Annotated in this window: 48 protein-coding genes and 1 rRNA gene; 27 read left to right on the top strand and 22 right to left on the bottom strand. The window is 62.8% G+C overall.

All coding sequences use genetic code 11. From position 1 onward, the window contains the following. Positions 1 to 105 precede the first annotated feature (105 nt). Positions 106 to 960, top strand: coding sequence for a LysR substrate-binding domain-containing protein (locus tag AB4Z15_RS02685; RefSeq protein ID WP_223934726.1), 855 nt, complete (start codon positions 106 to 108; stop codon positions 958 to 960). A 277-nt stretch (positions 961 to 1,237) separates the two neighbouring features. Next, positions 1,238 to 2,011, top strand: a complete 774-nt coding sequence (locus AB4Z15_RS02680; RefSeq protein WP_442015949.1) for a sugar phosphate isomerase/epimerase family protein — start codon at positions 1,238 to 1,240, stop codon at positions 2,009 to 2,011. Between the two features lie 70 nt (positions 2,012 to 2,081). Here the strand turns inward: AB4Z15_RS02680 and AB4Z15_RS02675 are convergent, their stop codons facing one another. From AB4Z15_RS02675 to AB4Z15_RS02665, 3 genes are all read right to left on the bottom strand, one after another. Further along, positions 2,082 to 2,804 (bottom strand): hypothetical protein, encoded by a 723-nt coding sequence (locus tag AB4Z15_RS02675; protein WP_442015948.1) that lies wholly within the window; start codon positions 2,802 to 2,804, stop codon positions 2,082 to 2,084. After that, positions 2,794 to 3,480, bottom strand: a complete 687-nt coding sequence (locus AB4Z15_RS02670) for a helix-turn-helix domain-containing protein (RefSeq protein WP_442015947.1) — start codon at positions 3,478 to 3,480, stop codon at positions 2,794 to 2,796. The genes AB4Z15_RS02675 and AB4Z15_RS02670 overlap by 11 nt, the downstream gene beginning before the upstream one ends. 155 nt (positions 3,481 to 3,635) lie before the next feature. Continuing rightward, positions 3,636 to 4,676: a LacI family DNA-binding transcriptional regulator gene (locus tag AB4Z15_RS02665; protein WP_442015946.1), complete on the bottom strand. Its 1,041-nt coding sequence runs from the start codon at positions 4,674 to 4,676 to the stop codon at positions 3,636 to 3,638. 196 nt (positions 4,677 to 4,872) lie between these two features. Here AB4Z15_RS02665 and AB4Z15_RS02660 point away from each other — a divergent pair, with 196 nt between their 5' ends. From AB4Z15_RS02660 to AB4Z15_RS02645, 4 genes are all read left to right on the top strand, one after another. Beyond that, the gene (locus AB4Z15_RS02660) at positions 4,873 to 6,042 is read left to right on the top strand and encodes a Gfo/Idh/MocA family protein (RefSeq protein ID WP_442006089.1); all 1,170 of its coding nucleotides are present in this window, start codon (positions 4,873 to 4,875) and stop codon (positions 6,040 to 6,042) included. Beyond that, a complete protein-coding gene (locus AB4Z15_RS02655) occupies positions 6,042 to 7,256 on the top strand; it encodes a dihydrodipicolinate synthase family protein (protein WP_442015945.1) in 1,215 nt (404 codons plus the stop codon). The genes AB4Z15_RS02660 and AB4Z15_RS02655 overlap by 1 nt, the downstream gene beginning before the upstream one ends. Then, complete coding sequence (locus tag AB4Z15_RS02650) at positions 7,253 to 8,092, top strand: sugar phosphate isomerase/epimerase family protein (protein WP_442015944.1); 840 nt, start codon at positions 7,253 to 7,255, stop codon at positions 8,090 to 8,092. The genes AB4Z15_RS02655 and AB4Z15_RS02650 overlap by 4 nt, the downstream gene beginning before the upstream one ends. Positions 8,093 to 8,340: 248 nt before the next feature. Beyond that, on the top strand, positions 8,341 to 8,520 hold the full coding sequence (locus tag AB4Z15_RS02645) for a hypothetical protein (RefSeq protein ID WP_442015943.1): 180 nt from the start codon (positions 8,341 to 8,343) through the stop codon (positions 8,518 to 8,520). Positions 8,521 to 8,757: 237 nt separating this feature from the next. Here AB4Z15_RS02645 and AB4Z15_RS02640 read toward each other — a convergent pair whose 3' ends face one another. Both AB4Z15_RS02640 and AB4Z15_RS02635 read right to left on the bottom strand, forming a co-directional pair. Next, the gene (locus AB4Z15_RS02640; RefSeq protein ID WP_442015942.1) at positions 8,758 to 9,873 is read right to left on the bottom strand and encodes a YihY/virulence factor BrkB family protein; all 1,116 of its coding nucleotides are present in this window, start codon (positions 9,871 to 9,873) and stop codon (positions 8,758 to 8,760) included. A gap of 133 nt (positions 9,874 to 10,006) precedes the next feature. Next, positions 10,007 to 11,269, bottom strand: a complete 1,263-nt coding sequence (locus AB4Z15_RS02635) for an ROK family transcriptional regulator (RefSeq protein WP_442016185.1) — start codon at positions 11,267 to 11,269, stop codon at positions 10,007 to 10,009. Positions 11,270 to 11,351: 82 nt separating this feature from the next. Here AB4Z15_RS02635 and xylA point away from each other — a divergent pair, with 82 nt between their 5' ends. The 7 genes from xylA (at position 11,352) to AB4Z15_RS02600 (ending at position 20,216) form a co-directional block, all read left to right on the top strand. Further along, entirely contained in the window at positions 11,352 to 12,539 is a 1,188-nt protein-coding gene (xylA, locus tag AB4Z15_RS02630; protein ID WP_442015941.1) for a xylose isomerase, read from the top strand. A 130-nt stretch (positions 12,540 to 12,669) separates the two neighbouring features. Continuing rightward, entirely contained in the window at positions 12,670 to 14,100 is a 1,431-nt protein-coding gene (xylB, locus tag AB4Z15_RS02625; RefSeq protein WP_442015940.1) for a xylulokinase, read from the top strand. Positions 14,101 to 14,168: 68 nt separating this feature from the next. Beyond that, a complete protein-coding gene (locus tag AB4Z15_RS02620) occupies positions 14,169 to 15,152 on the top strand; it encodes a LacI family DNA-binding transcriptional regulator (protein WP_442006129.1) in 984 nt (327 codons plus the stop codon). 208 nt (positions 15,153 to 15,360) lie between these two features. Further along, the gene (araB, locus tag AB4Z15_RS02615) at positions 15,361 to 17,064 is read left to right on the top strand and encodes a ribulokinase (RefSeq protein WP_442015939.1); all 1,704 of its coding nucleotides are present in this window, start codon (positions 15,361 to 15,363) and stop codon (positions 17,062 to 17,064) included. Further along, positions 17,061 to 17,768 (top strand): L-ribulose-5-phosphate 4-epimerase, encoded by a 708-nt coding sequence (locus tag AB4Z15_RS02610; RefSeq protein WP_224089380.1) that lies wholly within the window; start codon positions 17,061 to 17,063, stop codon positions 17,766 to 17,768. Before araB ends, AB4Z15_RS02610 begins: the two co-directional genes overlap by 4 nt. 34 nt (positions 17,769 to 17,802) lie before the next feature. After that, positions 17,803 to 19,323, top strand: a complete 1,521-nt coding sequence (araA, locus tag AB4Z15_RS02605) for an L-arabinose isomerase (RefSeq protein ID WP_442016184.1) — start codon at positions 17,803 to 17,805, stop codon at positions 19,321 to 19,323. Then, on the top strand, positions 19,320 to 20,216 hold the full coding sequence (locus AB4Z15_RS02600; RefSeq protein ID WP_442015938.1) for an aldose 1-epimerase family protein: 897 nt from the start codon (positions 19,320 to 19,322) through the stop codon (positions 20,214 to 20,216). Before araA ends, AB4Z15_RS02600 begins: the two co-directional genes overlap by 4 nt. Before the next feature lie 60 nt (positions 20,217 to 20,276). Here the strand turns inward: AB4Z15_RS02600 and AB4Z15_RS02595 are convergent, their stop codons facing one another. Beyond that, positions 20,277 to 21,293 carry a LacI family DNA-binding transcriptional regulator gene (locus AB4Z15_RS02595; protein ID WP_442015937.1) on the bottom strand — a complete coding sequence of 339 codons (1,017 nt, stop codon included), beginning with the start codon at positions 21,291 to 21,293 and terminating at the stop codon, positions 20,277 to 20,279. A 125-nt stretch (positions 21,294 to 21,418) separates the two neighbouring features. Here AB4Z15_RS02595 and AB4Z15_RS02590 point away from each other — a divergent pair, with 125 nt between their 5' ends. The 6 genes from AB4Z15_RS02590 (at position 21,419) to AB4Z15_RS02565 (ending at position 28,206) form a co-directional block, all read left to right on the top strand. Continuing rightward, on the top strand, positions 21,419 to 21,784 hold the full coding sequence (locus AB4Z15_RS02590) for an L-rhamnose mutarotase (RefSeq protein WP_442015936.1): 366 nt from the start codon (positions 21,419 to 21,421) through the stop codon (positions 21,782 to 21,784). After that, positions 21,781 to 22,962, top strand: a complete 1,182-nt coding sequence (gene rhaI / locus AB4Z15_RS02585) for an L-rhamnose isomerase (protein WP_442015935.1) — start codon at positions 21,781 to 21,783, stop codon at positions 22,960 to 22,962. The genes AB4Z15_RS02590 and rhaI overlap by 4 nt, the downstream gene beginning before the upstream one ends. 3 nt (positions 22,963 to 22,965) lie before the next feature. Beyond that, complete coding sequence (locus AB4Z15_RS02580; RefSeq protein WP_442015934.1) at positions 22,966 to 25,014, top strand: bifunctional aldolase/short-chain dehydrogenase; 2,049 nt, start codon at positions 22,966 to 22,968, stop codon at positions 25,012 to 25,014. Between the two features lie 8 nt (positions 25,015 to 25,022). After that, the gene (locus AB4Z15_RS02575) at positions 25,023 to 26,486 is read left to right on the top strand and encodes a rhamnulokinase (RefSeq protein ID WP_442015933.1); all 1,464 of its coding nucleotides are present in this window, start codon (positions 25,023 to 25,025) and stop codon (positions 26,484 to 26,486) included. Positions 26,487 to 26,687: 201 nt separating this feature from the next. Further along, positions 26,688 to 27,119 carry an aspartate 1-decarboxylase gene (gene panD, locus AB4Z15_RS02570; RefSeq protein ID WP_431116915.1) on the top strand — a complete coding sequence of 144 codons (432 nt, stop codon included), beginning with the start codon at positions 26,688 to 26,690 and terminating at the stop codon, positions 27,117 to 27,119. Between the two features lie 160 nt (positions 27,120 to 27,279). Next, the gene (locus AB4Z15_RS02565; protein WP_442015932.1) at positions 27,280 to 28,206 is read left to right on the top strand and encodes an AEC family transporter; all 927 of its coding nucleotides are present in this window, start codon (positions 27,280 to 27,282) and stop codon (positions 28,204 to 28,206) included. A 77-nt stretch (positions 28,207 to 28,283) separates the two neighbouring features. Here the strand turns inward: AB4Z15_RS02565 and AB4Z15_RS02560 are convergent, their stop codons facing one another. Together AB4Z15_RS02560 and AB4Z15_RS02555 are read right to left on the bottom strand one after the other, a co-directional pair. Further along, positions 28,284 to 30,920, bottom strand: coding sequence for a trehalase-like domain-containing protein (locus AB4Z15_RS02560; RefSeq protein ID WP_442015931.1), 2,637 nt, complete (start codon positions 30,918 to 30,920; stop codon positions 28,284 to 28,286). 111 nt (positions 30,921 to 31,031) lie between these two features. Continuing rightward, positions 31,032 to 32,021 (bottom strand): LLM class flavin-dependent oxidoreductase, encoded by a 990-nt coding sequence (locus tag AB4Z15_RS02555; protein WP_442015930.1) that lies wholly within the window; start codon positions 32,019 to 32,021, stop codon positions 31,032 to 31,034. Positions 32,022 to 32,292: 271 nt separating this feature from the next. Here AB4Z15_RS02555 and AB4Z15_RS02550 point away from each other — a divergent pair, with 271 nt between their 5' ends. Beyond that, the gene (locus AB4Z15_RS02550) at positions 32,293 to 33,282 is read left to right on the top strand and encodes an ABC transporter substrate-binding protein (protein WP_442015929.1); all 990 of its coding nucleotides are present in this window, start codon (positions 32,293 to 32,295) and stop codon (positions 33,280 to 33,282) included. Positions 33,283 to 33,363: 81 nt separating this feature from the next. Here the strand turns inward: AB4Z15_RS02550 and AB4Z15_RS02545 are convergent, their stop codons facing one another. Together AB4Z15_RS02545 and AB4Z15_RS02540 are read right to left on the bottom strand one after the other, a co-directional pair. Continuing rightward, a complete protein-coding gene (locus AB4Z15_RS02545; protein WP_442015928.1) occupies positions 33,364 to 34,293 on the bottom strand; it encodes a threonine/serine dehydratase in 930 nt (309 codons plus the stop codon). Positions 34,294 to 34,388: 95 nt separating this feature from the next. Next, positions 34,389 to 35,276: an aldo/keto reductase gene (locus AB4Z15_RS02540; RefSeq protein ID WP_442015927.1), complete on the bottom strand. Its 888-nt coding sequence runs from the start codon at positions 35,274 to 35,276 to the stop codon at positions 34,389 to 34,391. 118 nt (positions 35,277 to 35,394) lie between these two features. On the opposite strand from AB4Z15_RS02540, the gene AB4Z15_RS02535 reads away from it, so the two are divergent. The 3 genes from AB4Z15_RS02535 (at position 35,395) to AB4Z15_RS02525 (ending at position 38,096) form a co-directional block, all read left to right on the top strand. After that, complete coding sequence (locus tag AB4Z15_RS02535) at positions 35,395 to 36,279, top strand: helix-turn-helix transcriptional regulator (RefSeq protein ID WP_442006111.1); 885 nt, start codon at positions 35,395 to 35,397, stop codon at positions 36,277 to 36,279. Positions 36,280 to 36,352: 73 nt separating this feature from the next. Beyond that, complete coding sequence (locus tag AB4Z15_RS02530; RefSeq protein ID WP_442015926.1) at positions 36,353 to 36,796, top strand: GNAT family N-acetyltransferase; 444 nt, start codon at positions 36,353 to 36,355, stop codon at positions 36,794 to 36,796. Between the two features lie 91 nt (positions 36,797 to 36,887). Next, positions 36,888 to 38,096 carry an FG-GAP repeat domain-containing protein gene (locus AB4Z15_RS02525; protein WP_442015925.1) on the top strand — a complete coding sequence of 403 codons (1,209 nt, stop codon included), beginning with the start codon at positions 36,888 to 36,890 and terminating at the stop codon, positions 38,094 to 38,096. 183 nt (positions 38,097 to 38,279) lie between these two features. Here AB4Z15_RS02525 and AB4Z15_RS02520 read toward each other — a convergent pair whose 3' ends face one another. From AB4Z15_RS02520 to AB4Z15_RS02490, 7 genes are read right to left on the bottom strand one after another with little or no spacing between them, the layout of a single operon-like run. After that, on the bottom strand, positions 38,280 to 39,632 hold the full coding sequence (locus tag AB4Z15_RS02520; protein WP_442015924.1) for an NtaA/DmoA family FMN-dependent monooxygenase: 1,353 nt from the start codon (positions 39,630 to 39,632) through the stop codon (positions 38,280 to 38,282). 10 nt (positions 39,633 to 39,642) lie between these two features. Further along, positions 39,643 to 40,728 (bottom strand): LLM class flavin-dependent oxidoreductase, encoded by a 1,086-nt coding sequence (locus AB4Z15_RS02515; protein ID WP_442015923.1) that lies wholly within the window; start codon positions 40,726 to 40,728, stop codon positions 39,643 to 39,645. Next, positions 40,725 to 41,558: a DUF1684 domain-containing protein gene (locus AB4Z15_RS02510; RefSeq protein WP_442015922.1), complete on the bottom strand. Its 834-nt coding sequence runs from the start codon at positions 41,556 to 41,558 to the stop codon at positions 40,725 to 40,727. The genes AB4Z15_RS02515 and AB4Z15_RS02510 overlap by 4 nt, the downstream gene beginning before the upstream one ends. Further along, complete coding sequence (locus tag AB4Z15_RS02505) at positions 41,542 to 42,708, bottom strand: LLM class flavin-dependent oxidoreductase (protein WP_442015921.1); 1,167 nt, start codon at positions 42,706 to 42,708, stop codon at positions 41,542 to 41,544. The genes AB4Z15_RS02510 and AB4Z15_RS02505 overlap by 17 nt, the downstream gene beginning before the upstream one ends. Further along, a complete protein-coding gene (locus AB4Z15_RS02500) occupies positions 42,705 to 43,685 on the bottom strand; it encodes an ABC transporter substrate-binding protein (protein WP_442015920.1) in 981 nt (326 codons plus the stop codon). The genes AB4Z15_RS02505 and AB4Z15_RS02500 overlap by 4 nt, the downstream gene beginning before the upstream one ends. A gap of 13 nt (positions 43,686 to 43,698) precedes the next feature. Then, a complete protein-coding gene (locus AB4Z15_RS02495) occupies positions 43,699 to 44,646 on the bottom strand; it encodes an amino acid ABC transporter ATP-binding protein (RefSeq protein WP_442015919.1) in 948 nt (315 codons plus the stop codon). After that, on the bottom strand, positions 44,643 to 45,608 hold the full coding sequence (locus tag AB4Z15_RS02490) for an amino acid ABC transporter permease (RefSeq protein WP_442015918.1): 966 nt from the start codon (positions 45,606 to 45,608) through the stop codon (positions 44,643 to 44,645). Before AB4Z15_RS02490 ends, AB4Z15_RS02495 begins: the two co-directional genes overlap by 4 nt. Positions 45,609 to 45,872: 264 nt before the next feature. On the opposite strand from AB4Z15_RS02490, the gene AB4Z15_RS02485 reads away from it, so the two are divergent. From AB4Z15_RS02485 to AB4Z15_RS02470, 4 genes are all read left to right on the top strand, one after another. Then, positions 45,873 to 47,825, top strand: coding sequence for an FAD/NAD(P)-binding protein (locus AB4Z15_RS02485; RefSeq protein ID WP_442015917.1), 1,953 nt, complete (start codon positions 45,873 to 45,875; stop codon positions 47,823 to 47,825). 58 nt (positions 47,826 to 47,883) lie between these two features. Beyond that, positions 47,884 to 48,402: a GNAT family N-acetyltransferase gene (locus tag AB4Z15_RS02480; protein ID WP_442015916.1), complete on the top strand. Its 519-nt coding sequence runs from the start codon at positions 47,884 to 47,886 to the stop codon at positions 48,400 to 48,402. Between the two features lie 3 nt (positions 48,403 to 48,405). Beyond that, positions 48,406 to 50,178: a helicase HerA-like domain-containing protein gene (locus tag AB4Z15_RS02475; RefSeq protein WP_442015915.1), complete on the top strand. Its 1,773-nt coding sequence runs from the start codon at positions 48,406 to 48,408 to the stop codon at positions 50,176 to 50,178. Positions 50,179 to 50,293: 115 nt separating this feature from the next. Beyond that, positions 50,294 to 51,322: a hypothetical protein gene (locus AB4Z15_RS02470; RefSeq protein ID WP_442016183.1), complete on the top strand. Its 1,029-nt coding sequence runs from the start codon at positions 50,294 to 50,296 to the stop codon at positions 51,320 to 51,322. Positions 51,323 to 51,556: 234 nt separating this feature from the next. Here AB4Z15_RS02470 and AB4Z15_RS02465 read toward each other — a convergent pair whose 3' ends face one another. From AB4Z15_RS02465 to rrf, 5 genes are all read right to left on the bottom strand, one after another. Further along, positions 51,557 to 53,530 carry an NHL domain-containing thioredoxin family protein gene (locus AB4Z15_RS02465; RefSeq protein ID WP_442015914.1) on the bottom strand — a complete coding sequence of 658 codons (1,974 nt, stop codon included), beginning with the start codon at positions 53,528 to 53,530 and terminating at the stop codon, positions 51,557 to 51,559. Then, the gene (locus AB4Z15_RS02460; RefSeq protein ID WP_442015913.1) at positions 53,530 to 55,836 is read right to left on the bottom strand and encodes a cytochrome c oxidase assembly protein; all 2,307 of its coding nucleotides are present in this window, start codon (positions 55,834 to 55,836) and stop codon (positions 53,530 to 53,532) included. Before AB4Z15_RS02460 ends, AB4Z15_RS02465 begins: the two co-directional genes overlap by 1 nt. 173 nt (positions 55,837 to 56,009) lie before the next feature. Next, positions 56,010 to 56,297: an HU family DNA-binding protein gene (locus tag AB4Z15_RS02455; protein WP_011776355.1), complete on the bottom strand. Its 288-nt coding sequence runs from the start codon at positions 56,295 to 56,297 to the stop codon at positions 56,010 to 56,012. 237 nt (positions 56,298 to 56,534) lie between these two features. Beyond that, a complete protein-coding gene (locus tag AB4Z15_RS02450) occupies positions 56,535 to 57,098 on the bottom strand; it encodes a GNAT family N-acetyltransferase (RefSeq protein WP_442015912.1) in 564 nt (187 codons plus the stop codon). Between the two features lie 85 nt (positions 57,099 to 57,183). Then, positions 57,184 to 57,300, bottom strand: a 5S ribosomal RNA gene (rrf, locus tag AB4Z15_RS02445). Between the last annotated feature and the right edge of the window lie 3 nt (positions 57,301 to 57,303).

Raw genomic sequence — 57,303 nt, 5'->3', positions numbered from 1 at the left:
GCCAGCAGCAATTATGGAAGCGTATTACGCCTATAACTAGCATTGCGGATCGCAATGAGGCTCCCGCACTTCCGCAGCAATTCGACCCAGTGCTTGAGGAGTTCCGTGTTTGAACCTGTCCAGCTCCGCTCCTTCCTTGCCGTCGCTGAAACGCTGAGTTTCACCAAGGCGGCCGAACGATTGGGGCTTGCCCAGCCAACAGTGAGCCAGCACGTCCGCAAGCTCGAAGCCGCCGCCAAGCGGGTCCTGGTGGCCCGTGACACCCGGGAAGTCCGACTGACGGACAACGGCGATGCCATGGCCGGGTTTGCCCGAAGTATCCTGGCAGCCCACGATTCCGCAGCACGCTACTTTTCCGGTTCTGCAATGCGGGGCCGCCTCCGGTTTGGCACTGCCGACGACCTCGCCATCACAGGCCTCCCGCGGATCCTGCGCGAATTCCGGCAACTTTATCCCCAGATCAACCTCGAACTAACCGTCAGCCAAAGCGACCAACTCTACAAACGCCTCAACGCCGGACAGCTGGATCTCGTGTTCGTGAAGTGGGTGGCTGGGGCCAAGGAAGGCACGGTTGTTCGGCATGACAACTTCGCGTGGGTCGGCGTTGAGCAAACAGTTCTGGAACCCGGGGCGCCCGTGCCGCTGATTGCCTATCCCGCGCCAAGCCTGAGCCGGAAGTTGGCCATCGACGCTTTGGAAGCGGCGGGCCGCACATGGCGCATCACGTGCAGCACCAAGCAGATCAGCGGTGTGCTAGCCGCAGTCCGGGCGGGTATTGGCGTTGCCGTGATGCCCGCATCCCTGGTCCCCGAGGACCTCAAAGTCATCACCCAGCGTTTCGACCTCCCGCCCGTGGGAGACGTCGACTTCACCTTGATCCGGAATCCCTTGGCCAACGCTGAAGTCATCGATGCACTTACCCAGGCGATCATGGGGAGGGCGCTGAGTAAGTCGAACTAACGGCTACCCGAAAACCGAATGGGTGTTGTGTGTGGCATGATCCCTGTCCACGTACGGACGTACATGCCCGAACTCATCGAGATATGCAATCAGCACCACTGACTCCCCCATCGTGCTCTTAACGCAAGAACCCACGCACAATGGCGTGGGCTCTTCGAAGTGGCGCGCAATCCATTGTTTCAGGAACCGCTACCGAGACAATAGTAGGCAGGGCTGCACGAGCAAGACAAACCGTTCGGCTTACACATGGTAAGCGCATTCCGGCTATCCTGAACCAATGATCGACCTCACTACGTTGGCGGACCTCACGCCCGGCATTTGTTCCGTCACCCTACGGGAGTCGGGGATTGACGACGTCGTCCGTATTTCTTCCGAAGCAGGCTTGGCAGGCATCGAGTGGGGTACGGATGTCCACGTCAGTGACGCCGCATCCGCAGTGCACGCCAAGGAAGCAACGGAAGCTGCTGGCCTCACGGTCCTTTCGCTTGGCTCCTACTACCGCGCCGCCGACTTCGGCGATTTCGGCCCGACATTGGAGCTGGCGGCGACCTTAGGCGCACCTCGAATACGCATCTGGGCTGGGGAGCTTGGTTCGGCAGACGCTCAAGACAGTCAGTGGGACGCTGTCGTAAAGGACGCGCAACGGGTGGCAGACCTGGCGGCCGAGCGAGGAATAGCCATCGCCTTCGAGTATCACGGCAACACCCTCACCGACTCCCCCGAAACAACGCTTGAGCTCCTGCGCCGCGTAAACCATCCCAACCTCGGCACTTACTGGCAACCCGCCGTCGGGCTTTCCGACCAACAAGCGCTTGACTCGCTGCATCGGGTGTTGCCTCACGTCGTTGGGGTCCACTGCTTTTCCTGGGGCCCTCAGGCCGAACGGTTCCCGCTCCGGAACAGGAAGCTGTTGTGGCAGACAGTGTCCGACGCACTGCGGGGAAACGGCAAGGACATGGACATCATGTTGGAGTTCGTTGAGGATGACCTCCCGGACAATGTGCTCAACGACGCAGCATTCCTGCACACCATCACGCTCGGGGAAGACTAGCGCCAACCTGATTCAAAATGCCGTTCGTGAGCGTTATTGCGGACCGGCTAGTCCCGCCGTCCGTCAACACCTAGTTCAGCGAGATTCGCAGGCGTTCCACGCCCTCGGCACCTTCCGGCACTAGTTCCATGAGCTCCGGTTCATTGGCAAGGCGACCAAGCATGTTTGCGAGATGGTCCCGCTCAGCGCGCTTGTAGGTGACGTTACGAAGGTCAGAGGCTCGGACAACAGAGGCCAAGGTAAGGAAGTCATCGATGTGTCGTTGCCGTAGGGGGTCATTGATGATGGTCAGCGCTCCCGCTTTGCCGATGAGGCTGCCGAGGATCGTGGGCCGGTTGACCTTGCCGGACGCTGATCCCGCTTGAACTTCGACGGTCTCCGAACGGTCGAGAGCTTGTTGGCTGGCGGGGGCAGCAATCGTGGTCCCGCCGCTAACTCCGCGTCGCTTCTCGGCTCGTTCACCCAGATGGCGCGGAATGAGGACATCCACCAAAGCCTCGCCGCGCTCCCATCGATGCTGGTAGCCCTCCAGGGATACTCCCGCGGATTCGAAGCCGAGCTTCACTAGGAGTTCAGTGAAATCGTGAAGCATCGTGGGGTATGTGCGGATGTCCAACGCCATATCGGCGTCCTTGGTGGGTCGCACGTCCCGGGCACCACGTTCGACAGCGTGCAGGAAGACCGCTTGACCGCCGACCAGAACCCAACCCTGCGGCATTGCACTATGGATTTCGAAGACAGCCTGCCATGCTTCCTGCTGTTCGATGAACATTGCGGGAAGTTCAATCGGCATGGACGCTCCTGAGGATTTCGCGTGCGGCTTGTTGTTCACGAACACCGGGCCGTTCGGCCAGGTCTGCCGCCACCACTAGTGGGGGAAGTTCGTCGGGGACTTGCTCGGCGGCGCGGAGGATTACATTCGGCCTCTTGCCGGGGAATGGCTCAACCAGGAACCAGTCCTTGATGACGGCCTTGAGTTCGTCGCGTCGCACGTAGGCTTCAACCTCTGAGGTGGCCAGCAGCCCAGAACGCGGGTGAGAGACTCCGGAAAGGTGGATTCGCTTGTCCCCCCGAAGCTCGGCGATGTCGTCCGGGCTGGAAGAGAACTCGAATTTTTCGGCGCGATTGGGCAGCCATGCTGCGAGAAGCTTGAGTAAGTCCGAGGAGTCCTGCAGCCGGTTGATGCGCTCTTTCAGGCGATGCTTCTCGACCGGCGAGGGTTCGAAGTCATCGAGGAGAGAGGACCGCGAGCTGTCTTCCCGGAAGCAGGATATGAGTTGCCAGGCACTCCGTTCGGACAGGGGCCGGCCAGCAGGCTTACCAGGCCGGTACTGGACAGCGTCGGCTTCGTCAACGATCCAGCGTCCGCCGACCCGTTGGCCCCGAATGCGTCCGGATTGGACGAGCTGCCGTGCTCGGCTCTCGTTGACGTTAAGGCGCTTCGCCAGCTCGGGGATACTCAATGCCATTTCATAATCCTAGCGGTATCGCTATGAATATGTAATCAGCTCGCACTTGCGTCGATTACATATTCATAGCGTTATCGCCACAAATGTGTAATCACCGGATGCCGTCAGCTAACCAGAGCCACCGCTTAGGCCCGGGCTGGGTGCTAGGGCACCAACTAACCCGCCTGGCTCTCCACGGGAAGCTCCGTGCTTCGGCGGAGCTTGACGGAACCAACCACAGGGCCGCCCTCCGGGTCGCCGGCCGCAAGCCTTCCAATGTCCTCCAGCGGCAGATACACCGTGGACAAGGCGGGACGGAAGTCCCGCAGGGTTTCGATATCGTCAAAACCAGCGATGTTTGCGTCACGCGGAATCCACACGCCCTCCGACCGCAGGGCGGCGGTCACACCGATGGCCATGACGTCGTTCACCGCGAAGATGCAGAGGCGCTCGTTGGAGGCCTTGATTCGTTCGGCCAGCGCAAGTCCGGCATCGTATCCTCCCGCACGGTTAAAGCCTGTTCGGATAACCTCGGCGCGGGGCCGGCCGGCGTCGGCGAGTCCGCGCTGGAAGCCGCGGATTCGGTCATCGGAGGTAAAGAGTCCCTCAGGGCCGCCAACAATGACGAAGGCGCCCTCATGGGAGGCAGCCAACTCGTCAGCAAGCTCCGCGGCGAGGTCCTCGTTGGGCACCTCAACTACGTGGTAGCCCTCGTCGGCAGTGGAGCCCACGATCGGGTGGCCCACTACGCCGACATGCCCGCCATTACGGCAATAGCGGTCCAACTCGGCAGCGAGCTCCAGGTTGCTTTGCTCGTCCTCGGGCCGTGCCGAGCGTGAACCCGCAATGACAATTGAATCTGCGCGACGGGCAGCGAAGGCTGCCACGGCTTCACGCTCATCCGAAGGGGCGCCGGACGTGCTGGCCAACAGCACCATACGGTTCTGTTGGCGGGCTGCCTCCTGGACGCCGCGGGCAATGGCGGAAAAGTAGGGGTCGGCGATGTCGTGGACAATCAAGCCGATGAGCCCTGAGCTGGACTTTGCGAGCGCCTGGGCTTGGGCATTGGGGACGTAGCCGAGCTTTTCCGCAGCCTCCCGGACTCGCTCCGCAATATCCTCTGCGGGTTTACGGGTGGAACCGTTGAGGACACGGGACGCTGTGGCCAGGGAGACCCCTGCCAAACGGGCAACTTCACTTAGTGTGCTGGCGGCCACGAGGCCCTCCTTTTCTGCAAGCCTTCGAGACTGGCGCTAAGGGAATTATGGCAGTCTTCACCCATTTTTGGGAAAGCGCTTGCCAACCCATCCCAGCATGGTGCATGATCGAAGCAACGGGAATGCGCTTTCCCACCCTTCGAATTGCAAACACCGGAAACGCACAGCGGCCGGCACACAAGGACCTGGAGAAAACATGGGCTACGAAACAAAGACGATCCGCATCGCCATGAACGGCATCACCGGCCGTATGGGTTACCGCCAGCACTTGCTGCGGTCCATCCTCCCCATCCGCGACGCCGGTGGCTTCACGCTCGAAGACGGCACCAAGGTACAGGTCGAACCGATCCTCGTTGGCCGCAACGAAGCCAAAATCCGCGAACTCGCCGAACTCCACAAGGTCTCCGAATGGTCCACCGACCTGGACGCCGTCATCGCCGATCCCACCGTGGACATCGTGTTTGACGCCTCAATGACCAGCCTTCGCGCCGCCACCTTGAAGAAGGCCATGCGCGCCGGCAAGCACATCTTCACCGAAAAGCCCACGGCTGAAACTCTCGAAGAAGCAATCGAGCTCGCACAGATCGGCAAGGAATCCGGCGTCACTGCTGGCGTCGTGCATGACAAGCTGTACCTCCCGGGTCTGGTCAAGCTCCGCCGCCTGGTGGACGAAGGCTTCTTCGGCCGCATCCTCTCCATTCGTGGCGAATTCGGCTACTGGGTCTTCGAAGGCGACGTCCAAGCTGCACAGCGCCCGTCATGGAACTACCGCAAGGAAGATGGCGGCGGAATGACCACGGACATGTTCTGCCACTGGAACTACGTGCTCGAAGGCATTATCGGCAAGGTCAAGAGCGTCAACGCCAAGACAGCGACGCACATCCCCGCACGCTGGGACGAAGCCGGCAAGGAATACAAGGCCACCGCTGACGACGCTTCCTACGGCATCTTCGAACTTGAAACCCCGGGCGGCGACGACGTCATCGGCCAGATCAACTCCTCCTGGGCCGTCCGCGTCTACCGCGACGAACTGGTTGAGTTCCAGATCGACGGCACGCACGGTTCCGCCGTCGCCGGCTTGAACAAGTGCGTTGCACAGCAGCGCGCCCACACCCCCAAGCCTGTCTGGAACCCGGACCTGCCTGTCACTGAATCCTTCCGCAGCCAGTGGCAGGAAGTACCGGCCAATGCTGAGCTCGACAACGGCTTCAAGCTGCAGTGGGAAGAATTCCTGCGCGACGTCGTCGCTGGCCGCGAGCACCGCTTCGGCCTGCTCTCCGCAGCCCGCGGCGTGCAGCTTGCCGAGCTTGGCCTGCAGTCCTCGGCAGAGCGCCGCACCATCGACATCCCGGAGATCACCCTCTAATGACGTCACTCATTCTTCCTACCGACGACGGCGGCACCCGCGAGTACCGCCTCCAGCCCGCCACTGCCTGGGTCAGGCCGAGCGCTCCCCTGACGGCCCGCCGCGCGTACGCCGCAGCCCACGTCATCCCGGAGGTCGCGGCTGACAACACCCCCGGCGCCCCGGCCCAGCTCGATTGGGATGCCACGCTGGCGTACCGGCACGAGCTCTGGTCCTACGGACTGGGCGTTGCTGACGCCATGGACACCGCGCAGCGCGGCATGGGTCTTGACTGGGCAGCCACCCAGCAGCTCATCAAGCGCACGGGTGCCGAGGCCGCTTCCGTAGTTTCCGCAGGGAGCGCCGCGACAGCAGGCAAGTCCGTCCGCGATCTCGTCTCCTGCGGCGCAGGCACCGACCAGCTGGACATCGCTGCGCTCCCCGAGGGCGCTGCCGGCATTCAGGCAGTTATCGATGCCTACCGCGAGCAGATCGCCGTGGTCAGCGAGGCCGGCCCCAAGGTCATCCTCATGGCCTCCCGTGCCTTGGCAAAGGTGGCCACCGGCGCCGACGACTACCTTCACGTCTACTCGACGCTCCTGCAGGAAGTTGACCAGCCCGTCATTCTGCACTGGCTGGGCACGATGTTCGATCCCGCGCTGGCCGGCTACTGGGGCTCGGACGACGTCTCTGTGGCCACCGAAACGTTCCTGAGCCTCATCCGCGAGCACGCGGACAAGGTCGACGGCGTGAAAGTCTCGCTTCTGGACGCTTCCCATGAAGTCGCCCTCCGTGCCAACCTTCCGGAAGGCGTGCGCCTCTACACAGGCGACGACTTCAATTACCCGGAGCTGATCGACGGCGACGACACCCACCACTCAGACGCCCTGCTGGGCATCTTTGCCGCCATTTACCCTGCCGCTTCGGTTGCCTTGCAGAAGTACGACGCCGGCCAAGGTGCAGAAGGGCGCGCGATCCTTGACTCCACCCGTGAGCTCGGAAAGCACATCTTCAGCGCACCGACGTTCTACTACAAGACCGGCATCGCGTTCATGTCCTGGCTCAACGGCAAACAGCCCGGATTCCAGATGGTTGGAGGCCTGCACTCGGGACGATCCGTCCTGCACCTTGCCAAGACCTTCGAACTTGCCGATCAGGCCGGCTTGCTGAAGGACCCGTCATTGGCGGCATTCCGGATGTCCGACTACCTGCGGATCAACGGAGTGGGCGCATGAGCGACGTTTCCAGACTCTCGCTGAACAGCGCCACGAGCAAAAAGTGGACTCTTGCCGAAGCTGTGGACGGTTGTGCGCGCGCGGGCATCCCCGCGATCGGGCCGTGGCGTGACCGGGTGGCCGAGGCCGGACTGGACAAGGCGGCCAAGCTCATCAAGGACGCCGGCCTCCGTGTTTCGTCCCTGTGCCGGGGCGGCTTCCTCACAGCGCCTGATGCCGAAGGCCAAGCTGCGGCCCTGGCCGACAACTTCAATGCCGTCCGCGAAGCAGTAGCGCTGGATACGCAGGAGCTGTTCCTTGTGGTCGGCGGGCTCGCTCCTGGCGAGAAGGACGTCGTCGCGGCACGCCAGCGCGTGGCTGACAGGCTCGAGGAACTCGTCCCGTTCGCTTCCGAGAACGGTGTGCGGCTGGTGCTGGAACCGCTGCACCCGATGTACGCCGCAGACCGCGCCCTCATCTCCACCCTTGGCCAGGCCCTGGACCTTGCAGCGCCCTACGACGCGAAGGCAGTGGGCGTCGCCGTCGATACTTTCCACGTCTGGTGGGATCCGGAATTGAAGGCGCAGATCGAGCGTGCCGGACGCCATAACCGCATTGCCTCCTACCAGGTATGCGATTTCAACCTGCCGATCGCTTCGGACGCGCTGCTGTCCCGCGGAATGATGGGCGACGGCGTCATTGACTTCGCGACCATCGGCACCTGGGTGCGCGACGCCGGATATACGGGCGATATCGAGGTTGAGATCTTCAATCAGGAAATCTGGGATGCCGATGGCGATACCGTCCTGGAAACCATGAAGCAGCGCTACGCGGAACTCGTTCTGCCGTACGCCTAAAACGTGGTCCTCCTGCGGATGCCCTAAGCTCCGCGGGAGGACCGCCCCCAAGCAAGCGAGCCCCTGCCCGGTCACGGCAGGGGCTCGCTTTTTTCGCACCCTGTTTGTTTCAGCAGCGAGACCCGGAATGCCCATGTTAGATAAGTGGTACATAGCTGAAACATTGCGTCGATGAGAGGAAACAATGGCCACCTACGCTGGTTTCACCTGGACAAAGAAGTCCAAGAAACCACTGAAAGGACACCACCATGATGCTCTTGAAGACACTCAATTTTTTCCTGGACGCCAGCAGTAGCCACAGCGGGTCCTCGGGCGATTCCCCTGAAGAAACGACGCCTGCTGCCACCTTCGCTTTTGAGCGCCTGTCCTCCAGCGCCTGGGAGGGCTGGTGGGATGACGCCGATCAGGGCTTTCCTGCAGGGGCGTAATCCGAGCGGGATCCTGAGTCCGGCTACACGTTGGCGGGCACGTGGACCTGGGCGCGTGGAACACCGATCAAGGTGAGAGTGCCGCCGTCGTTGGATTCTAACTCCAGCCGGATGTTCCGGGTTCCCTCCTCTGGCTGGACGGAACTGACACGGAAAACCTCACCGTGGATTTCGACACGGTCGCCGTCTCGGACGCTCTTGAGTTTCCGGTTGGTGCCGGGCCCGTTGACGCAAGGTTCACTTCTTGTCTTCGGCATCGGCTGTGCGTTCCTGTGATTCGTTGGTGCGTGTTTCGTCATCGTAGTTTTCCCGAAGTTCCTGCCCGCGGCGGATAATCTCCTCTTCCTGTTTCTGCTGCTTGTCGCTGCGCTTGGTGCCCCGGGGCGGAAGTTGGATTGTCTCTTCTGCTTCAATCCCTCCCTGCAATTGGCGCCCGCGTTCCATTTCGGCGTCGAATTCTGCACCAAAAAGCAGCGACATATTAAGGATCCAGAGCCATAGCAGCATGATGATGACGCCTGCCAGCGTTCCATACGTCTTGTTGTAATTGCTGAAGTTCCCAACGTAAAAGGCAAAGCCCAACGATGCCAGGGCAAATATCACCAGGGCGATGAGGGACCCCGGGCTGATCCAACGGAACTTGGGCTGCTTGACGTTTGGGGTGAAGTAGTAGAGCACGGCGATGACAATGACCACCAGCAGGATCAGGACCGGCCATTTGGCAATGTTCCACACGGTCAGGATCGTGTCGGACATTCCGATTGCCTTACCGATAGCCTCGGCCACTGGCCCGCTGAGGACGAGCATCGCGGCGGCCAGTGCCGCGCCCACAAGGGCGACAATGGTAACGGCAAGCATCGTGCCGCGCAGTTTGACGAAGCCACGGCCTTCATCCACTTCGTACACGCGGTTCATCGCCCTGCTGAAGGCCGTGGTGTAACCGGAGGCCGACCACAACGCCACCAAGATGCCGAGGGCCAGAGCAAAGCCCGCCGCGTAGGACCGCGTCAGTTCCTCGATGGGCTGCCGCATGGCGTCAACACCGGGCCCGGGGGCGAATTGCTGCACGATGTCCAGTAATGCCGTGGTGGTTTTCCCGGCGTCGCCAAAGATCCCGATGAGGGAAACCAACGCCAAGAGCGCCGGGAAAAGGGAAAGCACTGCATAGTAGGTAAGGCCGGCAGCGGCATCAGGACATTGATCCTTATTGAACTCCCGCAACGTCCTCTTGGCGATATACGTCCACGTGGGTTTGACGAGGTCGTTGAGACTGTCCGGCTTACGGTCGTCGTCAGGGGCGGGAGCGTTGCCCGCCTTCGCTGTGCTGGTGTGTGCTGAATTCTGAGTAGTCATGGGACACCTGTTCGTGGGTTGAGCATGCGCGAACAAACTGACCACTTAATAGTAAGCATACTGATGATTCGCATGGAAGAACCCAGCGCAGAGATCCTGCGAATCCCGGAAAACCTCCCAGGGGAAAGATGCCCTACGCGGGCTTGCCCAGAAGGAATTCGAAAGGCGATTCAATGACAGCGCGGATCACTTGACCCGCCGCACCCAGCAGCGTCCCCGAGTGCTCCAAACGGGAAACGGTGAGGCTCTCCGGCTCCAGCAGCCCCGGCGCGTACCTTTCCAAACTCGACAGCACTGCCGGTTTCAGCCAATCGGCGAGGACGGCAAAGTGGCCCCCGAGTACCACGGCTTCGATGTCCATCAGACGCGCAGAAGAGGCGAGCGCGATGCCCAGGTACCGCCCGGCGTCGCGCACTGCACGCTTGGCATGCGGCTCGTCCGCGGCCAAGGCCGCGAGCAGAAGTTCGGTTCGCTCGCCAAGTGACCCCTCCGGGATGCGGGCAGCCTCAAAAACAGCTTCCTGTCCAGCGAATGTTTCCAGGCAGCCAGCCCCTCCACAGGAACATGACGGCCCTTCTGGATGCACCACGATATGGCCCAATTCGCCGGCTGAGCCGCCAGGTCCCGTGTAGAGCTCCGAACCGATGATGACCCCGCCACCAACGCCAACTTCGCCCGAAACGTAGAGGAAGTCCGCCGGGCCATCGCCGTACCAAAGCTCGCCAAGGGCAGCACTGTTTGCCTCGTTGGACAGCCTGACACCGAGCGGCGCGTCTTCCAGCAACGCCTGCGGATCCAGCTGCTCGTGCTCCCAATGAAGGTTTGGAGCGGACAGGACGATGTTGCGCTGCTCATCAACTAGGCCGGGGACTGCAAGTCCGCCACCCAGGATCGTGATGCCTTCAGCAGCGGCTGCCGCTTTGGCCTGATCGGCGAGTTCACCCAGATGCTCCATGACCGCGCCCGGCTTGAGCCCCCGGTTGCGGGACTCCACTGTGGAACTGAAGCGCAGGTTCCCGCCGAGGTCCACCAGGCCAACGGCCAGATAGTCGACGTTGATTTCCATCCCGACAACACCTCGGCGGGAGCTGAGCTCGAGGCCCTGACCTGGCCGGCCCCGCTCTCCATCGCGATACAGGCCTACCTCGGAGACGAGGCCTGACTCCACCAGATCAGCCACCAAGCTCGACACTGCGGCCTTGGTCAGCCCAGTTCCAGCAGCCACCTGGGCGCGGCTGGGCTTGGCATCGCCGTTGCGGGCGATCGAATCCAGGACAAGCGAAAGATTACGACGGCGGACGTCGCCTACGCGCCCGGGGGCAGCTTGCTCATTCACTCTCGCAGCCTCCTCACGGGGTTGAAAGATTTTTGCCGGTTTCCATTGACCATGATCCATCATCCCCCATATAGTTCAGATTGAAAACTAATTGGAGTGCTTTTCATCCATGGCCTCCTCGCCGCCTTGCAAAGGAGCAACAATGACCCCGCAGCCAACTCCCCAGGACCGTTTCACGTTTGGCCTTTGGACCGTGGGATGGACAGGCGCCGATCCCTTCGGCGTTGCAACCCGGGCAGCCCTGGACCCGATTGAAGCCGTCCACAAGCTCAGTGAACTCGGCGCTTACGGCATCACTTTCCACGACAATGACCTTGTCCCCTTTGACGCCAGCGCATCCGAGCGTGACCTCATCCTGAAGAACTTCAAGGGCGCATTGGCCGAAACGGGCCTCAAGGTTCCGATGGTTACCACCAACCTGTTCAGCCACCCCGTCTTCAAGGACGGCGGATTTACCTCCAACGACCGCTCCGTCCGACGCTTTGCCTTGAGCAAGATCCTGCGCAACATCGACCTCGCCGCTGAACTCGGCGCCGAGACGTTCGTGATGTGGGGCGGCCGCGAAGGCAGCGAGTACGACGGCTCCAAGGATCTCTCCGCGGCTTTGGACCGGATGAAGGAAGGCGTGGACACCGCCGCCGGATACATCAAAGAGAAGGGCTACGGCCTTCGGATTGCCTTGGAACCCAAGCCAAACGAGCCCCGCGGCGATATCTTCCTGCCGACGGTTGGTCACGGCCTTGCGTTCATCGCGCAGCTGGAACACGGCGACATTGTGGGCCTCAACCCCGAGACCGGCCACGAGCAAATGGCGGGCCTGAACTTCACCCACGGCATTGCCCAAGCCCTCTGGGCCGGCAAGCTTTTCCACATCGACCTCAACGGCCAGCGTGGGATCAAGTACGACCAAGACCTCGTCTTCGGCCATGGCGACCTCACCAGCGCCTTCTTCACCGTGGACCTCCTGGAGAATGGCTTCCCCAACGGCGGACCCAAGTATGACGGCCCGCGTCACTTCGACTACAAGCCCTCCCGCACCGACGGCTACGACGGCGTGTGGGAATCGGCAAAGTCGAACATGTCCATGTACTTGCTCTTGAAGGAACGCGCCCTCGCTTTCCGCGCCGATCCGGAGGTTCAGGAAGCGCTGACCACCTCCGGCGTGTTCGAGCTCGGCGAGCCCACCTTGAACGCTGGCGAAACCACTGCGGACCTCCTGGCTGACGCCAGCGCCTTCGAAACGTTCGACGCCGACAAGACCGCCGAGCGCTCGTTCGCCTTCGTCCGCCTCAACCAGCTGGCCATTGAGCACCTTCTGGGCGCGCGCTAAAGGCATCAGCCTCCAGGAAAAATCAGCCATTCGCATTACCGTCGCCGGGGTCACCAGGATTGCTTCATTTCGGGGCTGCCAGCCCCGGCGACGGTCCGTAACGGAACAAGTCCCCAAAGGAACAAAACGCATGCCTCTCGTCGCCGGGATCGACAGCTCCACCCAGTCCTGCAAGGTAGTCATCAGGGACTTAGACACTGGCGCCCTGGTGCGGCAGGGCCGCGCTTCGCATCCCGAGGGCACCGAGGTCCATCCAGATCACTGGTGGACTGCCCTTCAGGAAGCCATCAGCCAGGCGGGCGGCTTGGACGACGTCGATGCTGTCTCGGTGGGTGGCCAGCAGCATGGAATGGTGTGCCTGGACGAATCAGGAAACGTGGTCCGCCCAGCACTGCTGTGGAATGACACCCGGTCCGCACTGGACGCGGAAGAGCTGATCCTGGAAGCCGGCGAAGGTGATCCCGCGGCGGGAGCCGCATATTGGGCCGCCAGCACGGGGACTGTACCGGTGGCATCGCTGACGGCCACCAAACTACGGTGGCTGGCTCGAAACGAACCCGAGAATGCCCGACCCACTGCGGCCGTTTGCCTCCCGCACGACTGGCTGTCCTGGCGTTTGGCCGGTCATGGGCCGGGCCCCGGGCCGTCATCTCTGAAGTTGCTCCGGACTGATCGTTCCGACGCTTCCGGTACCGGCTACTTCTCCTCCGAGACGGGGGAATACTTGCCGGAAGTCTTGAAAAGCACGCTCGGCCATGTCCCGGTGCTGCCAGCCGTCGTCGGGCCTTTAGATGCTGCCGGAAAGATGCCGAACGGTGCCTTGATCGGGCCAGGCGCAGGCGATAACGCCGCAGCGGGGCTGGGAGTCAGCGCCGCCATCGGGGATGTTGTTATCTCGATCGGAACGTCCGGAACTGTCTTCGCTGTCTCGGACGTGCCGGCACGGGATGCGAGTGGGCTGGTGGCAGGTTTTGCCGACGCCACCGGGAACTATCTGCCGCTTGCCTGTACGCTCAACGCCACTCGCATTTTCGATGCCACTGCCGCACTGCTCGGCGTGGATTTGCCGGAACTCGGCAAGCTGGCCCTGTCTGCCGAGGAAGGGGCCGGCGGCTTGACCCTGGTGCCGTATTTTGAAGGCGAACGGACGCCCAATCTTCCGGACGCCACAGGCTCCCTCCATGGGCTCACAGTTTCCAACTACACGCCAGCCAACCTAGCCAGGGCCGCCGTCGAGGGTGTGTTGTGCTCCCTGGCCGATGGCCTTGCTGCTCTGCAAGCGCAAGGCGTGGCGGCCCGACGCATCATCCTTGTGGGCGGCGGCGCCCAGTCCGAAGCCGTGCAGCAGGTTGCCGCTGATGTGTTCGGATTGCCGGTGTTCGTACCCGCTCCGGGCGAATACGTTGCAGACGGTGCTGCTCGGCAAGCAGCCGGCGTCCTCACGGGAAGGCTGCCTGATTGGCCACTTGAAGGAATCGAGGTTGCTGAGTCGAAGACCTCCGGGACGCCCGAGTTCCTGACGAGGTACCGCCACTACGCCGCCAAGGCAGCTGTGGGCTGATCACCGCGCAGGTGCTCTATCGTGACAGGGTGAGCACTGAACAATCCGCACCAAGCAGGCCGCCTGTGATGGAAGACGTCGCCCGCGTTGCCGGCGTTTCCCATCAAACTGTGTCGCGTGTTCTGAACAACCATCCCAATGTGAGCCCAAAGACGCGCGAGCGCGTTGAACAGGCCATCACTGAACTTGGGTACCGCCGCAACACCGCTGCACGCAGCCTGGTAACCCGACGCTCCCAGACCATCGGCGTCCTGGGAAGCGAGTTGGCTCAGTACGGCCCGTCCCACACCCTCCTCGGAGTGCAGCAGGCGGCCAGGGAAGCGGGCTATTTTGTCAGTGTCGCGGGCTTGCGGGACGTCACGCCAGAGACCATCAAGGACGCCATGGCGCATTTCATGGACCAAGGCGTGGACGGCATAGTTGTCACAGTGCCGCATCCCGGGACCTTTGAAGTCCTCAAGGACATCACCGCTCAAGTGCCCCTTGTGGCAGTGGGCTCTCTCGGCGACGAGCACCTCAGCGGCGCCACTGTGGACCAGCGCGAGGGAGCCCGTCTGGCGGTCCAGCACCTCCTTGAGCTGGGGCACAAGCACATTGGGCATCTTTCCGGACCCGCTGATTGGATTGACGCAGTTGCCCGCACCGAAGGTTGGCGGGACGCCCTGCGTGAGGCCGGCCTGGAACCAGCGGCCCTGATCGAAGGCGACTGGAGTGCTGAGTGCGGTTATCGCGAGGGCCTGAAAATAGCCGCAGAACGTTCCATGACGGCGTTGTTTGTGGCCAACGACCAAATGGCCCTCGGGGTGCTCCGGGCGTTCCATGAAGCCGGTGTCCAGGTCCCCTCCGATATCAGTGTTGTGGGCTTCGACGACCAACCCGAGGCTGCCTACTTCATCCCGCCGCTGACCACCGTGGCCCAGGACTTTGAGGAACTCGGCCAGCGCTGCATCGGCTTGCTGCTTGATCGCCTGGAGACCGGCAGCACGGGTACGCCAGTGACGGTGAAGCCCCGGCTGGTCGTCCGGTCCACGACGGCGCGGCTCGCTAACTAAACCCAAGTAGGTCGCAGCAGAGCGCGTTCTGGACGTTCAAAACGCGCTGATCTGCTACCTACTTGGGTCGGAGTGTCTGAAACAGTCCCACATGACGCGCATCCTCTTGACATCAAAGTTGTGAGCGCTAACAATTGCATCAGACCTTCTTCGTTTCTTCCACCCCGACCCCCGGCAATGAGGCCTTGGCCAGCCGGATGGAGACCTCATGAATACCACTGAAAACCTCCCGCTCGACGAGCAGTTCGTCATCGGCGTGGACTACGGCACTTTGTCTGGTCGCGCCGTCGTCGTGCGCGTCTCGGACGGTGCCGAACTCGGCAGCGGCGTGTTCGAATACCCGCACGCCGTCGTGTCCGACCGACTGCCCGCTACGGGCCAGCGGCTGCCCGCCGACTGGGCGCTCCAAGTACCCAACGACTACCGCGACGTCCTGCGCAACGCGGTACCGGCCGCCGTCGCCGATGCCGGAATCAACCCGGAACATGTGGTGGGCATCGCTACAGACTTCACCGCCTGCACCATGGTTCCGACGACGGCGGACGGCACTCCGCTGAACGAGCTGGAACGCTTCGCGGACCGTCCTCACGCTTACGTCAAGCTGTGGCGTCACCACGCCGCGCAGCCGCAGGCCGACCGCATTAACTCTCTCGCCGAGGAACGCGGGGAGGCCTGGCTTCCCCGGTATGGTGGCCTGATCTCCTCGGAATGGGAGTTCGCCAAGGGACTGCAGTTGCTCGAGGAAGATCCCGAAGTTTACGGCGCCATGGACCATTGGGTTGAGGCGGCCGACTGGATCGTCTGGCAGCTGTGCGGCAGCTACGTTCGGAATGCCTGCACCGCTGGCTACAAGGGCATCTACCAGGACGGCAAGTACCCGTCGGAGGATTTCCTCGCCGCGCTGAACCCGGAGTTCAAGGGCTTCGTTTCGGAAAAACTGGAGCACACCATTGGCCGCCTGGGCGACGCCGCAGGCTACCTGACGGAAGAAGCTGCGGCCTGGACCGGCTTGCCGGCGGGAATTGCTGTAGCCGTGGGCAACGTCGACGCCCACGTCAGTGCCCCTGCAGCCAACGCTGTTGAGCCGGGGCAACTCGTGGCCATCATGGGCACGTCCACGTGCCACGTCATGAACGGTGACGTCCTGCGCGAAGTCCCGGGCATGTGCGGCGTCGTGGATGGCGGCATCGTCGACGGATTGTGGGGCTATGAAGCCGGACAGTCCGGCGTTGGCGATATCTTCGGCTGGTTCACCAAGAACGGCGTCCCCCCTCACTATCACCAAGCCGCGGCCGCCAAAGGCCTGGGCATCCACGAGTACCTCACAGAACTCGCAGAGAAGCAGGCAATCGGCGAGCACGGCCTCATTGCCCTGGACTGGCACTCAGGCAACCGCTCAGTGCTGGTGGACCACGAACTCTCCGGCGTCGTAGTGGGCCAGACCCTTGCGACCAAGCCCGAGGACACCTACCGCGCGCTGCTGGAGGCCACGGCCTTCGGCACCCGCACCATCGTGGATGCATTCCGTGATTCCGGGGTACCGGTCAAGGAATTCATCGTGGCCGGCGGACTGTTGAAGAACAAGTTCCTGATGCAGGTCTACGCAGACATCACTGGCCTGCAGCTCTCCACGATCGGCTCGGAGCAGGGGCCCGCCCTCGGCTCTGCAATCCACGCCGCTGTAGCTGCCGGGAAGTACAAGGACATCCGCGAAGCGGCCGCATCCATGGCAGCTGCCCCGGGTGCCGTCTACACGCCGATCCCTGAAAATGTCAGGGCCTACGAGGCACTTTTCCAGGAATACCGCACCCTGCACGACTACTTCGGCCGCGGGACCAACAGCGTCATGCATCGCCTGAAGGCAATTCAGCGCGCCGCCCACACCGCCATCACAGAAGGGGTCAACGCATGAGCACGCTCTTGGAAACCATCGCAAAAGTCCGGCGCGAAGTCTGCGACCTGCACGCTGAGCTGACCCGCTACAAGCTGGTTGTCTGGACTGCGGGCAACGTCTCCGGACGGATCCCTGGCTACGATCTCATGGTCATCAAGCCCTCCGGTGTCTCCTATGACGAGCTGACGCCCGAGCAAATGGTGGTCACAGACCTCTACGGGACTCCCGTCAGGGGCATCAACATCGGAAGCGGCGGAACCGTTGACTGGGGCAACCCGGACCTCTCGCCGTCCTCTGACACTGCAGCGCATGCCTACGTCTACCGGCACATGCCCGAGGTTGGCGGTGTGGTGCACACGCACTCCACCTATGCCACGGCATGGGCTGCCCGCGGTGAAGAGATCCCCTGCGTGCTGACCATGATGGGCGACGAATTCGGCGGCCCGATCCCGGTAGGCCCGTTCGCGCTGATCGGAGACGATTCGATCGGACAGGGAATCGTGGAGACCCTCAAGAACTCCCACTCCCCCGCCGTGCTCATGCAGAACCACGGACCTTTCACCATCGGCAAGGACGCCAGGTCCGCGGTGAAAGCAGCCGTGATGTGCGAGGAAGTGGCAAAGACGGTGCATGTCTCCCGCCAACTCGGCGAACCCCTGCCCATTGACCAGGCCAAGATCGACTCGCTCTACAACCGCTACCAAAACGTCTACGGCCGCTAAAGCGGACGTCTCAACACTTTCAGGAGCCATGAAAATGCCCAGCGCCAACACCACGTCCCTTGATCAGTACGAGGTCTGGTTCCTCACCGGAAGCCAGCACCTCTACGGCGAAGATGTCCTCAAGCAGGTCGCCTCGCAATCGCAGGAGATTGCCAACGCGCTCAACGATTCCTCGGACGTGCCGGTCAAACTCGTGTGGAAGCCGGTCCTAACGGATTCCGACGCCATCCGCCGCACCGCGTTGGAAGCAAATTCGAACGACTCCGTGATCGGCGTGACCGCCTGGATGCACACGTTCAGCCCGGCCAAGATGTGGATCCAGGGCCTGGACGCCCTGCGCAAGCCGCTCCTGCACCTGCACACCCAGGCCAACCGTGACCTGCCGTGGGCCGATATCGACTTCGACTTCATGAACCTGAACCAGGCAGCCCACGGGGACCGCGAATTCGGGTATATCCAGTCGCGCCTCGGCGTGTCACGGAAGACCGTCGTCGGGCATGTCAGCAATCCTGAGATTGCCCGCCAGGTGGGCGCATGGCAGCGCGCCTCGGCAGGTTGGGCCGCTGTGCGGACACTGAAGCTGACCCGTTTCGGTGACAACATGCGCAACGTTGCCGTCACCGAAGGCGACAAGACTGAAGCCGAGCTGCGCTTCGGCGTCTCGGTCAACACGTGGTCCGTCAACGAGCTCGCCGATGCCGTGCACGGCGCTGCGGAGTCCGACGTCGATGCCTTGGTTGCCGAGTATGAGCGCCTCTACGAGGTGGTTCCCGAACTGCAAAAAGATGGCGCGCGCCACGAGTCGCTGCGCTACAGCGCGAAGATCGAACTCGGTCTCCGCAGCTTCCTGGAGGCGAACGGCTCAGCCGCGTTTACGACGTCGTTCGAGGACCTCGGCGAACTCCGCCAGCTCCCCGGCATGGCAGTCCAGCGGCTCATGGCTGACGGCTACGGCTTTGGCGCCGAGGGCGACTGGAAGACCGCCATCCTGGTCCGCGCCGCCAAGGTGATGGGCGCGGGGCTGCCCGGCGGCGCCTCGCTCATGGAGGACTACACGTACCACCTTGAGCCCGGCTCGGAGAAGATCCTGGGCGCGCACATGCTGGAGGTCTGCCCCTCCCTGACCGCCAAGAAGCCGCGTGTGGAGATCCACCCGCTGGGCATTGGCGGCAAGGAAGACCCCGTACGCATGGTGTTCGATACGGACGCCGGCCCCGGCATCGTGGTCGCATTGTCCGATATGCGCGATCGGTTCCGCTTGGTAGCGAACGTAGTGGACGTCGTCGATCTCGACCAGCCTCTGCCCAACCTCCCGGTGGCCCGCGCACTGTGGGAGCCCAAGCCCAACTTCGCTACGTCGGCCGCAGCCTGGCTCACTGCCGGCGCCGCCCACCACACGGTGCTCTCCACGCAGGTTGGCCTGGAGGTGTTCGAGGACTTCGCCGAAATCGCCAAGACTGAACTCCTGACCATCGACGAGGACACCACCATCAAACAGTTCAAGAAGGAACTGAACTGGAACGCCGCCTACTACAAGCTGGCCGGCGGCCTGTGAGCACCGAATTCACCCTGCAGTCCGGCGGCTACCGGGCTGTCATCACAGCCCGGGCCGCGGCGCTGCGTGTCTTGCAGTTCCAGGGCCGCGACCTCGTTGTCCCGTTCCCGGAGGGTGGCCCGATTCCGGACTACCGCGGAATTATCGCGGCGCCATGGCCCAACCGGATTGCCGACGGTGCCTACCGCTTCGATGGAACGGTGCACCACTTGCCCGTCAACGAACCGGACCGGGGCACATCCTTGCACGGTCTCGCCTTCCCGCTGGATTGGGAACTGAAAGAGTCCGACGCCGGTTCACTCACGCTGACGTGCACGGTTGGGCCCACGCCGGGATATCCGTTCGCGGTTGAGCTCTCGGCTCGGTACGTGGTAGACGAGGCCGGGCTGCACACGCGAGTAACTGCCTTGAACTTAGCCGACGCTCCAGCACCGTACGGAGTGTGCCCACACCCGTATCTGGTGGCCGGTTCTTCGCCGCTGGATCAGTGGGTCCTCGCTTTTGCTGCGGATAGCTTCCTTGAGGTCACGCCTGACAGGCTGCTGCCCGTTGGTGTTGTGGGAGTTGAGGGCCACGCTTTCGATTTCCGGACACCGAGGGCCATCGGCACCACTGAGATCGATCACGCGTTCACAGGAATAGCGTTCGACGGCGGGCTGGCGCGGCTTTCGCTGCGCGACCCGGCGGGCACCGGCGTCGGGATGTCCTGGGACGAAAGCTGCCCATGGCTGCAGATCCATACGGCAGACAAGCCGGAACCACTTCCGAACCGGCTGGGCTTGGCCGTAGAGCCAATGACCTGCCCGCCAGACGCGTTCAACAGTGGCACGGACCTGATCCGGCTGGAACCCGGCGCTGAGCACACCGCTGCGTGGAGCATCTACGCCCTGTAGCTACCCAACCGGGTCGCAGTAGTGCGCGTTTTGACCGCTCATAACGCGCACTACTGCGACCTACTTGGGTACGCCGGCCGTGCTTTGACGCACCACGAGCTCCGGTGTGAACACCACGGCCCGGTGTTTGGTTCCGCCGCTGTCCTGCTCCTCCGCCAGTAACTCGATCGCCGTGCGGCCCAAGGCCTCCGTTGGCTGGCGGATGGAGGACAAGGGCACGACGGCGGAGACGGCGAAGTCGATGTCGTCGTAGCCAATCAGGGCGATGTCCTCGGGGATTTTCACAGTTCGGAGCATGGTCAGCGACTGCATGACGCCGAGCGCCAGGAGGTCGTTGGAACAGAAAACGGCTTCCGGCCTTTCGACTGGCGACCGCTCCACCAGGTCGTTGCCCACTTGGCGGCCGGCCAGGACTGTCTGTCCAGCGGAGTCCAAGACCTCGATTGTTGCCCCTGCTACTTCGGCGACGGCCCGCTGCGCGCCGGTAAGCCGGTTGGCAACCTGACGGATTGAAGGGGTACCTACAAAGGCCAGACGACGGCGGCCCATGTCCAGCAGGTGCCGGGCGGCAAGATATCCGCCTTCTTCGTCATCCACGGAGACTGAGCTGCAACGGTCGGTGTCGGCGAGTTGGTCCACCAGGACGGTTGGCACGCCACGCTCGCGCAGCGTATCGATCCGATCACCAACGTCCCCTACGGGCGAGATCAGCAGGCCCTGGACCCGCTGTTCCTGGAACAGGTCCATGTAATGCGCTTCCCGGGAAGCGTCCTGGCCGCTGTCCCCTACCAACACGACGCTGCCCAACGCTGTGGCTGCATCTTCTGCGGCCCGGGCAACCGAGGAGAAGAACGGGTTGCCCACATCCAGCACGATCAGCCCGATGGTCCGGCTCTGCCCTGCCCTGAGTTGGCGGGCGGCGTCGTTGCGGACGAAACCGAGTTCGGCGATGGATTTGAGGACGCGCTCCTTGGTCCTTTGCGATACGCGGTCCGGATAATTCAGCACGTTGGAAACAGTTCCCACGGCTACTTGGGCGTGGGTGGCAACGTCTTTGATGCTCGCTGTTTGGGACATGCTTTCCAATCTCCGCTGGTTGTCATCGATTTGCAGGAAACGCCTTGACACCCTCCATCTCACGAGGGTAATTTGAATCGTAACAAATGAAACGATTCAAAGACGAGTGACCTGGAGAACCGCGCATGAGGGTCTGTTTCCGCTCTTCCATCCAGCCGGAGCTGATGGACGAATACAAACGGCGGCACGCAGCCGTCTGGCCGGAAATGCTGCGCGCCCTCAAGGATGCGGGATGGAACAACTACTCGTTGTTCCTGGCTCCCGATGGCCAATTGATCGGCTATCTGGAATGTGACGACTACGAAACCGCACAAGCCCGGATGGCCGTAACTGACGTCAATGCCCGCTGGCAGGCCGAGATGGCAACCCTGTTCTCGAACAGCGAGCTGCCTCCGGACCAGGGATTCGAAATCGTCGAAGAAGTTTTCAATCTTGAGGATCAACTGGCCAAGGCCAGCACCGTCGCAACCCAGCAAAAGGAACAAGCATGAACACCACAGAATCGGCCGCCACCGAATCGGCCTTGGGCCGCTTGGGAGAACTGGCCATCGAAGTTCCATCCTGGGCCTACGGAAATTCGGGGACCCGGTTCAAGGTCTTCGGCACTCCGGGTACGCCGCGCACCGTCCAGGAAAAGATCGCCGACGCCGCCAAGGTCCACGAGCTGACGGGCCTGGCGCCTACAGTCGCGCTGCACATTCCGTGGGACAAGGTTGATGACTACTCTGCGCTGCGCGAATACGCTGCAGGCTTGGGCGTTGGACTGGGCACCATCAACTCCAACACATTCCAGGAGGACGAGTACAAATTCGGTTCCCTGACCTCCTCCACCGAGTCTGTCCGCCGCCGGGCGATCGACCACCACCTTGAGTGCATCCAGATCATGCATGCCACCGGATCAAAGGACCTGAAGATCTGGTTGGCCGATGGCACCAACTACCCCGGCCAGGACGATATGCGCGGCCGTCAGGACCGCCTCGCGGAATCCCTCCAGGAGATCTACGCTGCCCTCGGCGACGAGCACCGGCTGGTCCTGGAGTACAAGTTCTTCGAGCCGGCTTTCTATCACACCGACGTTCCGGACTGGGGCACGTCCTACGCCCAGACTTTGGCTCTCGGCGAGAAGGCGTTCGTCTGCCTGGACACGGGCCACCACGCGCCAGGTACCAACATCGAGTTCATCGTCATGCAGCTTCTGCGGCTGGGCAAGCTCGGCTCGTTCGACTTCAACTCCCGCTTCTACGCAGACGACGATCTCATTGTGGGCGCAGCCGATCCGTTCCAGCTGTTCCGCATCATGTACGAGGTGATCCGCGGTGGCGGCTTCGGGAAAGATTCAGGCGTTGCCCTGATGCTGGACCAATGCCACAACCTGGAAGAGAAGATCCCAGGCCAGATCCGCTCGGTCCTGAACGTCCAGGAAATGACGGCCCGCGCACTGCTCGTGGATACCGCAGCATTGTCCGAGGCCCAGCGTGCCGGGGATGTTCTGGCCGCCAACGGCATCTTCAACGATGCCTTCTACACCGACGTCCGCCCGGTCCTTGCCGAGTGGCGTGAATCCCGCGGCCTGCCCGCCGATCCGATCGCTGCCTACAAGGCCAGCGGCTACCAGAAGAAAATCAACGAGGACCGCGCTGGCGGCCAGCAAGCCGGATGGGGCGCATAAAGCATGAACGTGCAAGAGACCAACAAGACCGTTGAAGACCTGATTTCCCGCTCCAACCGCCTCGGCGCGGACAAGCGGAACACCAACTTCGCCGGCGGCAACACCTCCGCCAAGGGCACCGAGAAGGACCCAGTCACGGGCCAGGACGTCGAGCTCCTTTGGGTCAAGGGCTCCGGTGGCGACCTCGGCACGCTGAAGGCGGAGAACCTCGCTGTACTCCGGCTGGACCGGCTGCAGGCACTGAAGTCCGTTTACCCCGGCGTCGAGCGTGAAGACGAAATGGTGGCCGCCTTTGATTACTGCCTCCACGGCAAGGGCGGCGCTGCGCCGTCGATCGATACTGCCATGCACGGCCTGGTGGACGCTGCGCATGTTGACCACCTGCACCCAGACTCGGGCATCGCGATTGCGACGGCGGTGGACGGCGAAGCGCTGACGTCCAAGGTATTCGGCGACAAAGTGGTGTGGGTTCCGTGGCGCCGCCCCGGTTTCCAGCTCGGTTTGGACATCGCCGCGATCAAGGAAGCCAACCCCCAGGCCATCGGCACCATCCTGGGTGGCCACGGCATCACTGCGTGGGGCGCCACGAGTGAAGAGGCTGAGGCCAACTCGCTGTGGATCATCGACCAGGCAGAAAAGTTCATCGCGGAGAACGGCAAGGCCGAGCCCTTCGGCGCCAAGCTCCCCGGCTACGGCGCCCTCCGCGAAGCTGAGCGCAAAGCCAAGGCAGCCGCCCTCGCCCCGGCGATCCGCGGCCTGGCCTCCACGGACAAGCCGCAACTGGGCCACTTCAGTGATGACGCCGTCGTGCTTGAATTCCTTGCCTCGGAAGAGCACCCGAGGCTCGGCGCGCTGGGCACCTCCTGCCCGGACCATTTCCTGCGCACCAAGGTCAAGCCGCTGGTCTTGGACCTGCCCGCCGATGCTTCCATCGAGGATTCCGTCAACCGCCTGAAGGACCTGCATGCGGACTACCGCGAGGACTACCAGGCGTACTACGACCGGCATGCAGACGCCGATAGCCCGGCATTGCGGGGCGCGGACCCGGCCATCGTGCTGGTCCCCGGCGTCGGCATGTTCTCCTTCGGCAAGGACAAGCAAACCGCCCGCGTGGCTGGCGAGTTCTACATCAACGCCATCAACGTGATGCGCGGTGCTGAGGCGATCTCCGCCTACGCGCCGATCGAGGAATCCGAGAAATTCCGCATCGAGTACTGGGCCCTGGAAGAAGCCAAGCTCGCCCGCATGCCCAAGCCCAAGTCCCACGCCACCCGCATCGCGCTGGTGACCGGTGCGGCGTCGGGCATCGGCAAGGCGATCGCCACCCGCTTGGCGTCCGACGGCGCGTGCGTAGTGATTGCCGACCTGAACCTTGAGAACGCCCAGGCCGTCGCCGCGGAACTGGGCGGACCCGACGTCGCCATCGGCGTCCAGGCCGACGTGACCGACGAAGCCCAGATCGCATCAGCGATCCAGGAAGCCGTGCTCGCATTCGGTGGCCTGGACCTGGTGGTCAACAACGCCGGCCTGTCCATCTCCAAGCCGCTGCTGGAAACCACCGAAAAGGACTGGGACCTGCAGCACAACGTCATGGCCAAGGGCTCCTTCCTGGTGTCCAAGGCCGCGGCCAAGGTCATGATCGATCAGGGCATGGGCGGAGACATCATCTACATCTCCTCCAAAAACTCGGTGTTCGCCGGCCCCAACAACATCGCCTACTCCGCCACCAAGGCCGATCAAGCCCATCAGGTCCGTCTACTCGCCGCTGAACTGGGCGAGTACGGCGTGCGCGTCAACGGCATCAACCCCGACGGCGTGGTCCGTGGCTCGGGCATCTTCGCCGGCGGCTGGGGCGCCAAGCGCGCAGCTGTGTACGGCGTGGACGAGCAGGAACTGGGCAAGTACTACGCCCAGCGCACGCTGCTCAAGCGGGAGGTGCTGCCGGAACACGTCGCCAACGCAGCCTCCGTGCTAACCAGCAACGAACTGTCCCACACCACCGGGCTGCACATCCCCGTTGACGCGGGCGTGGCTGCCGCATTCCTGCGATAAGGCCCGTCATGAGCAACGGTTCACCTGCGAGGCCAGTCTTCGCAGCAGTCGATATTGGCGCCTCCTCCGGCCGCGTCATGCTCGGTCGCGTGTCTCCCACGGCAGGGGTTTCGCTTGAGACCATCCACCGCTTCCATAACGGAGTGGTGGAGCTCGACGGCGGCCTCCGCTGGGACTTCGACGCCCTGTTCGCGGAGGTACTCAAGGGCTTGACGGCCGCCGCTGCCGTTGCGCGTGGGAATGGCGAGCGCATCGTGAGCATCGGCATCGACACCTGGGCAGTGGACTACGGCCTGGTGGACGACGCCGGGAATCTCACCGCGCAGCCATACAGCTACCGGGACGAGCGCAGCCGCGCGACTGTGGAACGTGTGCATGCCGCGATCTCCCCGGAGAAGTTGTATGCCACAACGGGTTTGCAATACCTGCAGTTCAACACGCTGTACCAGCTGGCGTGCGAGCCCACCCTGGAAGGGCGCCAGGCTCTCCTCATCCCGGACCTGATCGCTTTCCTCCTCACGGGAGAGCGCCGGACGGAGGCTACAAACGCCTCCACTACAGGGCTCTTTGATGCTGCTGCGGGAGAGTGGGCCACACAGTTCCTGGATGCACTCGGCCTGCCGAAAGATATCTTCCCTCCCCTCATTCAGCCGGGCGAAACCGTGGGCACCCTCCTGCCGGGCATCCTCGAAAAGACGGGATTGCCCGCGGACACCAGGGTGGTTGCGGTTGGATCGCACGACACGGCTTCGGCCGTGGCGGCCGTGCCCGCCGAGCAAAAGGACTTCGCCTACATTTCCTCGGGAACGTGGTCCTTGGTGGGCGTGGAGTTGGATAGCCCAGTGCTGAGCGAGGCAAGCCGTAAGGCCAACTTCACCAACGAACGCGGCGTAGACGGCACTATCCGGTACCTGCGGAATGTCGGCGGGCTCTGGCTGCTCAGCGAGTGCCAGCGTGCTTGGGCGGCACAGGGGTTCAGCCAATCGTTGACGTCACTGCTGGACGCAGCCTCGGCTCTCCCCACCGGCGGCCCACGAATCAACGCCGATGACCCGGCCTTTACGGCCCCGGACAATATGCCGGACCGCATCCGCGCAGCCGTGCGGAATACAGGCGCCGTGCTCGCGGACCGGCCTGCCGCCGTCGTGCGTTGCATCATGGACAGCCTCGCGGCCGGGTATGCCCGCACGCTGGCGGACGCTGAACGGCTCGCGGGCCGGAGCGTGGATGTGGTTCACATTGTGGGCGGTGGTTCGCAGAACCGGCTCCTGTGCCAACTGACCGCGGACGCGACGTGCAAACCGGTTATCGCAGGACCCGTTGAGGCGACTGCACTGGGCAACGTCCTGGTTCAGGCGCGCGCTGCGGGTGTGGTGGAAGGTGGGCTTCCTGAACTGCGCGCCCTGGTAGCCGCTGGGACGGACCTCGAACGCTACGAGCCGGCCCAGACGGTCAGTGCCGTACCTTCCTGACCTGTTTTGAACTGATGGCAGGCCCCGAAACAACCGAAATAGGATGTTTCGGGGCTGCTTCCTTGTCCAGCTCATGTGAATGTCTATGAATGTTGTGAATCTTGTGAATCTCTACCAGTCTGCAAGCACGCCGCCGACGCCCGCCGAACGTCTGGTACGTCACAGCGCCGAATGAGGGTGCCGCGCTAAACTGATCGCATTATGATCCGCACAATGTTCAAGTCCAAGATCCACCGCGCAACGGTGACCCATGCCGATCTTCACTACGTCGGTTCGGTCACTGTCGACCTTGACCTGCTGGACGCGGCTGACATCCTTCCGGGCGAACTCGTCTCTATCGTTGACGTGACCAATGGCGCCCGGCTGGAGACCTACACGATCGCCGGCGAGCGCGGTTCCGGCGTCATCGGGATCAACGGTGCTGCCGCCCATCAGGTTCATGTAGGGGATGTCGTCATCCTCATCACCTATGCCGAGATGACCACCGAGGAGGCGCGCGCTTACGAACCCAGGGTCGTCCATGTCAGCAAGGACAATAAGATCCTGCAGCTTGGAAACGACCCCGCGGAGGGCCACACACCCGGGCTGATGCGTCCGCCCCACGCGCTGAGCAACGCGGCGCACATGAGCTAACCCGGCCAAAAAGCCAACCTCGACGTCGGAGCCCATGTGAGTGCCGACGTCGCGCTTTGGTGTCCGTATGACGGAACTCTCGCCAGAAAACGCTTACTCAGCGCGGCGATGTGGCTAGGCTGTTGTTCGTGACCCAACAGCTTCCCGCCCGCACGCCCTCATGATCGGCGTCCTGTCCGGGTTCTTCGTGGTGTGGGCCATCATCCTGGTGGGCATGTTCGTTGGGCGCCGCGGGATCCTGGGTGAGAATGCGCGAACGGTCCTGAGCTCGTTGACATTCTTCGTCGCAAGCCCGGCGTTGCTGTTCGAAACCCTGAGCAAGGCGAAGTTCCACGAGGTGTTTGCCGCCCCGCTGCTGGTCACCGCAGTGGGTGCCATCATCACGGGATTGCTGTTCTTCCTGATCGTCAAGTTCTGGCTGAAGCGCACACTGCCCGAAGCCCTGATGTCCTCGATGAGTGCCTCACTGGCGAACTCCGCGAACCTGGGCATCCCGATTGCGGTCTTTGTCCTGGGTGACGCAAGCTACGTGGCGCCGCTGCTGATCTTCCAGCTCGCGTTCTTCACGCCCCTGTACTTGATGGCCCTGGACGCCAGCACGAGTACCCACCGCACCACTCCCCTGCGCTTTCTGCTCATGATCGTGAAGAACCCGATGATCGTGGGCTCGGGGCTTGGGCTTCTGGTGGCCGGAACGGGTTTCCAGGTGCCCACGCTCATTCTGGAGCCGATCCACTTGATTGGCGGCGCCGCGATTCCCGCGATGCTGATGGCGTTCGGCATGAGCCTGAACGGATCACGGCCTTTGCAGAAGGACGCGGAGCGACGCCTGGACACACTGCTGGCCAGCGGGTTCAAGCTGTTCGTGCACCCATCCATCGCCTATGTGTTTGCCCGCTTTGCCTTAGGGATGGATGGTCACGCCTTATTCGCCGTTGTGGTGACGGCGGCGCTCCCGACGGCCCAGAACGTGTTCGTTGCAGCCACCCGCTACCGCGCCGGCATCACAGTAGCCAAGGACACTGTGCTCATCACGACCATCGTTGCGGTGCCCGCGATGATCGCCGTGGCTCTGCTCCTCACCTAACTCCCCCCGGCCCAAGTAGGGGACAGATAACGCTCTACTCAGGCCTGGGAGGAGCGTTATCTGTCCCCTGCTTGGGTTTACTCCACGTCTGCGCTGGCCAGGTAATGGTCCAGGAGCTGCGCACACCTGATGAAGCCCAGATGCGAGTACGCCTGTGGATGGTTACCCAGATGCGTTTCCGAGGCAGGATCGTACTCCTCCGGAAGCAGGCCTGTAGGACCGAACAGAGCCACCAGCTGGTTGAACAGCTCCAGCGCATCATCCAAGCGTCCAACAGCAAGGTACGCCTCAATCAGCCAGGTAGTGCAGATGTGGAAGCCGCCCTCCAAACCCGGCAGGCCGTCGTCGTACCTGTACCTGAAGACGGTGGGACCCACACGCAACTCGCGCTCAACGGCCGTTACGGTATCCAGGAACCGCTGGTCCTGGACATCCAGCAGGCCGGACAAGCCGATATGCAGTACGGCGGCGTCCAGGTCGGGGCTATCGTAGGCCACGGTGTACGAGGCCGCAGATGAATCCCAGCCCTTCCGGAGGACTTCCTTCCGGATCTTGGCGGCTATCGGCGCCCAGTCCTCGTGTGCCACGCGACCATGCAAGGCAGCAGTCCGCAAGGCCCGGTCCAGCGTCACCCAACACATGACCTTGGTGTACACGTGGTGCCGTGGTGGTCGGCGCGCTTCCCAGATTCCGTGGTCCGGCTCGTGCCAACGGGCAATGACTGCGTGGGCCATCTGCTCCATCAGGAACCAGTGCTCATCCGGCAGGTACCCGCGCCGCTCGCCAAGATCGTGAATCAGCTCGGCAATAGGGCCAAAGACGTCCAACTGCACCTGGTGGTCGGCCGCGTTCCCGATCCGCACCGGACGCGAACCGGCATAACCCGGGAGGCTCTCGACGATCGCTTCCGTGGACAGTGGAGCACCGGTCACCGAGTAGAGCGGGTGCAGCCATTCCGGTCCGGGAGCAGTCTCCAGGATGCGGCCAAGCCAGCGAAGGAACCCGTCGGCCTCGTCGGTGGAGCCCAAGCTGACCAAGGAATTAACGGTCATGGAGCCGTCGCGCAGCCAGCAATACCGGTAGTCCCAATTGCGCGTCCCGCCGATGCCCTCGGGCAGCGATGTGGTTGGCGCCGCCAGGACAGCACCTGTGGGCTCGTGCACCAGCGACCTCAGAACCAGCGCCGACCGCCGGACCAGCGAGGTCTTGATGGTGGGTAACTGCAGCGCTTTGACCCACTCCCGGGCGGACTGCCCGACGGCGGCACGACGGGTCGGCTCGCCAATCGGGTCCGCGGGCGGCGGCTCTGTATCACCGCATCGCAGGTTCAGCACAACGGGACCGTATTGCAGGGGCACCTCGGCGGTGGCGGTGGCGTACCTGCCGTCACTGGTGATCTGGAAGGCAACCCCGGGCGCCGAGAGAATGATGGGATCCGAGGTGCCCATGATGTGGACTTCCTCGCCACGGATCTCCATGCTGAATGGCGCAGTGGCATAGTCCGGCCGCGGCGCGAACACCACCCGCGCGGTGCCCGTGCCGGACAGAACGCGGACCAGGCTGGTGATGCCTTCCGGGGCGGGCTCAAGATAGTCCGTCACTGTCACGTCTGCCCAGCGGGTTTCCACGATCATGGTGTTGTCCACGTAGCGCTGAGCGAGTACTTGCGAACGCTTGACTGGCTCAATACTGAAGTGGCCCGCCGGGTCGCCGCCCAGGATATGGGCAAACAGGGACCCCGAATCCGGCAAGGGGTGGGTCATCCAGCAAACCTTGGCGTCAGGGGTGAGCAACGCCGTCGACGTGCCGTTTCCGATCATCGAATGCCGCTCCAGCCCCACGGCGTCCTCGCCGAAAAGCCATGCCCGCCGCAGTTCGAACAACAAAGCCAGCACCCGCGCAAAGGCTTCCGGATCCGGAATGGTGTGTGCCGCCGTCGTACTTCCGGCGCCGACGTGAAGGCCAAGGTCGGGGCCCCGCAAGGTGGCGAGCGCCATTTCGTCGCTTGCGGCGTCGCCCGCGTAGAGCGCAGCGCTCACCCCCAGGCGGGAGCGAAGCTGCTCCAAGGCCTGGCCCTTCGCCGGTTCCTCAACGGTGAGGTCCAGCACGGAGCCGTCGATGATGAAGTAGAGCCCATACTCAATAGCGATCTGCTGGGAACGGAAAATGACGCGCTCCACCACCTCCGGCGTCGCGGGCCGGGTGTGGACAGCAACGCCCACCGGCTTGCGGACGATGCTGACGCCTTTCTCGAAGGCGACGGCCTCAGTCAATGCCGTGGCTACCTGCTGGAGCAGGGTTTCCGTGGCCAGGGACAGGTTGTAGGCATAGCCCATGTCGAACTCAACGCCGTGCGAGCCCACCAAATGGACCTCAGCCGGCAACCTGGACACGGCAGCAAGGTCGCGCAAGGACCGGCCGGAAATGATGGCCGTATGCGTATTGGGGAGGGCTGCGAGCGCGCGGAGCGCAACGGCCGCACTGTCCAACGGGAGAGTTTCGGTGGAGACGCCTTCAGCTGCACAGAGCGTGCCGCCGTAGTTGCACGCCACCAGCAGGCCCGGCACGCGGGCAATGGCCCTTAGCTCCGCCATCAACTGCGGAGTGATGCCCTGTTGCGCGTCCGTCCGGAGCAAGGTCCGGAGCAGGCCAAGCGGCAGCGAGTTCATCAGCAGCGCGGAGTCTGCGGCTGATTGATTTAAGGGCGTGGGCATAGCGGATCCTTCCACTGCGGATAGCTATAGTCTCCGCCTGTGGAGTTTCGGCGTCATGCCTGAATCATTGCAAATGCGTAAAGCTTTCGAATTTATTTTCGATGCCGGCGCCTACGCTGTTACAAGCCCCGCAACCTCGGCAACCAACTCCACCGAGCGCAGGCGTTCCTCGGTGCCAATGCTCTGGTGGGCAACAATAAGTTCGTCCGCATCAGCGTGCTTGGCGAACTCGTCAAGGTAGTCGCGCACAACGTCCGGCGTGCCGACGGCCGAGTACTTCATCATTTGGGCAATGTGTTGGCCTTGCGGGGAATCCAGCACCATGTCCGCTTCGTCATCCGTGAACTGTCGGCCGCCGCCAAAGAAAAGGGACACACGGGCGCGCTTCACGGCGAGGTGGATCGCCTGCGCCTCGGCATTGCTGTCAGCTGCGGTGACGTTGACCCCAGCGATCACGTGCGGCTCGGACAGCTGTTCCGAGGGCCTGAATTCCCTGCGGTAAATGGCCACCGCATCCTGCAAGGCCGCAGGCGCGAAATGCGAAGCGAAGGCGTAGGGCAGCCCAAGCTGCGCAGCCAGCTGTGCTCCGAACAGCGATGAACCGAGGATGTACAGCGGCACGTTGGTGCCCTTTCCCGGAGTCGCTTCGACGCCCTGGATGCGGGTAGGTCCGGTGAGGTAGCCCTGCAGTTCCAGGACATCCTGCGGGAATGCATCCGAGGACGTATGGTCACGGCGAAGCGCACGCATGGTGTTCTGGTCACTGCCCGGCGCACGGCCAAGTCCCAGGTCAATGCGTCCCGGGTGCAGCGTCTCCAAGGTGCCGAACTGCTCGGCAATGGTCAGTGGCGAGTGGTTGGGAAGCATGACGCCACCTGCACCCAGCCGGATGGTGTTCGTGTGCGCGGCGACGTGCGCGATCAGCACACTCGTGGCCGAGGACGCGATGGCTGACATGTTGTGGTGCTCGGCGTACCAGACCCGGCGATAGCCCAGCTCTTCGGCCTTCTGCGCGATGGCCACGCTGCCGGCGAGGCTTTCCGCTACGGTCTGGCCCTTTCCGATGGTTGCCAGGTCCAGGATGGAAAGAGGAACAGTCACGGGGAATGCCTTTCGGTACGTTTCGCGGCACCCGCACTGTTGGTTGGCGGGCACTCTAGCGACAACGACGGCGGCCCCCGGCTTATTTCTGTGAGTTGCGTCGCGGCCGGTTCCCCAGAAAGTTTGTGACCTCGTTCGACTCCCGATTAACCGCAATTACCCCCTGTATCCCAGCGTTTCAGAGTGCTTTGACCGTGTTCCTGCCCTGCCGGATAGTTGCAGCAACAAGCACGCATCCGACGTCCCAATCCGGGAAAAATAAGGGGAAATCATGGCACGTTTTGCAGCCAAGACCGGCCTGACCGCGGCGCTGGCCGCTACGGCTCTACTGGGGCTCGCCGCCTGCTCGGATCCCGGCGCAACGGCGGCGACAGCACCGTCGTCGGGCTCTTCACCGGCATCCTCCAGCGCGGCCAAAGAGTTCAATCTGTCGCCCGAACAGGACCGCATCAAGGTGACCGTCGACTCCGCGGCCGCAGCCCTGGTTCCGGAAGCCATCAAGGCCGACGGCAAACTGACGGTGGTCTCAACCGGTGGGACGCCGCCGCTGAGCCTGTTCGCCACGGACAACAAGACCCTGATCGGCAGCGAGGTTGACCTCGCGTACGCCATCGGCGAGAGCCTTGGCCTTCAGGTTGAGGTGCTGCCGGTGGCTTGGGCGGACTGGCCCCTCGGCGTCGAGTCCGGCAAGTACGAGGCCGTTCTCTCCAACGTCACCGTCACCGAAGCACGCAAGGAAAAGTTCGATTTCGCGACCTACCGCAATGACCTCCTGGGCTTCTACGCCAAGGCAGATTCGGACATTTCAGAGGTGAAAGAGGCCAAGGACGTCGCTGGCAAACGCGTGATCGTCGGGTCCGGCACCAACCAGGAAGCCATCCTGGTGCGGTGGGACGAGGAGAACAAAAAGAACGGCCTCAAGCCGGTTGAGTTCCAGTATTACGACGACGACTCCGCCTCCCAACTCGCACTCCAGTCCGGCCGCGCGGACCTGACGTTCGGTCCCAACGCCTCCGCCGCCTACAAAGCGGCCAAGGACGGTAAGACCAAGGAAGTGGGCACGCTCAACGGCGGCTGGCCGCTGAAGGCTGAGATCGCGTTCACCACCAAGAAGGACAACGGCCTTGCTGTGGCAGCGCAGGCTGCCATTAACCACCTCATCAAGGACGGCAGCTACGGCAAGATCCTGGACCGTTGGGGTCTGTCCTCCGAGGCCATCCCGACGTCCGAATTGAACCCGGCAGGCCTGCCCAAGAAGTAGGAACCGCTGTGGCAGGGCACACCTGCCGACGTCGAATCCCCGCCGGACACCAACCGGCGGGGATTCTTGTGCTGGACCCTGCTAGAAGTGTGCTGGATCGGTGTTGGCGCCGCAGAGAATGACCGCGACCGTCTCACCATCCTTGGGTACGTAGGCGCCGGAAAGCAGGGCTGCATAGGCTGCCGCCGCACCATGTTCTACCACCATCCGGTACTCCTCCCACAGCTTGCGGCGGGCCTGGACGATGTCTTCGTCGCTGACCAGTACGCTCTGCACACCCGTGCGACGCGCAACACCAAATCCAATCTCGCCGATCCGCCGGGCGCCCAGGGAATCCGCGGCGATACCGGAAACGGCCACATCCACTGGCTCTCCCTTGGCCATGGCCGTGTGCAAGGTGGGAACCGTCTCGGGCTCGACGCCCACCACATGGGCCCGGCCTTCAACCGCTGCCGCAATGCCTCCCATCAACCCGCCGCCGCCAACAGCAACGAGGATGGTATCGACGTCGGGCAGTTCGTCCAGCAGTTCCAAGCCAACGCCGCCTGCGCCGGCCACAATCTCGGGTTGGTCATACGCATGGCAGTAGACGGCGCCGGTTTCCTCAGCGAACTTCACGGCCGCAGCGTAGGCCTCGGCGTACTCAGAGCCTCCTTGAACCACGCGGGCCCCGCTGGCGAACAACTTATGGACCTTAGTGGCGGGCGCCGCCTCGGGGACGAACACCGTAGCAGGGACGCCGAGCTTGGACGCTGCATAGGCGTTGGCCAGGCCCGCGTTGCCCCCGGAGGCCACCACAATGCCAATCTCCGGGTTCAGTTCGCCATTCTCCCGGGCCGTAAGCAACCGGTTGAAGGCACCGCGCGCCTTGAACGTGCCAGTGTGCTGCATGAACTCGCACTTGAACCACAGGTGATAAGGCTCTTGGTTGCCGCTCTCAGCCACCGGTGTGTGCCTTACCCAGCCTGCCGTCCGTGAGTACGCTGCTTCTACCTCTTCGCGTGTGACCATCGTGTGCTGCACCTTTCGTCCGTTTCATCCTATGGTTCGGACGGTGGTGCTGGGGCTGGAAGTTTCTGCGTTCCGGGTTTACGGGGGTTCGGCGCTCAGGCCTCCGGGATCACCAGGGCGAAGCGCTCCGGGCGGGCGACATCCGGATCCGGGCCATTGCGGACGCCGAGATCCAGACCGTCGATGGCCGCGAGTTCTTCAGCGCTGAGCTCGAAGTCAAAGACATCGAAGTTCTCCGCGATGCGCTGTGGGTTGGTCGACTTGGGAATGGCTGAGCGGCCTTGCTGCAAGTGCCAGCGGATCATCACCTGGGCGGGTGTTTTGGCGTGGGTCCGCGCGATGACTGCGATGGCAGGATCTTCCATAACGTTCCGTCGGTCTCCGCCCCAGCCCGGGTAGAAAGTGATTCCGCCAATGGGTGACCAGGCCTGGGTGAGGATACCGTTTGCTGCATCCGCGTCCTGGACATCGGGCTGCGTGAAGTAAGGGTGGAGTTCGATCTGGTTTACCGCAGGCACGATGTCGGTTGAGGCGAGCAGTTCCTTGAGGTGGTGCGGCATAAAGTTGCTGACACCGATTGAGCGCACGCGCCCGTCCTCGAGTAGTCGCTCAAGCGCCTTGTACGCTTCGATGGTCTTCTCGAACCGGTCCGGGGCGGGCTGGTGCAGGATGAACAGGTCAAGGTAATCGACACCGAGCTTGCCCGCTGCCTTGTCCCATGCATGCAGCGTCTGCTCATAGCCAAAGTCGCTGACCCAGACTTTTGTCTCGATGAAGACCTCCTCCCGCTGCAGGCCCGATGCACGGATGCCTTGGCCCACCTCCCGCTCGTTTCCATAGGCTGCGGCGGTGTCAATGTGCCGATAGCCGGTGGCAAGGGCTGCCGCGACGGCGGCGGTGGTTTCCTCGGGTGCGCTCTGGAAGACGCCCAAGCCGAGTGCCGGCATAGTGACGCCATTGCTGAGGGTTAGTTCAATAGTCATGGTGTCCACGCTATTCAGCCCTGGCACGCTGTGGGAGTGCCCGTCATTACCCCCTTGGGCGTCCCAAGTAATACCAGACCCTCCCTTGCTCCCTTGCTGACGGCGTAGCGTTGCGTTCATGACTCATAGCGAGGACGTACGGAAGTTCCTGACCTCACGGCGGGCGCGGATCAAACCCGACGCCGCCGGGTTGCCGGCCTACGGGGGCAACCGCCGCGTCGCAGGGCTCCGCCGCGAGGAAGTAGCGATGCTGGCCGGGATGAGCATCGATTACTACATACGGCTCGAGCGCGGAAACCTTTCCGGAGCCTCGGACAGTGTCCTTGAGGCACTCGCCCGCGCCCTGCAGCTTGATGACGCCGAGACGGCGCACCTTTTCGATTTGGCGCGCGCGGCCACGGTGGCGCCGCGGGTGAGGCGGAAGCGTAGTCCGAAGACGGTCCGGCCAAGCGTGCAACGGGTCATTGATGCCATCACCACGGCACCGGCTTGGGTTCGGAACGATCGCGGCGATGTCCTCGCTGCTAACGACCTTGGCGCTGCCCTCTACATGGACCTGATGGACGAAGAAACAACCCCGCCAAACAGCGCACGATTCACCTTCCTCAACCCCAAGGCACGCCAGTTCTTCGCAGATTGGGAGCGCAGCGCCGACGATATTGTTGCTGTGCTGAGGTCTACCGCCGGGAAGAACCCCTACGACAAGGACCTCACTGACCTGATCGGGGAGCTCTCCACACGCAGCGAGGAATTCCGGGTCAGGTGGGCCAGGCACGATGTGAAGTACCATCGCACGGGCCGGAAAAGGCTCCACCACCCGATCGTCGGTGACCTTGACCTGAGCTTCGAAGCCCTTGAGCTGTCTGCAGACCCAGGGCTGCGGATCAACGTGTACACCGCAGATCCCGGCACACCTTCGGAGGACGCATTGAAAGTGCTCGCCAGTTGGGTGGCGACCCAGCGAATCAGGGACGAGGCCAGCGAAGACGCTGTTCGGGAATAGGAGAGGTGCGGAACAGGAGGTGTCAGGAACAGGAGGTGTCAGGAACAGCGCTGAAACATCTAGGCTGGGAGACGTGCCTCCAGAGTTCACCTTGCGCCCCTCTTACAGTTCCGATGCCATCTGGATCGCCGAGCTTCGAGCAGTGGTAATGCGTCCAGACCTCGAACGGCTGGGTCGTTGGGATCCGGTGCGTGTCCGGGAGCGCTTCCTGAGAGCGTTCCAGCCAGAGCACACCTACGTGATCCATACTGCCGGCGTGGATGCAGGGGTGATCGCAGTTCGCCAGGAGCCGGACGCCCGATGGATTGAGCACTTCTATGTGGCTCCGGCCCACCAGGGCAAAGGGCTGGGTGGTGCTGTACTTCGGCACGTCATGGCGGCCTCCGTGGATGAGAGGCCCTTCCGTTTGAACGTGCTGCAGGGAAGTCCGGCGCGCCACCTGTATGAGCGGCATGGTTTTGTTCTGGAATCCGAGGACCAGATCGACGTCTTCATGCTGGCGGCGGGCATCCCCTAATCAGCGGACTTCCTGACCCGGCAACCCCTGACCAGCGCACCCCAAGTGCGGTAACGTCAGCACATCGACGCAGGCTTCCGGGGGGAACACAATGGGGAACGTTCAAGCGCGCACCAAACGATCCAAAGCGGTCTCAGCGATGGCCATGGCGTTGGCAGCAGGGCTGCTGGCCGCCGGAGCACCGCCCTCCGTCGCCGCGTCCCAGCCGACACCCTACATCGACGGCGTACCGTACGTCGGCGCGGAACTGCGCCGCCAGTACAACTACGACTACTCAGCTTGCAGGAATCCGGACGGCACGGGTGAGGGCATCACCCTGGAGTGGTTGAGGGATGGCGTGCCGCTTCCTGCCGAGCGGCAGGGTGAAACCCTGCAGGTCCTTCCCGAAGACCAGGGCCACCGTATTTCGATGAAGGTCTACCCACTTACCCCGGGCCAGTCGGGTTGTCCGACGGGTTCCCAGGTAAGCCCGGAAACACTGCCCATCAAAGCCTCCAGCCGGGCCATGGGCTGGACCGGCCGCGGCAACTTCGAGCCACTCGCACGAACCCATGATGGCCGCCTCATCCTGTATCCGCGGACTTACACCTATTACAAGGGAAGTTGCGAGGGAGCGTGTCCTACTTATTGGGGTGCATGGGATGAGCCCGTGCAGGTTGGCCAAGGCTGGAACGTGTTCAACATCGTTTTCTCACCCGGCGACTTCGATGGTGACGGCTTCAATGACCTCCTCGGCAGGGATGCGGCAGGCAACCTCTTCCTCTATCCGGGTGATGGCGAGGGTGGGTGGCTTGAGCGCCAACAGGTGGGCCAGGGTTGGAACGTTTTCAACGCGATCGTCGGACCGGGTGATTTCAATGGCGACGGAACCAACGATGTCCTTGCGCGAAATCCGGCTGGAGATCTCTTCCTTTACCCTGGCGATGGCAACGGAGGGTGGCTCGCCCCCACGAAGGTGGGTCAAGGCTGGCAGATGATGAACAAGATCATCACTGCCGGCGACATGAACGGCGATGGCCCTGTGGAAGTCTATGCAAGGGACGGCAACGGACACCTCTTCCTGTACCCGGCTGATGATGCTGGCGGCTGGCAGCCATCGTCCGTCATCAGCGGCGGTTGGGATGTCTTCTCCGAGATAGCCGGACTAGGAAGTTTTTCGCACTCCAAGTACAACGACCTCGCTGCAATCAACGGGAATGGAGATCTGGTCACCTATTCTGCCGGAGCGTCCACCACTGTCCTCTGGGGACCCTATGGTCCCGTGGGCCGCGGTTGGGACGTGTTCAAAGAACTCCTCTAGTTTCCTGCGTTTAGAGTGTCTGCCCCCACACCGCCAACTGCAAGCGGATGGTTGCCCTCGACTCGTCAACCACTGCTGCTCGATTTTGCTGGATCATTCCACCATCCACACGGTGGAACCCGCGTGGATCCGGGCGCCTTCCGAGACGCCGAAGGAATGATCCAGCAACAAATGCCGCCAACATCAGGCCGGCAGCGACTCAGTGGTACGCACGGGTGTCTCAAGCCCCAGGTTTTCGCGCAGCGTGGTTCCGCGGTAGTCCGTACGGTAGACCCCGCGTTCCTGAAGTTCGGGTACCAAGTGGTTCACGATGTCGTCCAGGCCAGTAGGGATAAGCCACGGTGAGATGTTGAACCCGTCCACTGCGCCAACGCGGGCGTACTCAGAGAGGTGGTCGGCGATGGCGGTATAGGAACCGGTAAAGGTCGCGTCCACCCGCGCTGTGCGGGACGTGACGAACTGGCGGATCGTGAGGCCCTTGTCCTTGGCCTCGGCCCGCCACTGGTCCGCGAGCTGGCGTGCCTTCGCGCCATGGAAGCCGCTGCCGCGTGTCTCCGAGGTCTCCTCGACCACCGGATCAATCTCCGGGAGCGCACCATCGGGATCGTACTCAGTGAGCTCGCGGCCCCAGAACTGCTCCAAATACGCGATCGCTTGCTGCGGCCCAATCTGGAGGCTGCGGACCCAGGCCTTCTTCTCTTGGGCTTCCTGATCGGTGGCGGCCAGGATGAACTCGCTGGCCGGCATGATCTGCACCGCGTTGGCTCCGCGGCCGGCAGCGACGGAGCGCGCCACAATGTCGCGACGGAACTCCACGGCGTCATCGAACTTGGGGTGGGCGGAGAAGATCACGTCTGCTTGTCGGGCTGCGAAGTCGCGGCCGTCCGGGGAGTCGCCGGCCTGGAAGAGCACGGGACGGTACTGGGCACTCCGGGGCAACCGCGGGGTGACGTCCACCGTGTAGTGCTGACCCTCATGAAGCACAGGTCGGGCCGGCCCCGACGAGGTCTCCCACGAGTCCCAAATGCGTTTGGCCGTCTCAACAAATGCTTCGGCATGCTTGTACCGGTCGGCGTGATCAAGGTATCCCCCGCGACGGAAATTCGCTCCGGTCCAGGCGTTGTCCGTTGTGACCACGTTCCAGGCAGCCCTTCCACCGGAAATCAGGTCCAAGGAGGACAAGCGGTGCGCAAGGTCAGCCGGATCGTTGTACGTCGTGTTCTGCGTGGCTACGAGCCCGATGTTTCTGGTCACTGCTGCCAGGGCCGCCAGCATGGTCTGCGCATCGGGCCGGCCCGCCACGTCCAAGGCATGTGGGCGGCCGAGGTGTTCGCGCAGCCGCAGCCCCTCGCCGAGGAAGAACGCCGCGAACTTCCCCCGCTCGGCGGTCTGGACGATGCGGCGGAAGGATTCGAAGTCGGTTTGCGAACCCGACTCCGGCGCCTTCCAAATCGTGCCGGAGTTGACGCCCTGGAAGAAGATGCCGAACTGGATCTGACCCGTCGGCTGGAAAATAGCACGGTTGTGCTGAGTCACGGTGATCCCCTTAGTTTTCCGAGCCAACGGCTGCAATGGTCGTCTTCGCGTAGCGGCTCGCCGGACGTTCCAGGCCCAGCAGATCGCGGAACGTCCCATCCTGCAGAGGCGCCCGCAAAGACCCGCGCCGGCGGAGTTCGGGCAGCACCAGGCGGGACAGTTCTTCCAAGTCCACGTCCAGGACGGCGGGGTGGAGACGGACGCCGTCGGCCTCCTTGAGAAGAGAATCGAGCAGGTCAGTCAGACCGGTCGCCGAACCGACAAACCGTGCCCGGCCTGCTTCCGCAGACGAACCGCTTTCCGCCCAGGAAGCGAAACGCGAAGCGGCAGGCTGCCCGCGCGAGTCAAGAACGACGTCGAGCTCTGCAACAATCGCAACCTCAGCTCCAAGCCGGGCCCGCACATGGCGAACCTCGGCAGCGAGCAGTTCAGGCGTCGGAGCAGACACCAGCACAGCATCCACGGACTCCACCGGAACCAAGCCCTCACCCACCAAGGAGGCAGCGGCGAGCACAGGCAGCTGACCTTGCAACGGCCGGGGAATGATGGACGGACCCTTGATGGAGTAAGCGGGACCGGCGAAATCGGCAGGAGTTTCGAAGTCCACATAGTGCAGCTTGTCGACGTCAAGGTAGCGACCCGTGGCGACATCGCGGATCACCGCGTCGTCCTCCCACGAATCCCACAGCCGGCGGCCAACTTCGACGGAGGCCGCCGCTTCCTGTGGCAGCGCCTCACCCTGAACAAAAGAACGCCCGACGGCGGCCGCAGCCTCGGGTGAGTCCGCTGCGGTGACGATCCACCCGCCGCGCCCTCTGGCCACGTAGTCCAGGCTGGCGAGCTGCGTGGAGATGTGGAAGGGCTCCGTATATACAGTGTCCACTTCCGGTACGAGTGCTATGTTCCGCGTCAACGGCCCAGCAAAGGCCGCGCGCTGCAGAGCGTTGACCCGCCCCGGGGCCGGTGAGTCGGCGAAGGTTGCCGCGTGGAAACCAGCAGACTCGGCTGCGACGACGGCGGCTGCAAGGTTCTGGTATCCCGCGCCGTCGAGTTCAATGGCCAGGAACCCGGCCTTGCGTTCTTTGAAGGTACTCACTTCTGGTCCTGACGTTCGTAGGGAATCTTTTCGCCCGCTTCGATTGCCACGGGCAGCCGGTTTTCGGCGGGGGGCAGCGGGCAGGTGGCCAGGTCGGTGTAGGCGCAGGGGAGGTTGACGGCCCGGTTGAAGTCCAGCTGTACGGAGCCATCAGCCGCGGGGACCGCGGAGAGCGAGCGGTTGGCCGCGTACGTAGTCTTGCCGGAGGTCTGGTCCGTGAACAGCACCAAAAGCGATCCCGCCGCGTGGCCGTTGAACGCGGTCAGCGCCAGTTCCTGGCCCGCAAGCTTGAAGCGGATCTGGCCCGGCGCCTCGTACACATGCTGGATACCTTCGACAGCTGCACCCACCGTCGTGGGGCGCGGAGTCTCGAACGGCACGAACGTACCGGCCACGGCAAACGCAGCATTGGGCGTATAAGCGGGCGTGCCCTGGTAATCCTGCAAGAGAGCGTTGGACGGATTCCGCGGCCGCACGATGTACTCGCCGCCGCGCTTGGCTAGCTCGATCACGGTGTCGCCGGAGGCCAGGTTGACGCCGTCGCGCTCCTCGATGGGCCCGAATTCCAACGTCTTGCCAGAGTGGCCGTTCAGTTCAACGCCGTCCTGCTGCAAGCTTTCGCCCGGCTCCAAAACAACGCGTACGACGTCGGCTTCCACGTTCCAGGTACCAGGCGCACCTTCCAACCGGGTCGGGTTGCTGTCCAGCCAGTGGAGGTGGGTCACGGCGAGGAAGCCGTGCGGATGTGCCCGTTGGCGCTCATGGGCGGTGTGCCACTCCTGCCATTCCTCGGCAAAGGATTCGAGTGCTGTTTCAGTGTGCGTAGACATGTGCGTAATCGCTCCTGTTGAAGGCGTGGTCTGCTGTGACGGTTGCTGCGGCGTCCGGTTCGGTGGCGCCGGCGAACGCGGGTCGTCCGGCGAACGGGTCTCCGGATTCCCACAACGTGGTTGGTGCGGCGGCACGGACGGCCGGGATGACCTCCAGCGCGAAGCGTTCCAGGATGTCGAGCTGCTGTTCGAAGGGCAGCGTGGTGGGCAAGGAGATCGACTGCAGGTCATGCTGATACAGCGAGTGGTAGCTGAGGATCTTGTCGATCACCTGCTCCGGGCTGCCCACAAGGGCCGGCCCCTCAGCAACAGCATGCTGGATGTCCCGGAACGGTGAGTTGTTGCCAGGAACGTTCCGGCCGGCGGTCAGCGCCTCATACACGGGTCCGTACTGGCGGATGGCTTCCTGCGTGGTGTCGGCAATGAACACACCGCCGGCCCCACTGCCTGAGCCCAGATACTGGTGCCGGGGATCGTGTCCGTGGCGTTCGTATTCTTCGCGGTAGTGGTCGATCAAGACCTTGTAATTCTCCCGGGGCTGGATGGCGTTCGCGGTGAACAACGGATCGCCCCATTTGGCCGCCAGCGCCGCAGACGTAAGGGTTGTAGCCGAGCCGTGCCAAATCCGCGGTGAGCCCGCGAAGGGGCGTGGCGTCGTCGTGGTTGGTTCAATCAGAGGTGACCTGAAGCGGCCTGACCACGTGACGCCTTCCTTGCGCCAGAGGGTGCGGAGCAGGGCGTACTTCTCAGCGAGCAACTCCCACTGGTCATCCAATGACAGGCCAAAGAGGGGGTATTGCAGCACCTCGTTGCCTTTGCCGATCCCCAACTCCAAGCGGCCCCGGCTCAGTTGGTCGATCGTGGCGTAGTCCTCGGCCACCCGAACAGGATCCAGGACAGACAACACCGCGACGCCGGTCTGAAGCCGGATTCGATGGGTGACGGCGGCAATGGCGGCGAGGACCGTCGTCGGGGATGAGGAAACAAACTCACCTGCGTGGCGTTCCCCCACCGAGAAGCTGTCGAAGCCCAGTTCCTCGGCGCGGCGGGCCGTTTCCACCACCTGGTTCAGGCGGTCAGCTGTAGAGACAATCTCCCCCGTCACCGGGTTCTTCAGGTGGGGAATGATGTCAAGGACCTGGAACTTCACTTGGCGGTCCCAAAACTTGCTTCTGTCACGGTCTTGGATTCGGGCAGGGCTTCTTCGGAGAGGCCCCAGCGTTCCAGGACCTTGGCGTAGGAGCCGTCCTTGATAGTGGAGTTGAGGGCATCGGTGATGGCGGGGGCCAGCCCGTTGCCCTTCAGCGTGGCGGCGGCAACCAGGGTTTCCGACGGCCAGCCGGCGTTGACCTTGCCCACTACCTTGAGGTCGTCACGGGTGTTCTCGCGGTACGTCACCGACGGGTAGGGCGCCAGGTTCAGGTCCGTGCGGCCGGAGGACAAAGCCAGGATCGTATCGGCGTCGGATGAGTAATATTGCAGCGTCGCCGGGGTTTTGCCCTTGGCCTCGAGCTCCTTGTTCCACGCCAGCAGGATCTTCTCCTGGTTGGTGCCGGAGCCCACGGAGATTTTGAGCCCCGAGATATCGTCCGAACCCTTGATGTCATAGCTGGAGCTCTTCTTTGCCTCGAACCCCATGTAGGCAGCGCGATAGGTGGAAAAATCGAACAGTTTCACCCGGGCTGCGTTGATGCCGACATTGGAGAACACGGCCTCGAAATCACCGGACTGGGTCTTCAAGGGCCAGTTCTCCCACGAGGTCACTTGGAGGTCCAATTCCAAGCCGAGTTTGTCGGCCACGAGTTGCGCGATGTCCACCTCCACACCGATCGGCGTTTTGTCGTCTGTCGCGTGGAAGGACAGTGGGATGGAACCCGCGGTGGTGGCAACGGTCAGTTTGCCATCCTTGGCGATGGCAGCCGGAACGTTGGCGGCTGCGGCAGTATCTTTTTCCCCACGGATCCGGTTCTGGTCCACCGAGGTGTTGTAGACGACGCCGTTCTTCGCGGCTTCGCTCGCGGGTTTGGCTGCCGAAGCGCCAGGATCGGAGCATCCGGCGAGCGCAGGAAGTACGACGGCGGGCAGTACAGCAAGTGCCACGAGCTTGGTTTGGGTGATGCGAAACATGGAGGACTTCTTCCTAGATGTTGAAAGCCGGTTCGATGACCTTGGAGAAGAAGCTTCGGGTGCGTTCTTCACGGGGGTTGCCGAAGATTTCCTGGGGCGTGCCGGACTCAACGATCTGGCCCTGGTCCATGAACACCACGGTGTCCGCGATGTCCCTGGCAAAACCCATCTCGTGGGTCACGATGATCAACGTGGTCCCTGACTTGGCAAGTTCGCGGATGACGTCCAAAACCTCGTTGACCAGTTCGGGGTCCAACGCTGAGGTGGGCTCGTCGAAGAGCAGGATCTTGGGGTCCAGCGCCAGTGCCCGCGCAATCGCGACCCGCTGTTGCTGACCCCCGGAGAGCTGCCGTGGGTAGGCATCTGCCCGGTCCTTCAGGCCCACCCGGCCCAGGAGCTCCAGGCCACGCTTCCTGGCTTCAGCCTTGGATCGCTTCTGGGCGACGATCGGCGCCTCGATGACGTTTTCCAGGGCGGTGAGGTGCGGGAAAAGATTAAAGCTCTGGAAGACCATGCCGATGTTGGTGCGCTGTTTGAGGATGTCTTTCTCACGTAGTTCGTGAAGCTTGTTCCCGCGGACGTGGTAGCCCACCAGCTCGTTGTCGATGGTGATGAAGCCGCCGTCCACCTTCTCGAGGTGGTTGATGGTACGCAGCAGGGTGGACTTGCCCGATCCGGACGGGCCCACGATCACCGCGACACCGCCTGGCGGCACTGACAAGGAGACACCCTTGAGGACTTCGGTAGTGCCGAAAGACTTTCGGACGTTGGTGATATCGACCTGCCCGCGGGTGGTGGGGTTGTCCGTCGTCGCGGTGTTGTCCGTTGTCGTGGGCTTGTCCCTCAAGGCGGGCTGCGCCGCCGTCGGACTGGCCGAAGCGCCGCCGCGGGCGTCAGCCTGAATTTCGTCTGCGGACTGGGCCGCCGTCGTGGTTTCTTTGCGCGCGGCGAGGATGCTCATCGGCTTTCCTTGGTCTGTGAGACTGCAACGTGGGTGGCGAAGAACCTGCGGGCCTTCTGCAATGGAGTGAGAGGCAGGGTCCGCAGGGCGCCCTTGGAGAAGTGGCGTTCGATGTAGTACTGGAAGACGCTCAGCACTGAGGTGATGACGACATACCAAAGTGTGGCGACCAGGAGCAGCGGCAGCACCTGCTGGGTCCGGTTGTAAATCACCTGGACCGTGTAGAAGAGCTCGGAATACGCAAGGACGTAAACGATCGAGGTGCCCTTGACCAAGCCAATGATCTCGTTGAAAGCGTTGGGCAGGATGGCGCGCATGGCCTGTGGCAACACGATCCGTGTGGAGCGCTTCCAAGCGGGAATGCCCAGTGCGGAAGCTGCCTCGAGTTGACCTTGGTCCACCGAGAGGATGCCGCCACGAATGATCTCTGCGGAGTAGGCGGCCTGGTTGAGGGTCAGGCCCAGCACTGCTGCAGCGAACTGGCTGATCAGCGTGGTGGTCTGGGCTTCGAAGAAGCGGACATCCGTGAAGGGGATGCCCAGGCTGATCTTCTCGTAGAGGTAGCCCAGGTTGTACCAAAGAAGCAGTTGGACCAGCAGGGGCGTGGAACGGAAGATCCAGGAGAACGTCCAGGAAACCGAGACCAGCAGAGGCGATGCGGACAAGCGCATGAGGGCAAGGATGAATCCCAGGACGAATCCCAGCACTCCGGAGATCGCCGTGAGCTTGAGCGTCTCCACCAGGCCATTCACTACGGACTGGGCCGTGAACCACTGCGCCACCACTCCCCACTCCCAACGCGGGTTGGTGACGAGCGACCACGCAATGGCTGCGACGCCCGCAGCCACCAGGACGGTACCCACCCATCGCCACGGGTGCCGGGCAGGGACCAGTTTGTAGTCGGAGTAATCCGTGGTGGCAGGTGCAGTTTCTGCCGTGGCAGGCGGTGCGATCGCACTCATGCGCCACCTCTTTCAGATCGGTTGTTGACTATCGGATGGATGCCAATCTAGGCGCGCACAGGAGAGCCAGCAAGGCGGAAATTTGCACTTCTTCACTGGACTTAGCGCGGGTTCACGGGACTTCACGCAACGCCATATGAGTCAGAACTTTGCGCCCGTTAACGCCCAATGACGCGCAGTGAACGGCCGTTACCAGCTCCTCGACCTGGGCCGCATCTCCTCCCTAGATTGGGCTGCACCACCCGCTGTATTTCAGGAGATTCCATGCCGTCACCAGTTCCCGCCATCGCCTTCATCGGCGGTGGCCCGCGCACGGCCGGCGTCCTGGAAAGGCTGGCGGCGAGCCGGCCCGGTTTGTTCGATGGGCCGCTGCACATCCACATCGTGGAGCCGTATGAGCCGGGCTCCGGGAGGATCTGGCGCTATGACCAGAGCCCGGGCCTGCTGCTGAACTCCACCGCCGCGGACGTCACTATGTTCACCGACGCGTCCGTGGCGTGCGACGGTCCTCCTGTCGACGGCCCCGGACTGGCCACGTGGGCAGCAGGTGTGCTGGATGGGAGCATCCGCGACGTCCCTGCGCTGGAGTCGCACTTGCTGGCACAGCTCCAGTCCCTCACACCTTCTTCATTTCCCACCCGGCAGCTCCAGAGCAAATACCTCGAATGGTTCTTCCGTCGGTCAGTCGCTGCCCTGGGGCCCGATGTCACCGTGACTGTCCACCGGGACACGGCTACCGCGGTCACGCCCGTTTCCGCTTCCGTGCACGGTCCCGCAGGGTCCGACGCCGGCGCGAACCGCGTGCGGTTGGCTTCCGGCGCGGAGGTGCTGTCCGACGTCGTGGTTTACGCCCTGGGCCATACCGATTCGTTGCCGGACGACGAGTCCGCCCGCCTCAGCGATTTCGCTGCCCGCCACGGTGGGTTCCATGCGCCGCCGTCGTACACAACGGACGTGAACTACTCGGGCATCAAAGCCGGCCAGGACGTGATCGTATCCGGCATGGGGCTCGGGTTCGTGGATCTGCTGGTGCTGCTGTTCGAGGGCCGCGGCGGGCGCTTCGAGGAAGTAGCCGACGGCGACCTTAAGTACGTGCCCTCCGGCGCCGAACCGAGCCTCTGGGTAGGTTCACGACGCGGCGTGCCTTACCACTCCAAGATTTCCTCCGTTGTGCGCGGCGAGCCGTTCAGCCGGCCGCGGTACTTCACCGCCGAGGCAGTTGATGCGTTGTTGGCGAACCATAAGGAACTGGACTTCCGCTTACAGCTGTGGCCGTTGATCGCCAAGGACGCCGGCTATGCCTACTATCGGGAGCTGTTCACCGGCTACCCAGCGCGCGTGTCAGGCAGCTGGAAGGAATTCGAGGCCCGGTTCGATGCAGTCGACTGGTACAGCCCTGCCCGGGAAGAGCTGGTTGCCTTCTCCATCCCTGATCCCGCGCTGCGCTTGGACCTGGAGGCCCTGGACCACCCCCTGAGCGGTTGCGCCTTCGAGGACCACGAGGCCGTGCAGCGTTCGGTGGCCGCGTACATCCAACACGATCTCGACCTCCGGAGCAGCCCGGACCATTCCGAAACGCTCGCGCTCTTCACCGCGTTGTTGTTCGTCTACATGGACCTTGGCCGACTGGTCCCGCAGGATCGGCTCAATGCACGGTCGCAACAAGCGATCCACGGCTGGTGGCACGGCTTCTTCAGCTTCGTGGATTCCGGGCCGCCGTCACACCGTCTCCGTGAGATGCTCGCGCTGCACCGTGCCGGGTTCCTGAAGTTCCTGGGGCCGGGAATGTGGGTTCGCACCGACGAATCAACGGGCCGGTTTGTAGCCGGCTCATTCCAGTCACCCGTCGTGGTGGACGCGTCCGCGTACATCGAGGCACGATTGCCCTCAGCGTCCGTGGAACGTTCGGCGAATCCCGCTTTGACAGACCTGCACGACGCCGGATGGGGCACCGAACAGCGGCTGCTCACGTCGGAGGGTCCCCACTCCACGGGCAAACTCCTTGTCTCCGGGAATCACCAGGTCCTGTCCCCTGTTGGTACTCCTCAGAAGGGTTTGTTCGCCGTGGGCCCGTGGACGTCGGGGTGGGGCGCGGGAGCGTTTGCCCGCCCCAATACCAATGCGGCACCCTTCCGGGAAAACGATGCCCTGGCCCGGCAGATCCTGACCACCGTTGCTGCTGCCCGCCCAACTGAGTCGCAGTTAAGCGCGTTCTGACCGCCCAAAAACGCGCTTAATTGCTACTTACTTGGGCTCCAACTACGAAAGGCCTGACATGACCACAACGCCAACCCTGCCGACATCGGGCCTTTCCGTCCTCAGCCTGCCCATGCGCGATCCACGCGTCCGTCCCCTTCTGGACGAACTCGCCGTCGAATACGACACGCGCTACGGGACACTTTTCGGCACCGGCGGTGCTGCGGAGGAATTGAACAGGTACCCGGCCGAGGAATTTGCCGCGCCCCATGGAGCACTGATCATCATCCAGGAGAACGGCGAATCCGTGGCTGGCGGCGCATTCCGGCGCTACGACGAGCACACCGCAGAGCTCAAGAGGATCTGGACCCACTCTGCGCACCGCCGTCGCGGCCTGGCACGGAAGGTGCTCACGGAGTTGGAGAATGAAGCACGACGCCGGGGCTACAGGAAGCTCTACCTCACCACCGGTCCACGCCAGCCCGAGGCAAAAAATCTGTACCTCGCCACCGGCTACAAGGCGCTCTTCGACCTCGCTGCCGACCCCGAGGACATCAAGCATTTGGCCTTCAGCAAGGATCTTGTCCTGCCCAGCTAAGCTATGCGCATGGCCAACAAACCCATCGCAACAACTGCCGAAAAACTTGCCACGATCCAGCAGGGGTACGCCCTGCAAGGAGCCACCATCGAGCTGGGCGCGGCGATCGTCGATGGTGAGATCCACAAAGAGGCCCAGGTCCGGCTCCCCTTGGCCATGATGAACCGCCACGGCCTCGTGGCCGGCGCCACCGGTACTGGCAAAACGGTCACGCTGCACATGATTGCCGAACAGTTGTCGACGGCGGGTGTTCCAGTTTTCCTCGCGGACATCAAGGGAGATCTTTCCGGACTGGCCACTGCGGCAACGGGCAGTGAAAAGTTGACCGCACGAACTGAAGCCCTCGGGCAGCAGTGGCAGGGCAAGAACTTTCCCGTTGAATTCCTCAGCCTGGGCGGTGACGGCAATGGAATCCCGATCCGCGCCACCATCACCTCGTTCGGGCCCATCCTGCTCTCGCGCATCATGGACCTCAACGACACCCAGGAATCCAGTCTTCAGCTGATCTTCCACTTTGCGGACAAGAACAAGCTGGAACTGATCGACCTCAAAGACCTCCGGGCTGTGATCCAGTTCCTCACCTCGGACGAGGGCAAGGAACAGCTGGAGGATCTTGGCGGACTCTCCAAAGCCACAGCCGGAGTCATCCTGCGGGAACTCGTCACACTCGAGGCCCAGGGCATGGAGAAGTTCTTCGGCGAACCGGAGTTCGATACCGCAGAACTCCTCCGCACCGCCCCCGACGGCCGGGGCGTTATCAGCTGCCTTGAGCTGCCCACGCTGCAGACCAAGCCCCTGCTGTTCTCCACGTTCCTCATGTGGCTCCTCGCCGACCTTTTCGAAGACCTCCCCGAAGCCGGCGACCTCGACAAACCCAAGCTGGTGTTCTTCCTGGACGAGGCCCACCTTCTCTTCAACGACGCCTCAAAGGCCTTCCTCGAGGCCATCACCACCACGGTCCGGCTCATCCGTTCCAAAGGTGTCGGCATTTTCTTCGTCACCCAGACACCCAAGGACGTCCCCGCCGATGTCCTGGGCCAACTCGCCAACCGGATACAGCACGCCTTGCGCGCGTTCACCCCGGAGGACGCAAAGGCCCTCAAAGCCACGGTCTCCACGTTCCCCGTCAGCGATTACGACCTTGAAGAGACACTCACCTCCGCAGGCATCGGTGAGGCCGTCATTACCGTCATGAACGAAAAAGGCGCGCCCACACCTGTTGCCCTCACCCGGCTGCGTGCCCCCGAATCCGTGATGGGCCCGAGCGCCGATGACCTGATCCGCAGCACTGTCGCTTCGTCCTCGCTTCTGGTCAAGTACGGGACCGCTGTAGACAACGTGTCCGCCTACGAGAAACTCCATGGCAACGCTGCACCGTCCACCGGCGACGCCGCACCGGGATTGCCCCCGGTTCCGGCGAGCGCTTCGGTGCCTGGCGCTTCAGGTTCTGGCGCTTCCGGTTCTGGCGCTTCCGGGGGTACGCCCTACGACATCGACGCCGAAGCGCGGCGCATCGAGGAAGAGATCCTCGGCCGCCCGAGTTCCCGGCCGGCGCCTTCGCCCTCCTCGCTGCCGGAGTCCTCCTCGTTTCCGGAGCCGGCTCCGGCACCGGCCCCTGCGCCGCAGCAGGATAGCGGCATGTTCGGCGACCTTGCCGGAGCCCTTGGTGGAGCTTTGGGCGGCGGACTGAAGAGCATGGTCCGCTCCATGGGGACGCAGCTTGGCCGTGACCTTATGCGCGGCGTATTCGGTACGTCCTCGCGGCGCCGCCGCTAGTCCTTATTGGCTCTCAAAAGCCCGACGCCGGGTGGCGGCAAAGCTTGCTGCCACCCGCCGTCGGGCCCTTTCGGAAGGGTCTTCGCAGGTCACGCTGACGTCCACCTGCACAGCTATCGCGGCTGCGGCAGGTAACGTAAAGGGCGTGCAGTTGAGTCAAGCGATAGTCAGGACCGCAGCCGGATGGCTGCTCGGTCTGATGCTTGCTGCCGCCGGGGCCATCGTCTGCGTCAACCTGGTGAGCTCCTCCGTGGCCAGTCCGCAACAGCCTGTCCGGGAGTATCTGGAGGCCCTGCAGAAGGGCGAAGGCGAGCAAGCCCTGGGTCTGTTGAGGGCAAAAGTTCCCAGCGCGAATGCCGCCATGCTCGACGGCACAGCCCTGCAAACTGCGGCCTCCAAACTGTCCGACATCAAACTCGGAAATGCCGAGTCCAGGGGCAGCAACCGCGTTGCAGTGCCCATGGACTACACCTTGGACGGCAACCGGCTCCACACCGAATTCCTGATGGAGCGCACTGGGACCCAATGGTTGTTCTTCGGCAAATGGGCATTCGTTCCCACCACGCTTCCCACTCTTGAGGTCACCGTCGTGAACTCCAATGAGGCAGCGCTCAACGGCGTCCCCGTCAACATGCCCAATGGTCACAACACTTTTGCCGTGTTCTACCCCGGCAAATACGAAGCCAGCCTGAACGGCACCTACTTCGAAGCTCCTGCTGCCTCGGCCCTCGTTTCAAACCGCGACGGCGGCCAGGCACCCCTGAACCTGCAGACCCGGTCAACCAAGGCTTTGAACGAAGCCGTTGCCGGTAAAGTCCGGGAGTTCCTGGACACCTGCGCCGCCCAAGCCACCGAGCAGCAACGACTCCAACCTGATTGCCCGTTCTACCACGCCAGCAATGCGCGCGTCGTCGACGGAACCATCAAATGGGAAATTACTGAGTACCCCAAGATCACCATTGAGCCCTTCGGCGGCAAATGGGTTGTAGCCCCGCTCAACGGCAAGGCAAGGGTTTCCGCCCGCGAGATCAATTTGTTCACCGGCTTGGTCAACGACCTCAACGTGGAGCACGATTTCAGCTTCACCACCCAGCTGGACACTGACAACAACACCGTGACCGTCACCCCGATGCTGACGTTCTAGGCCCCCCGCGCACTCCACAGTTCCCTACGCCGTCGATAAAGACCTGGCTCTCGGTCCGGATCCCCACATCCCTGAACAGGACACGCGCGAAGGTTTCGATCAGGGAACCCGCCCCACGATCAACTTTTGCAACGACTTCACGGGCGCGACTGGCCCAGTTCTGGAAGGCTGAGGGCATGAAAAGGCCCAGGTCCTCCCCCTTCAAGGGTCAAACCCGGGCCAGTTCAGCAGGCTTTAGTCCATGCCGCGGAGATCAAGCACCAGCTCTGATTCGCCATCAGCCTGCAAAATAACAGGGATGCCCCAATCCTGCTGGTACAGGTGACAGGCCGCGTGGTCCGGAATCTCTCCGTCCGCGGTTTCAGGTCCATCGCAGGCGGCCGCACGGGCAGTAATGTGAAGGATGCCCTCTGGCACGTCGGGCGACAATTCGATGGTGCGCAACAAGCCCACCGATGTCCCGCCGCCGGAGACCAGCAGTTCAGGCGGCGTGGAAGAGACCTTCATCTGCGTCGGATCGCCCCAACGGTCATCAAGCTTCTGACCCGTGGGAGCCTTGAAGCGAACAGCCAGCTCCAGGATTCCAGGGGTCACGGGGCTCTTGGGACGGTGCGTCTGTGACGCGCCCTCATCCACCTGCTGGGCTTCCTTGGGAATCGGTACCAAAACCAGTTGATGCTTGTTTGATTCAACCACCACCAGCAGCGGCTCACTGTTGCCGTGGTTAACCACGACGACGTCACTCGGCTCGGCCAGGCCACGCGCCAACGTTGACACGGTCTTCGTCGCGGGATCGTACCGGCGAACGGCACCGTTGTAAGTATCGGCGATCGCTACGGAACCATCCGGCAGTACCGTGACCCCCAAGGGGTGCTGCAGGCGTGCCTCGCTGGCGTCGCCGTCACGGAATCCGAAGTCGAACAGGCCTTGGCCGACGGCTGTCTCCACTGTCACGCCGGTTTCGTTAAGCACCAAACGTCGCAGCGAGGAAGTCTCCGAGTCGGCCACCCAGATGTTGTCATCGGCATCAATGGCCAGGCCGGACGACTGCGCGAACCAGGCATCCTCCGCGGCGCCGTCCAACAGTCCCTCCAGGCCCGAGCCCGCCAGGATGGAAACCTGGTTGGTCACGGGATCGAACGCAAAGATCTGGTGAGTTCCCGCCATCGCGATGACAACACGCTGCAGCTTCACGCTCCACACCACATCCCACGGCGAGGACAAGGAGACCTCCGTACCGAGGCCAAGCACCCCGACGTCGATTGCGTCGGCAGCAAAGTCAGCCGGACCGCCGTCGTGGTGTTCGGACCAGGCACCCGCGCCCGTCTCGGTTACACGGGCAGGGCCCGCATCGAGCAAGCGCTGCACACCGTTGCCGGCAACAGTCCGGACATGCCCTGAACTCAACGTCACACCCCGAAGGCGGTGGTTAACGGTGTCGGCGACCACGGCGTCATAACCGAGCGTAGAAGCGAGTTCCGTCGGAAGAACAGCTATGCCTTGCGGCTCGTTGAACTGGGCCGTGTCCGTCTGGCCGTCCGCGTAGCCCTTGGTCCCGGAGCCAATAACCCGCTCAACGGTTTTCAGGTCCGGGTGGAGCTCCACCAGGCGGTGGTGACCGGAGTCGACGACGAGGTAATTGCCGTTGGCCAACTGGGTCGTTTTGCCCGGGAAGCGCAAAGTGCCCGACGTCGGCACAGGAGCGACGTACGGACCGTTGCCCCGGTGAAGGGTCCCCTTTGCTTCATGCTCGGCGACAAGCTCCTCAAGCAGCACAGCGAGGCCGTCAGCGTGGCCTTCCCCGGAAAGATGCGCCACGATGTAACCCTCCGGATCCACAACAACCAGCGTGGGCCAAGCACGGGCTGTGTACGCCTTCCACGTGGCCAGCTCAGGGTCATCCAGGACCGGGTGATGGATCTCGTAACGTTCCACGGCAGCTGCAAGGGCAACAGGATCAGCTTCGTGCTCGAACTTGGGCGAATGTACGCCAACTGTCACCAGGACGTCAGAGTACTTTTCCTCGAGGGGCCGGAGTTCGTCGAGGACATGCAGGCAGTTGATGCAGCAGAACGTCCAGAAGTCCAGCAGCACGATTTTGCCCCGCAGGGATTCCAAGTCAAGGGACTTGCCGCCCGTGTTGAGCCAGCCGCGGCCCTCCAGTTCGGAGGCCCGGACCCGGAGTTGGGTGCGTACGGTTTCGCTCATCAGCGTCCTTCCAGCTTCGTGTTTCGTTCGGTCTTGCTGCTTGCCCGCTCAACGCTGTCTGTTGTGCGTCCTGATGAGGCGCTGTCGGTTGGGGCTGCGTTGTCGCTTGGGGCTGCGTTGTCGGTTGGAGTCTGGGCAGTTGGGGTGGTCAGGGCAGTCGGGGCGGCTGAGGCTGGGCGGCCAGCCAATTTGGCGTCGCGGTCAGCGAGCCGGGCAAACATATCGTTATAAGCACTGAGATCGGCGTCGTTATTCCTGTCGGCCGCGCGATCCACCCGTCGGGTCTCCCGCTCGTCCGAGCGCGACCACATCACGGCCACGCCGATTGCCACCAGCAAGGTGGGAACTTCGCCAATGCCCCAAGCTACAGCGCCTCCCATTTGCTGGTCTGCGATGGCCGAGGCACCCCAGGTCCGGCCCAGGTTACCGAAGTAGTCAGCAGCCAGCAGGCCAGTACCGCCCATGATGGCCACGCCAAAGAACGCGTGGAACCCCATGGTTGCGAGCAGGAGCAGCAGGCGCATGGGGTACGGCGCCCGGCGCGGCAAAGGATCACTGCCGATCATGCTGAGCACAAAAATGTAGCCGGTCAGCAGGAAGTGCAGATTCATGAGCTCATGCCCGACGTGCTCACGCATCGCCAGTCCGAAAAGGTCTGAGTAGTAGAACAGCACGATGGATCCCGCGAAGTTCGCAGCCGCGAACAGCGGATGAGTCACCACCTGCGAGAACCGGGAATGGACGAACAGGAGCAGCCACTCCCTAAGCCCCCGCGAACCGTGGGCGCCTTCGCCTCGGGAAGGGAGCGCACGCAGTGCAAGGGTCACGGGCGAACCCAACACCAGGAAGATCGGTGCCACCATGGTCAGGGCCATGTGATCCACCATGTGGGCAGAAAACAGAACGCGGCCATAGACCGCTGGCGGACCTGAGGTGATGTAGGTGAGAATCACCAGTCCAATCATCCAGTTCACCGTCTTGAACCAGGACCAGCTATCCCCGCGCTTGCGAATCTTGATGATCCCGAGGATGTAGGACACGGCCCCGAATAAGGCGACTCCCACCCACAGCCAGTCAAAACGCCATTCCGTAAGCCAGCGCTCTGGCGTAAGTTCAGGCGGAATCTCATAGCCGGACAGGATGAACGCCGGCGAGGCGTCCGGTGCGTATGTAGTGGGCTGCGGCGGGGCCGAGCGCCCCAGCGCCACGGCGAGGCCCGACGTCGCGCCCATAACCAGCAGCTCAACCAGAACCAACTGCCACAGCACGCGGCGGGCAGACATCGAACCGCTCTTCCCCAACTGAGGTATGACCCACTGACGATGCATGAAACCAATGCCACCCAGCACCAGGGTGGCAAGTGCCTTGGCAAGGATGATCTGGCCATAGGCCGAGCCGAACAGATCGCCCAGGTTCGTCACGCGGATGGCTGCGTTTATCACACCGGACGCAAACACCAGGACGAAAGCAAAGCCTGCCAGGGCCGAAAACCGTCGAAGCGTCGACTCAGTGACGTCGCTGGTTCCATGGCTCCTCGAACCAGCGAGTAATCCGGAAAGGACAGCGAGCATGATTATGCCTCCCACCCACACGGAGACACCAACCAGGTGAAGGCCCAGCGAGTTGATGGCGCCTTCATGATCACTGGAGCTGGAGGAGTGGCCGATCAGAGCTGGCGGAATGAGCCCGATCAAGGCAAGCAGCAGCGTAAAGGCGAGGCCAGTCAGCGATCGGACGCCGAAGAGCGCTGTGGTGACTACAGCGGCGATGATGGTGATGGACAGCCAGGCCTTGCCCGTCTCAATGTCCGTCATGAAGTACACCAGCGAGCGGGTGAATTCGGCGTCACCGGAGAGTCCCTGACCCGCAACATCCGCGTAGGTCAGTACCAGGACCGCTACAGCGGACAGCGTCCAAGCGGCGCCCGCCGCAGCAGCAACGGCAAGGGCGCGTGTAAAAGCCGGATGTTCCGGAGCCTCCAGATCCTTTTCACGGGATCGCGACGCTCTAAGGTTCTTGGGCAGGATTCCAACTGCGAAGATCAGGCCACCAATAACTGTGGCTATGGAAACGTTGTGGACAGCTTTCGCGAACGGCAAGCCCCACCGGACCAGTGCTCCGGGGTCTGAGACCTGGCGGGCAGCAGAAGCCCCGGAGAAGATGAGGGCCGCAGCCAAAGTCAGGAAGAGCACCGCCAGTCCAGCAAGCTGCCATGGGAGGGAAATGCCCGTGACGGCATTGCCTCCCCGCGCTCCCGGCTTGGGAACAGGCGATGGGGCAGTTGCGGAGCTTCTTGCTGATGGCACCTATCCATTGTCCGTTACGTCTGGCTGGGCTGCGAATCGGGAACCGTTTGGGGAGGAGAAGTGGCCACAGGCGAGCGGATGCCGCCTTGGTGTGCGGGACAAGTGATTGCTTAACGGCAAAAGGGGCGGCAACCAGTTGGTTGCCGCCCCTTCAGGCGTTCGCCGAAGTGGAATTACTTCTTCTTGGCGACAGCAGCCTTCAGCTTGGAGCCTGCGGTCAGCTTAACGCTGTGGCCAGCGGCGATCTGGATGGTTTCGCCCGTCTGCGGGTTGCGGCCGGTGCGTGCTGCACGGTCGGTGCGCTCTACTGCGAGCCAGCCCGGGATGGTGATCTTCTCGCCAGCGGCGACAGAAGTCTCGAAAACTTCGAACAGTGCATCGAGCACGGAGTTGACGGCTGCCTGGCTCGTGCCAGCCTTGCCTGCTACCTCTGCAACGAGTTCACTACGGTTCTTAGCCATTTACGTCCTCCTGGACTAATACGTTTTTTGAGCTTTCAAGCGGAATGCGAGCAAGCCACTGCTCGAAAACTTACCAGCTTGCACCGCCATGGCCAGCAAATTCCGCGTGTTTCCGCGCTTTTTTGACCAAAATCACCGGTTTTTCAGGGTTTTTGGGGGTGCGGACCCCACATGGCGTACCCTACGGCGTTAAACAGGCCCCCAACCACGGCACCTTCAGAGCATCCGATCGGTGGATTAGAAGAGAATACGCTGATACAAGACGTGGTCTTGCCACTCGCCTGCGATGTGGAGATACGACGGCGCCATGCCGATCCTCTCGAAGCCGGATCGTTTGAGAACCGCCTGCGAGGCCACGTTATGCATCAAGGTTGCGGCTTGGATACGGTGGAGTCCCAGTTCGTCGTTCGCCATGGAGAGAACCGACTCCACCGAAGAAGTGGCAATGCCTTTGCCGGTGAACGCTTGGTCGACCCAATAACCCAAGTTGGCGTTCAGGAACGGTCCGCGGACTATGCCCGTCAAAGTAATCATGCCAATGACATCCCGCTCCTGGAGAACTACCCAAGCGACTTCCGTGCCTGCGGCATATTGGTTCAGTTTGCTCCGAACAACTGCCTCTTGCCCTGCCTTGGTATAGAACGCCGCGCTGCGCCGTGGTTCCCATGGGGCGAGGTGCTCTGCGTTCCGGGTATATGCGGCCGCCAAGGGCCCGACGTCGGACAAGGACAAAGTCCGGAGGTGGACTTTCCCGTTCGCGGGGTTCCCAGATGGGACATCCAAGATTCGGGTCAGGGTCATCCTGCGACTCTAGCGTCTTCGATTGTCAGTTAAATGTGGGAGACCCCCCGACCCGTGTGGGTTGGGGGGTCTCGACCTAATGTGTGTCCGGCGGTGTCCTACTCTCCCACACCCTCCCGGGTGCAGTACCATCGGCGCTGTGGGTCTTAGCTTCCGGGTTCGGAATGGGACCGGGCGTTTCCCCCACGCTATGACCGCCGTAACC

The organism is Paenarthrobacter sp. 2TAF44 (genome assembly GCF_052114885.1).
Lineage (GTDB): Bacteria > Actinomycetota > Actinomycetes > Actinomycetales > Micrococcaceae > Arthrobacter.
Note: the sequence above shows the minus strand (reverse complement) of the source record. Positions and strands in the feature narration are given on the sequence as shown.

What these genes read in the sequence shown, in the direction of transcription:
- AB4Z15_RS02680 (WP_442015949.1), top strand. Translation starts at nt 1,238, where the DNA reads ATGATCGACCTCACTACGTTGGCGGACCTCACGCCCGGCATTTGTTCC.
- AB4Z15_RS02675 (WP_442015948.1), bottom strand. Translation starts at nt 2,804, where the DNA reads ATGCCGATTGAACTTCCCGCAATGTTCATCGAACAGCAGGAAGCATGG.
- AB4Z15_RS02670 (WP_442015947.1), bottom strand. Translation starts at nt 3,480, where the DNA reads ATGGCATTGAGTATCCCCGAGCTGGCGAAGCGCCTTAACGTCAACGAG.
- AB4Z15_RS02660 (WP_442006089.1), top strand. Translation starts at nt 4,873, where the DNA reads ATGGGCTACGAAACAAAGACGATCCGCATCGCCATGAACGGCATCACC.
- AB4Z15_RS02655 (WP_442015945.1), top strand. Translation starts at nt 6,042, where the DNA reads ATGACGTCACTCATTCTTCCTACCGACGACGGCGGCACCCGCGAGTAC.
- AB4Z15_RS02650 (WP_442015944.1), top strand. Translation starts at nt 7,253, where the DNA reads ATGAGCGACGTTTCCAGACTCTCGCTGAACAGCGCCACGAGCAAAAAG.
- AB4Z15_RS02645 (WP_442015943.1), top strand. Translation starts at nt 8,341, where the DNA reads ATGATGCTCTTGAAGACACTCAATTTTTTCCTGGACGCCAGCAGTAGC.
- AB4Z15_RS02640 (WP_442015942.1), bottom strand. Translation starts at nt 9,873, where the DNA reads ATGACTACTCAGAATTCAGCACACACCAGCACAGCGAAGGCGGGCAAC.
- AB4Z15_RS02635 (WP_442016185.1), bottom strand. Translation starts at nt 11,269, where the DNA reads ATGGATCATGGTCAATGGAAACCGGCAAAAATCTTTCAACCCCGTGAG.
- xylA (WP_442015941.1), top strand. Translation starts at nt 11,352, where the DNA reads ATGACCCCGCAGCCAACTCCCCAGGACCGTTTCACGTTTGGCCTTTGG.
- xylB (WP_442015940.1), top strand. Translation starts at nt 12,670, where the DNA reads ATGCCTCTCGTCGCCGGGATCGACAGCTCCACCCAGTCCTGCAAGGTA.
- AB4Z15_RS02620 (WP_442006129.1), top strand. Translation starts at nt 14,169, where the DNA reads ATGGAAGACGTCGCCCGCGTTGCCGGCGTTTCCCATCAAACTGTGTCG.
- araB (WP_442015939.1), top strand. Translation starts at nt 15,361, where the DNA reads ATGAATACCACTGAAAACCTCCCGCTCGACGAGCAGTTCGTCATCGGC.
- AB4Z15_RS02610 (WP_224089380.1), top strand. Translation starts at nt 17,061, where the DNA reads ATGAGCACGCTCTTGGAAACCATCGCAAAAGTCCGGCGCGAAGTCTGC.
- araA (WP_442016184.1), top strand. Translation starts at nt 17,803, where the DNA reads ATGCCCAGCGCCAACACCACGTCCCTTGATCAGTACGAGGTCTGGTTC.
- AB4Z15_RS02595 (WP_442015937.1), bottom strand. Translation starts at nt 21,293, where the DNA reads ATGTCCCAAACAGCGAGCATCAAAGACGTTGCCACCCACGCCCAAGTA.
- AB4Z15_RS02590 (WP_442015936.1), top strand. Translation starts at nt 21,419, where the DNA reads ATGAGGGTCTGTTTCCGCTCTTCCATCCAGCCGGAGCTGATGGACGAA.
- rhaI (WP_442015935.1), top strand. Translation starts at nt 21,781, where the DNA reads ATGAACACCACAGAATCGGCCGCCACCGAATCGGCCTTGGGCCGCTTG.
- AB4Z15_RS02580 (WP_442015934.1), top strand. Translation starts at nt 22,966, where the DNA reads ATGAACGTGCAAGAGACCAACAAGACCGTTGAAGACCTGATTTCCCGC.
- AB4Z15_RS02575 (WP_442015933.1), top strand. Translation starts at nt 25,023, where the DNA reads ATGAGCAACGGTTCACCTGCGAGGCCAGTCTTCGCAGCAGTCGATATT.
- panD (WP_431116915.1), top strand. Translation starts at nt 26,688, where the DNA reads ATGATCCGCACAATGTTCAAGTCCAAGATCCACCGCGCAACGGTGACC.
- AB4Z15_RS02565 (WP_442015932.1), top strand. Translation starts at nt 27,280, where the DNA reads ATGATCGGCGTCCTGTCCGGGTTCTTCGTGGTGTGGGCCATCATCCTG.
- AB4Z15_RS02560 (WP_442015931.1), bottom strand. Translation starts at nt 30,920, where the DNA reads ATGCCCACGCCCTTAAATCAATCAGCCGCAGACTCCGCGCTGCTGATG.
- AB4Z15_RS02550 (WP_442015929.1), top strand. Translation starts at nt 32,293, where the DNA reads ATGGCACGTTTTGCAGCCAAGACCGGCCTGACCGCGGCGCTGGCCGCT.
- AB4Z15_RS02545 (WP_442015928.1), bottom strand. Translation starts at nt 34,293, where the DNA reads ATGGTCACACGCGAAGAGGTAGAAGCAGCGTACTCACGGACGGCAGGC.
- AB4Z15_RS02540 (WP_442015927.1), bottom strand. Translation starts at nt 35,276, where the DNA reads ATGACTATTGAACTAACCCTCAGCAATGGCGTCACTATGCCGGCACTC.
- AB4Z15_RS02535 (WP_442006111.1), top strand. Translation starts at nt 35,395, where the DNA reads ATGACTCATAGCGAGGACGTACGGAAGTTCCTGACCTCACGGCGGGCG.
- AB4Z15_RS02525 (WP_442015925.1), top strand. Translation starts at nt 36,888, where the DNA reads ATGGGGAACGTTCAAGCGCGCACCAAACGATCCAAAGCGGTCTCAGCG.
- AB4Z15_RS02510 (WP_442015922.1), bottom strand. Translation starts at nt 41,558, where the DNA reads ATGTCTACGCACACTGAAACAGCACTCGAATCCTTTGCCGAGGAATGG.
- AB4Z15_RS02500 (WP_442015920.1), bottom strand. Translation starts at nt 43,685, where the DNA reads ATGTTTCGCATCACCCAAACCAAGCTCGTGGCACTTGCTGTACTGCCC.
- AB4Z15_RS02495 (WP_442015919.1), bottom strand. Translation starts at nt 44,646, where the DNA reads ATGAGCATCCTCGCCGCGCGCAAAGAAACCACGACGGCGGCCCAGTCC.
- AB4Z15_RS02490 (WP_442015918.1), bottom strand. Translation starts at nt 45,608, where the DNA reads ATGAGTGCGATCGCACCGCCTGCCACGGCAGAAACTGCACCTGCCACC.
- AB4Z15_RS02485 (WP_442015917.1), top strand. Translation starts at nt 45,873, where the DNA reads ATGCCGTCACCAGTTCCCGCCATCGCCTTCATCGGCGGTGGCCCGCGC.
- AB4Z15_RS02480 (WP_442015916.1), top strand. Translation starts at nt 47,884, where the DNA reads ATGACCACAACGCCAACCCTGCCGACATCGGGCCTTTCCGTCCTCAGC.
- AB4Z15_RS02475 (WP_442015915.1), top strand. Translation starts at nt 48,406, where the DNA reads ATGCGCATGGCCAACAAACCCATCGCAACAACTGCCGAAAAACTTGCC.
- AB4Z15_RS02465 (WP_442015914.1), bottom strand. Translation starts at nt 53,530, where the DNA reads ATGAGCGAAACCGTACGCACCCAACTCCGGGTCCGGGCCTCCGAACTG.
- AB4Z15_RS02455 (WP_011776355.1), bottom strand. Translation starts at nt 56,297, where the DNA reads ATGGCTAAGAACCGTAGTGAACTCGTTGCAGAGGTAGCAGGCAAGGCT.
- AB4Z15_RS02450 (WP_442015912.1), bottom strand. Translation starts at nt 57,098, where the DNA reads ATGACCCTGACCCGAATCTTGGATGTCCCATCTGGGAACCCCGCGAAC.